We start from the raw sequence: 55,808 nt of genomic DNA on the forward strand, positions 1-55,808 counted from the left end.
ATCAGTGTATCGACCGTCCACGATAATCCTTTGGCTTCGTTCAGATAATCGACGAACGCTTCATCGCTGATGACGCCCTCTTCGACCGCGTGGTGCATATCGAGGTCGCGTTCCGTCGGCGGCTCGACCGGCGTGCCGGAATCGTCGGCGATCTGCTGGAGCAGAACCTGAAAGTCAAAGTCCACCAGCACGTTGCCAATATCGAAAATAAAGTATTTTTTCTGCATAAGGCCGGAAAGTTTCCAAGGTTTGGGGAAATGAGCAATACAAATTTCAGAACTCCGTAAAAATTGCATTTATTCCGCGCTCTGCTACCATGCGTCGCTTCCAAGGAGTCATTCATGCTGAAGAAAGAAAATGCCGTTCTGGTTTTTATCGATGTGCAGGGCCGTCTGGCCGAAATCGTGGACGGCACCGAAGTTCTCTACAAGAATCTCCGCCGCCTGCTCGAAGGGATGTATTTGCTCGATGTTCCGGTGATTGTAACCGAGCAGACTCCGGACAATCTGGGAAAAACCCGCGGAGAGTTCCGCCCGCTGATTATGAGTCTCCCCGTTATAAAAAGCTCCTTCAGTTGCTGCGGGGAACGGGTGTTCATGGAGGTTCTCGAAAAATCAAACCGGCGCCAGATTATTCTCTGCGGCATTGAAGCCCATATCTGCGTTTACCAGACCGCCAGAGACCTGCTGGCAAAAGGCTTTGAAGTGTCTGTGGTCGTCGATGCAGTGTCTTCCCGCGACCCGGTCAACAAAGTGCTCGCCCTGCGTTGTATGGAAAACGAAGGCGTTAAGCTGACCGGCACGGAAATGCTTCTGTTTGAACTGCTCGGTGACGCCAAGACTCCGCAATTTAAATCCGTTCTCCAGATCGTGAAATAGTTATGACTCTGCTCCTGCTCGTCTCCCTCGTCTGGGCGTTTTCCTTCGGCCTGATCAAGGGCGAACTGGCCGGCCTGCCCTCCGCCGCCGTCGCTTTCATTCGGCTGGCCGTGGCCTTGGCCGTCTTCGCGCCGTTCCTGCGCCTGAAAACATTACGGGCATCCGACGCCGCCCGGCTGATGATCACCGGCGCGGTGCAATATGGCCTGATGTACGTTACCTACACTCACGCCTTCCATTATCTCAAAGCGTACGAGGTGGCGCTGTTCACTGTGCTGACGCCGATTTACGTCGTAATTATCAACGACCTATTCGAACGGAAAGTTAACTCCGCCGCGCTGGCGGCGGTTGCGCTGGCCGTCGCCGGAGGCATTGTGATTGAATACCGCCAGCTGAGTTCGCCGGAGCTGTGGATCGGCTTTCTGCTGATGCAGGCCGCCAATCTCTGTTTCGCCTTTGGACAGATTTTCTACCGCCGCACGATGGCCCGGCTGCCGGAAAACCGCACCGACCTGCAGGTGTTCGGCCTTTTGTACCTTGGCGCAACACTCACCGCCGCACTGGCCGCAACGGGAACTCCATGGACATCGCTGGTCATCACGTCCAGACAGGCTCTGATTCTGCTCTATCTCGGTATCGTCGCTTCCGGACTCGGTTTCTTTCTTTGGAATACTGGAGCACGAAAGGTCAGTTCCGGCGCGCTGGCGGTCTTTAATAACCTGAAAATCCCGCTCGGAATTCTGGTTTCGGTTTTCTTTTTCGGCGAAACCGCCGACTGGCCCCGCCTGCTGGGCGGCGGTGTACTAATCGTGGCCGCGCTCCGCATCACCAAATCCGCTCTGCCCGTCCAAAATAAGCCGCCCGCCCGTTTGACTTAAAAGCTCCGACTGCGGTATAAACGAAGCGTTTTCAACCCATCAAGGAGTCTCCACATGATCAAAAAAACCGTCGGGTTTGTTTCCGTGCTGTGTATTATCCTCGCCATCTGCAGTTGTGCTCCGGTCACCATTGATTCCACTCCGTCAGGCGCGGCAGTGTATGATGCCGCCGGACAGAAACAGCTGGGATCCACACCATTCAACACCAGCGTATTCGTCAGCGAAAAAAACTTCACGGTCCGCAAAGAGCGCTACTTCGACGAACCCGTCAAACTGAACTACGATTCAGAACGTAACGTCGGCACGCAGCTTCGCCCGATGCCGGTACTGGTTTACAGCAACCCCGATGCTGACATCTACGCCGTCGGCGCCGACAAACCGGTTGCCCGGACTCCGTCAAAAATTAAAATCGGCGAAAAAGCCGCCGCCTATACCTTGAAAGCCGCCGACTACTACGATCAGGAAATCTCTGTCGGCCTCGACAGCCCCGATCCGCTGGTCGTCAAACTCGTCCGCCGTCCGATTGTCACCCTCTCCGCTGAGCCTGCCGGTGTTGAAGTGTACGAAAATAACAAACTCGTCGGCACGACACCGCTCCGGGTCGAAATTCTGACCAGCCGCACATTCGAACTGCGGAAGACCGGCTTCTTCACACAGGCTGGCACACTGACCGGCGCGCCGCCGTACGAAGTATCCGTTAAACTCCGTCCTTTCCCGATGATCACCGTCACCGCGACACCGGCCGACGCACAAATCTATCGCGCCGGTGCACTGCTCGGCAAAACGACAGCCACGCTGGCTGTCGGAGAACCGGTTGCTCTCGAAGTCCGCGCCGACCGTTTTTATGCACAGAACGTCACGTTGACACCCGATTCGTCGGCACAGGTCAATGTTGCGCTCAAGGCCATGCCGTACGTCACAATCAAGAGCGAACCATCCGGTGCTGATGTGCTGATCAATGGCAAGTCAGTCGGCGCGACTCCGGTCGAACAGCTGATTGAAAAAGAAACGGTTATTGAACTGCGTAAAGCAGGGTTTGTCACCAAAACGGCCACTTTGACCGGCGCCGACAAGCAGGTTTCTGTAACCCTCGAAGCGGTTCCGGCACCGGTTGAACAGCCGCAGCCCGCCGTTCAGACCGCACCCGCCAAACCGGAATCCGCGGTTGCCGCGCCAGTGGCAGCGCAAAAGGCCGCTCCTGAAAAAAAGAGCGGAAGTAATCTTCCGCTGATCGCCGGCATCGCGGCGGTGGTCGTTGCAGGGTTGGTGTTCTTCCTGATTAAGCGCAAAAAACAGGAGTAACCTTCGCTCCTTCGACGCAAAAAGAGCCGCTCGCGCGGCTCTTTTTTTGTGCCTTCAACGGTTGAATCGGCTACGGAATCGTCGTGCACAGCACCATCAGTCTGCCGGCAGCAGGATGAAGCGTGTAACTTCCGAGCGCGGCGGGCACCAGCCACGACTGGCCGGGCGAAAGCTTTTCTTCGCCGTCCGCCCATACGATTTTTCCTGAACCGCCTGCGACAAACAGCGCATGGAAACTCTTTCCGGACATAGGAAACTTCTGCGCGGCATCCAGCTCAAGGCGGTCGAGTTGGAAAAACTCACAACTCTGGATTGTTGTTCCGTGGATCTGACAGCGCGGGTTGCCGTTGTTTTCCCAGTCGATCACCTTCAGCGCTTTATCAATGTGCAACTCGCGCCCTTTACCACCGGCATCAACACGATCCCAGTCATAAATCCGGTACGTCGTATTCGAGTTCTGCTGAATCTCCAGAATCAGACAGCCCGCACCGATGGCGTGGACGCGCCCGCCCGGCACAAAAACCGCCCCGCCCTTCTCTGCCGGAATGGACTGCATGATACCGGCAAAGGTTTTATTTTCCATTGCCTTCAAAAATTCCGCCTTCCCGACGCCCGGTTTGAGGCCGCAATAAATCTGCGCCGAACCGTCGCCTTCGAGAAAATACCACATCTCCGTTTTCGGATCGCCGCTAACGGAGGCAGCATTGGCCTCGTTCGGATGAACCTGCACACTCAATGTATCGCGTGCATCAATCAGTTTGATGAGGAGCGGAAAATCGGAACCTTTGACGCCGGTGCCGAGCAATGCGGTTTTATGTTCCGGCAGAAGGTCGCCCAGCGTTTTTCCGGCCAGCGGACCGTTGACAATGGCGGTCGGCCCGTCCGGATGGGTGGAAATCTCCCACGATTCGGCATAAATACCGTCCGGCTTATTCCGGCCAAACAGCTTCGGAATACGGCTACCGCCCCAGATGTAATCCTTATAGACGGGGCTGAAGCGGAGCGGATAGAGTTTTTCCATGTTCAGGTTCCTGTTTTTTTATAAATTATCTGGCTTCAAAAGGCCGGATGATTAGAGTGCAGGCTAAGCATGAACGAGATACCCGTCCAGTCAAAATCCAGCGCCGGTTTCACCGGTCTCCTCGCGAAGGAGACCGCATGAACCGATCATGGCTCCGGTGGATACTGCCTGTAATCCTGATGATCTCGCTTTTTTTCGGCTGCAGCCGTAAGCCGGGCGAAAAGCTTTACCATGAAGCGCTGACCGAATGGAAAGACGGCAACCTGGTGCGCGCCCGATCCCTGCTCGAAAAGTCGATCCGCCGCCGTGCGGGCAGTGCGGAAAATGCCGAAGCGTACAACCGGCTCGGAACCCTGCTCTGGGAAATGGGCAACACAAAGGATGCGGCAAATGCTTTCACGGAAAGCTGCCGCCTGAATGCCGGGCAGTATGAAGTACTCTGCAACCTCGGCGTTGCGCTGGGCGCGCAGAATGACTTTGCCGGAGCCGAACGCGCCTTTCGCGAAGCTTCTCTGATTCAGTCTGACGACTCCCGCCCTCTTTCCTTTGCGGGTGTTCTCTACGCGAAAAATCAACGGTGGGACGAAGCCTCGCATAATCTGAACCGCGCGCTCGGCCGCACTCCGGAGAATCCGCAACTGCAAACCGCGCTGGCGCTGGCTGAACTGCATACCACCGGCACAGATGCCGCACTGAAGCGCCTGCAGGCCGTGACAAAAAAACATCCGGATTATACCCCGGCGCTTTTCAACACCGCCGCCATCTACCGCTACTGGCTGAAGAACCAGCCTGAAGCCAAACGCTGTTTTGAACTCTACCTCAGCAAGGTCGCTGCAAAAGATAAGTTTGCGGAACAGGCTCGCGCGGAGTTGCTGGCCATCGCCAGCGGTAACAGCGAAAAACTGGTCTTTACGCCGCCGCGCAGTCCGAACCGCATCAACGCTGACAAAAACTTCCAGAAGGCGCTGGCATACCAGAAGAAAAATGATTTCGACAGCGCGGCCCGCTGGTACATCAAAGCCGTCGAAGAGGACGACACCTACGAACAGGCTTTCTACAACCTCGGCCTGACCTACTATGCCGCCAACCGGATTGAACTCGCGGCGGAGGCTTTCGCGCGCGCGGTGCAGATTAATCCGTCGTCCACCAACGCACGCTATAACAGCGCGCTGGCGGAATACCGTCTCGGCCACAACGACCGGGCCCGCCGCGAACTGGGAATCATCCTCAGCAAGCACCCCGGATGTCAGCCCGCCGTTGATCTGCTGGCCCGTATTCAGGAATGATTTTCCAAAGATGGAAATTTACACTTCGGCGCGGATTTTCTATCGTCCGCATCAGCATTCGAGAGGAACCTTTATGAAGTATAAGCGCATTCTGCTCAAACTCAGCGGCGAAGCACTCCAGAACAAAGAAAAAGGAATGAGCATTGACCCTGCCGTCCTCGCCTCCATCGGGCGGCAGTTTAAACAATTGATCGAAGCCGGCGCGGAAATCGCAGTCGTCGTCGGCGGCGGCAACATTTTCCGCGGCCTCGCCGGCGAAGCGGGCGGAACCGACCGCACCACCGGGGACTCCATGGGGATGCTCGCCACCGTCATTAACTCGCTCGCGCTGCAATCGGCGCTCGAAAACGTCGGCATCCAGACGCGCGTTATGACCGCCATCAGCATGCCCGCCTTCGCCGAACCGTTCATCCGCCGTAAAGCGATGCGCCACCTTGAAAAAGGCCGCGTCGTTATCTTTGGTGCTGGCACCGGCAATCCATATTTTACCACCGACAGCGCCGCCGCCCTGCGCGCCTCGGAAATCGGCGCTGACGTGCTGATGAAAGCCACCAAGGTGGACGGCGTCTATACCGCCGATCCGATGAAAGACAAGACCGCGACCCGCTTCGATAAAGTTTCCTACAGCGACGCACTCAGCAAGCAGCTCAAGATCATGGACGCCGCTGCCTTCTCACTCTGCATGGAAAATGATATTCCCATCGTCGTGTTCAACTTTTTCAAGGAAGGCGAAATGCTGAAGGTCTTCCGCGGAGAAAACGCCGGAACACTGGTTAGCCACTGATTTTTCAAGGAGAGTCATCATGGAATCGAGCATGGAAGTACTGCTGGCCGCTGAAGAAAAGATGGATAAATGCGTGGAGTTCCTCCACCACGAACTGAGCGGACTGCGCACCGGCAAAGCCAGTCCGGGACTGGTTGAAAACATCACCGTTGAATACTACGGAACCACCGCCCGGCTGCGCGATATCGCCAACATCTCAACTCCTGAACCGCGCCTGCTGGTCATCAGCCCGTTCGACCCGTCCTCGCTGGGCGCGATCGAAAAAGGGATCAGCGCCGCGAACATCGGCATCACGCCGATCAACGACGGACGCCTCATCCGCGTGCCGATTCCGGAAATGAGCGAACAGCGCCGCAAAGATATGGCCAAAATCGCCTCGCGCGCCACCGAGGAACAGCGCATCGCCGTTCGAAACGTCCGCCGCGACGCCAATGAACTGCTCAAAACGCTCCAGAAGATCAGCAAGATCACAGAAGACGACCGCGACGAAAGCCTCGAAGAAGTCCAGAAACTGACCGATGTCCGCATCAAGAAAATGGATGACATGCTCGCCGCCAAAGAAAAAGAAATGATGTCTGTCTGATGAAACGTATTCTCATAGGTGTGACCGGCGGAATTGCGGCGTACAAGGCGGCCAGTGTCGTCAGTGCGCTCAAGCAGGCCGGATACGACGTGCAGGTGGCGATGACGCCTGCCGCCTGTCAGTTTGTTACGCCGCTCACTTTCGCCGCGCTGTCGCAGAAAGAAGTCCGCACGGAACTTTTCCCGGCGCACCCGACTTCCGACAAAGGCCAGCTCTACCCGCACCTCTACCCCGCCACTGAAGCCGACCTCTTCGCCGTCCTGCCCGCCACCGCCGACATCATCGGCAAACTGGCCTACGGCTTCGGCGACGACATTGTTTCCGCCAGCGCGCTTTCGCTCTCGAAAAAGTGCGTCAAACTTTTCTGCCCCGCCATGAACACGCAGATGTGGGACAACCCCGTCGTCCGCGAAAACGCCCAGACCTTGGAAAAACGTGGCTGGCAGCGCATCGGCCCCGAAGCCGGCCTGATGGCCTGCGGAACCGAAGGCGCCGGACGCATGAGCGAACCCGCCGCCATTCTCGAAGCGATTAAAAAAGCGCTCGCATGAAAAAGGTTCTCATCCTTTCCGGGCCGACACACGAATACTTTGATCCGGTTCGCTTTATCGGCAACGCCAGCTCCGGCAAAATGGGCAAGGCCCTCGCCGAAGAAGCAATTAGGCGCGGCATGGAAGTCGAATTCATTTCCGGCCCGGTCGCGGAAGAGAATCTCCCCAACGTAGATGCGACGCCCTCGTCGCATTCTGACAGCCGGAGAAACGCGACGAGGGCGTCGCGTCTACATATCCAAAAAGTCATCTCCGCCGAAGAAATGCTGGCCGCCGCGAAAGAAAAGTTTTCCTCCGCCGACTTCATCATCTTCGCCGCCGCCGTCGCCGACTATCAGCCTGCAAAAAAATCAGACGCGAAACTTCCGAAAGTCGGAAACAGCCTCACGATTGAACTGAAACCGACACCCGACATTGCCGCCACGCTCTGCGCGAATAAACGGAAAGATCAAGTCGCCATCGGCTTTGCGCTCCAGACGTACGACGGCGAAACCAAAGCCCGTGAAAAACTGATCTCAAAAAATCTGGACGGCATCGTCCTCAATACTCCCGCCACCCTCGGCGCTGAATCCGGACTCTTCACCTGGATCGATAAGCAGGGTTTGGAAAACTGGGGTTCACTCGGTAAGGCGGAATGTGCAAAGAGGATTTTAGATAAGTCGGGTTAACCCTTGTTGGTTTGGCTGTTTTTAATTTCATCAAGCTTCTGAAGGATTGTGCCCAAAGAACAATCCCAACATTGACTACAGCCAGAGGGATTCCAATAGAGACAACGAGAACCCTGAACCATTCCGCAACGGATTCGGACGCTATCGGGTGCGTCCCGTACACTAAAAAAGCGGCTCCGATTAACGTGAAAATGCCACCCTGCCAGCGCATTGTTCTCGGATTTCTTTTTTTCACGATCTCCCCTTTCTTTTTATGGCGCTGACGGAGCCGCGCCCTCCCGTAATTAATCCCAGTGGGTTGCGCTCTGTCGCAACCGTTATTCCATCCACCGCAAAACATTTATCTCACCCTGAAACGACCACGCTTCCGGCGTTGTGACCAGCCCTGCACGAACCGGATTGTTCCGGACATATTCCCATTTTTCACTGTAGCTCTCGCCGTGCCGCAACTGCGTGTCCCAGAAATCATCCTGCCAAATAGGCTGTTCATTTGGTCTTGGCCACTTTTGAGAAACAAGAGTTTTCCAGAATTTTATCCACTGTTTTAACGACGGATATTCAATAATACCCGGCGTGCAAAAAAAGTGAATATGGTCAGGCATAACAACGTATTTACCGACCAACCAGTGATCCGCCGAACGCCATGATTCAATCATCAACCGGTGTACATCCTCATGAGCAAAGATTGGTTTCCGATCTTTGGAACAAACTGTGACAAAAACAATATTTGAACGGTTCGACATCTCATCAAGCGGAATGTGTGCAGGATGCTTTCGAGAGGAATACGGCGTTGACGGAGCAACGCCCTCCGGACTCGGGTTCCCGGAGGGTTGCGCTCCGTCGCAACCATCTTTGAATTCATTATCCATGAAAGATAAAAAACTTGCGGCCGGCGTAGTTGATGAGGAGCGCGGAGATGGCGGCGGCGATGTAGGAATAGGTGGTGTCGAGTCCGCCGAAGCGGATGAGCAGGTCGCCCGCCGCCGTGCCGATCAGGAATGAAATCAGCGAGACGGCATAGAAGAGCATCAGTTCGTGGTGTCGTTTGTGTTTACCGGCTTTGAAAACAAACATCACGTTGAGAACGTAGGCCGTGAAGTTGGAAAAGATAAAACCGATGCCTTTATCGATCCAGTAGTTGCGCAGGCGGAGCGATTCCGAAACCGTGCGGATATCCAGATGAAGCATTCCCAGCAGTTTGGTGAACGGATCGCTTTCTCGCAGCGCCGGAAAAACCAGCCAGGCGAAAAGAAAGAAGACTGTCATATCGACGGCCGTGGCCGCGCCGCCGCACATTCCGTATTTGATGAACTGAACCAGCCGATTATCTTTTTCCGCCAGAAAAGCCTGAATGTGTTTTTTCATAGGCTCGGAGTCTGCCCGCAAACCCCGCCCAAATCAAACATTCCATTCTGTGGAAAGAGTTTCAGGATGGCCTTTGTCGGCGCGGACGAGAAGCCAGCGAACGACTCCAAAAACGGCGAACGGAATAACCATGGCGTAGAGCATCAGGCGGATGAAACTGAAGTGATAAAGCGGATTCGGAATCGCGGCGTAAAGATTCCAGAAGATGAGCAGACAGCAGAGCCAGACGCATCCGAAGTTTGGAAATGCGTCGCCGGAATACATCCACTTCAACCCGGGAGTACGCTTTTTGCTGAACGGAAAAAACAGATTTGATCCCATGTGACCCGTTTGGTCTTCGATGATGTGCAGCGCATAGGCGCCGAAGGCGACCACGCCTGCCTGCCATGTCCAGAGTGAAGCCAATCCCGCCAGCAGTGCGGCGACGGTGAATGAGTGCGACCAGTTCCGGTGCCACGGCAGAAAATCAATTTCAACTTTCCCGCCTTCACTGCGCTGAAATAAAAAACTGGGGCCGTCAAAAATATCAACGGTGTAAACCGGTTCATAACTCTGCCGGATCGGCACAGAAAATTTTGCGACGGCCACCGGACGGTTTACCGGCAGTGTGCCGTATTGCGGCGACTGCCCGGTGCTGACGACCGGCCCGAACTGTACGCGCACCTCTCCGGCATCCGGATCAATTTTAACGCGGTACTGCCGCCAGTTGTCGGCTCCCATTTTGATGGTGGCGAGTTTCAATCGTACCGGCTTGCCGCTCACGGCGGCTTCGGTGACGGCGGCGGCAACTGCGTCGGCCACCGGTTGCGGATCCAGCTTGTCCGGGTGAGGATAAATCGAAACATCGTGGTGATAGAAAAAGCGGTAGAATTTAAAGTCGATGGTGTCGGGCAGAATTCCGGCAACCGCACCGAGAATAAAAAAAGCTGAATTGCCGTTTTGCGCAGCTTCAACCGCCCACGGACAGAATGAGGCCGCCGCCACGCCGGAAATAAAATGCGAGATCCCTTTCATTTCAATAATCCCAGAAACGCGGCGACGGGCTCGCCGACGCCGGACATGTTGCAGGCGATGGGCAAAAGCAGTACGCCGAGACAGTTCAGGCGGCGTGACCCGAACAGCACCGGAATCAGGCCGATGCCGGTGGCGACCGTCATGATGAACAAGCCAGCCCAACCGGTGATGACAAATACCAGCGCGACAATAATGCCGAGAGAAAAAACCGAAATGCGGCGATAATCCACTCTGTCCATCAGCTTGAGCGTCCAGCGGGTGAGCGGCGACAGGAGCAAGAATGAAACCGCTCCGGAGAGCGCGATGGAGCCGAGCGCGAGGTAGTAGTCGCTCCAGGTATGCGGCGTGTAGAATCCTTTGACGATCAGCGCGCCGCCGCCGCGCGTCAGAAAAAGTCCCGGCACGAAAAACAGCATGAGCGAGCCGGTGTAGTAAACGACTTTGGATACGCCCTGCGACATCATGAAGACGCGTTCGTCGCGCTGGGCGGTGGCATGACCTGCAAGCAGTCCACCGATTCCGCCGGTAATCACCGGAAAAAAAGCGGCAAAGCCGCCGCCGATTCCGCCCGCGATACCGGCGCGCAAAAGCAAATCGCCATTGATATTGAGTGTATCGCGCACATGTTGCTTCGGAACTTCCGTACCGCTGACGGCGTTGAGCAGGCACCACGGAATCGCAAAGAGTCCGACGAAGGCAGGCATGATGTTTTGAAACGCGTTATCCACGGACACCGGCGGACGGTACAGGAGCAGAAAGCCGAGCAGTCCGGAAAGGAAAAAGGTGAGCAGTCCCGCGCCGAGCGTTGACCAGGCGGCGAAAAATTTACGCCAGCCCGCCGGGCCCCAGTTGCCGTCCTTTGGCCACTCCGTCATGAGCATGAACGTGATGACGACCCATAGAATCCAGTGCATGTGCGGGTTGAAAACACAGCGGGCAATCGGCAGAAACTTCGGCGCGAACGGGCCGATTATAAAAACGAGCATGAAAATTCCGGCGAGACTGCCCGCACCGATCATCATGGTGCCTTCGTAACCGAGTCCGGTCATCAGATATTTCTGGCCGGGAAGCACGGTGAAGATCGCGCTTTCATCCGGCGCGCCGAGCAGGACGGACGGAATGGTGTTAAGAATCGACCAGCCGGTGACAAGACCGATCAGGAAGGGAATAGTTACTTCCGGCATGGCGGCCAGTCCGCCGCCGTGCAGCGAATAGAGAAACAGCGCGGCGAGACCCATGACGTTGTAAATGTGCAGACCGGGAAGAATGGCGAGAAAGCAGGCAAGCACAGTTCCGGCCAGCACCGCTGATGCTGCTGCCAAAATCATTTTCCGGGCTCCATCACGCGCAGATCGCCAGCCTCCCAGACCTTGAGCTGCACAGCATCTTTGTAAACGCCAACCCGTCCGCGGGCACTAATGAGTTTTCCGGGCAGCGGAAGTTTTTTATCCATCCTTTGGAAAACATCTTCCCAGAAAACCACCGCGAGTTTCGCGCCGTTTTCTTCAAGCGTCAGGGTATAGGGCGATTTAGAGCCGGGGCCGGGAATATCAATGGTTTTCAGAATGCCGGTGACGGTGAGTTGCTCGCCTTTATGCGCGGCGGTGACGTCAGCAATCCGGGCACTGGAAACAGCGGATGGGGCGATGGTGCGCTTGCGGCTCAGAACCAGCTGATCGACCGACTGGATGCGCAGTTTGGGTTCTTGATCGACGCTAACGATGAGGCTGCCAGTCACTTCAATCCGGTCGCCGCTGTGCGGAAGCTTTCCGGCGGCTTCAAGCGCTTGAGCCTGTATGCGGCCGCCCATGACAGCAATTTCGCCGCTTCCGTCCTTCATGTCAAAGACGATACCGCCGGACTGGAAAACATAGGCGTCGCGCGTGACTTCGCCGGCAATGCGAACCGTCGCGAAGTTCATGGTCGGCGTAACGTCACCGATCCGTATCAGCGGAATTTCACGATTGATGGAAAACAGGTAGAGAAGAAACAGTCCGGCAAACGCCAGCACCAGTGACGCGTACCGGAGAACCTGTATTCTGAGCGGACGTTTTACCTGCTGTCCATAAACGGGGTAGTTATCGCCGCCATCTGATCCATTCATACCATTCCTCCTGACAGGAGGAATGAAGAAATCATTTCTCAGCCGAAATAGCCAGAACTTGTTTTATCTCGGAAAGAAATAATCCAAGCGCCGAAGACTATTCCGGCCGGCTTAAAACGCACCGAAGAGAACGGTACTAAAGGTGGTCACCGGCGACGTTTCGCGCATATCGTCAATGGCGGCGCGCAGTTCTCCGAGCAGCTTCCCTGCTTCGTCGTAGAGTTTATCGTCATTAACCAGCTTGCCGAGAGTCCCTTCGCCTGTGCCGACCTTGTCGGTGATCGTGCGGAGATTCGACATGGTTGCGGTAAGGTCTTTGTACAGCTGCTCATCCTTGGACAGCAGCTTGCCGAGCGTGCCCTCGCCTTTCTCCAGACGACTGCTGACTTCCTGCAGGTTGGACATCGTCGTCTTCAGGTCGTTATAAACTGTCTCATCGTTGATCAGTTTGCCGACTGTCCCCTCGCCCTTGGCGAGCTTGGTGCTGACATCGCTCAGATTGTTGTACACTGTATCTTCATAAATGAGTTTGCCGAGCGTGCCCTTGCCCGATGAAACCTGATCCGTAATCTGCCGGACACTCGCCACAGCGGCGCCAAGCTCTTCGAGAATGTCGGTTGGAGTCGTTCCGCTAATCACAGCATCCTTCGGAATCGGCGCGGCGCTCAGAGGCCCTTCTTCAATTTTTAGCTGTTTCCCTCCCAGCATGGAGGAAGCCACCACTTCGACTTTGTAGCCTTCACGGAACTGTACCGGCGAATCCAGATTGGCGTGAACAACCACATGACTGTTTTCCAGCACCGTGTCTTTCACCACGCCGACTTTCATACCGCGCAGGAAAACGTTATCGCCGTCGCGCAGGCCGCTGACTTCGTCGAAAACCACCGCCACGGGATATCTTTTCTGCAGAAAATTCTGCCGGCTCAGGATGATGGTAAACACCCCCAGAGCGATGAGAATGATAAACATAAAGAAGCCGACAAGGACTTCTATGCTGAGGTCTTTATTATATTTGTCCGTCATGTTGCTCCATCCCTTTCTCCCAGGCACCCCGGCGGGTGATGTACTGGGACTCGAGGAAACGTTGTACTGTTTCGTTGGTTGATTTAATAAAATCTTCGGGCTTGGCGTTTTCAACAATCTGCCCGCCGTCGATCATCATAATCCGCGTGCCGATCGCCAGCGCACTGTGCAGGTCGTGGGTGACAACGACGCTGGTGATCCCCAGCTCTTTGCGCAGATTTTCAATCAGCTGGTCAATCAGCCGGGATGTTACCGGATCAAGGCCGGAGGTCGGCTCGTCATAGAGAATAATTTCGGGATTCATGACGATGGCGCGGGCCAGACCGACGCGCTTTTGCATCCCGCCGGAAAGGTCGGACGGAAATTTATCCATGGAGTCTTCCATGTTCAGCAGGCGCAGTTTTTCGCGAACGGTCTTTTCGATTTCCTCTTCGCTCATCTTCGTGTGTTCACGCAGCGGTAGCGCCACGTTTTCGAAAACCGACAGCCATTGCAGCAGCGCCGCGCCCTGAAAAAGTACGCCGAAACGGCGACGCATCCGTTCCAGTTCCGTTCCTCTTGCTTCATTGATTACATCGTCGCCGATGCAGATCATGCCGCTGTCCGGACGCATCAGCTGCACCATGTGCTTAAGTGTAACGCTCTTGCCCGCGCCGGAAAGGCCGACAATCACAAACGTTTCGCCCTTGGGCACTTCAAAACTGACCTCGTTGAGGACAATCTTGCCGCCGAGCCGTTTGGTGACTTTATCGAAGGTAATCATATGTAAAACAGCCTTGTGATCATGTAGCCGACAATCAGGATCATCAGGAATGAAATAATCACCGTCTGCCGCGTGGCGCGGCCGACACCGACGGCGCCTTCGGTGGTGTTCAAGCCTTGGTAACAGGCGACCGTGGCGATGATAATGCCGAATACGACCGCCTTGAACAACCCAACGTAGAGGTCTTTATTTTCGGCGTAGCGGGTGGCGTTGTCGAGATAGGCCTGAAATGCCACGCCGAGTTGAGTCGAGCCGACGATGCCGCCGCCGAGAATCCCGAGGATGTTGGTGTAAACCGTCAGGATCGGCATCATTACCGCCAGCGCGACCAGGCGCGGCATCACCAGAAAGCGATTGGGATTAATCGACATCACTTCCAGCGCCGAAATTTCTTCCGAGACCGCCATCGTGCCGAGCTGGGCGGCAATCGCGGAACCGACGCTGGCGGCGATAATCAGCGCCGTCATGAACGGGCCCATTTCGCGAACCATCACGATGGTGACCGCCGTGCCGATATTGACTTCCTGCCCGAAGCGGCGAAGTTCAAGGCCGGTCTGGAGGGCCAGAATCATACCGGTGAAAAACGCCACGACCGTGATGACGCCGAGACTCTTGATGCCGGTAACGTAAAGCTGCATGGCCGTTTCGCGGCGCGCGCGCGGCCGCCAGATGGTACGGATATAAAGCGTCGCGGAAAAAAGCATGATCAGCGCATTGCCCATGTCGTGACAGGCAATCAGAATGATCCGGCCGAGACGGCGGAACGACCTGACCGGCAGATGCAGATACCGGTATATTTCTTTAAACGGCGCGATCATTTCTCTTCCCCGAAGCGCATAAAGTAAAGGAGACGCAGGTTTTGTTTTTCACCGTCTCTTTTATACGCCAGAAGTCCTTTCAGTAAAGACCATTCCTTGCGTTCAGCAGCCGGTTCCCGCTCGCTGTGCCAGGCAAACCACAGCACGTCTTTACGGACAACTCCGTCCGCATTTGTCCGCTTGTACAACGTCCAGAGCGGCGCCCAGTTGCGCTCGACCGGCGGGCTGTTCTTGAGCGGCCAGAGTTCCAGCATCCGGAAACGGGAAACATCGCCTTCGCGCTGCCAGCTCATCAGCGGCCAGACCTTCCAGTAATTGGAAACTTTCGTCTGATTTTCCGGCTCCGCGCCCTCATTGCGCCGAACGGTGTAATCCTGATAGAAAAACGGCAACGCCATCCGGTGGGTTTTCAGCAGATTCGCGTCGCCGGTTTTTTCCGACCAGAGCAACGGCCAGAGCAGGAACGTGCGGTGCGTCGGCCCGGCGGAATACTGATCTTCGCCCCAGAGCGGCCAGAAATACAACTTACTGTGCGGCTTGCTGTCGATCTTCTGAATAAACGGCCACGGACAGAACAGTCGATTTTGCTTCTCGCCTTCTGTGAACCGGAAAAACGGCGGAATCACCCACCACGTGCTTTCCTTCTCCAGCTTCGACCGTCCGCAAAGCGGAAACAAAATCCACGACTTGCCGGAATCGCCCGGATAAAAATAGTCGGCGGACGTCCAGAACGGCCAGAGTACAAACTGCTTCTCGTATTTTCCTTCCAGTACCGATCTTCCGTAGAGCGGGAAAACGCGGTCGCGCTCAATGCCGGTGCCGCGAGTATGCGAGTAGATTGGCCAAAGCACGCTGGTGGTTTTCACGTCATTGATCCGGCTTTTTCCAAATGCCGGGAAAAGAACGAACGCGATTTCGTCGCGGCCCAGAAACTCCTTGATCGTTCCGCCGAGCGGAAACAGAGCGAAGTAGCCTTTACCGTCGGCGTCGCGGCCCTGAAAATAAACCGGAAGCAGCCAGTTGCGCTGACGCGGCCTTGCGTCTTTTGGATCAAACTTATGGGTGTACCAGAAAAACAACGCGCGGGAACTCTGCTCGTTTTTGAACTCCTTGCGCGAATAGAGCGGCCAGAGATAATCGCTGACTTCAACACCCTTCTGGTTGAGCGTTGTGTGTGAATAAAGCGGCCGAACGGCAAAGAAAGAGCCTTCGTCCGTTGTCCGGTTATCGTAAAACGGAAACAGACTGCTGGCGGTGGCGGTGCCGCACAGCGTCAGACAGATAAATCCGTATAGAAAGGCCCGTTTCATTCAGGCAGAGAAACTATCAGAGCTGCCCCCAACCCGCAAAAGGTTTCTTCGTAACGATGGGTTCAGAACTGCTCCCTTTCTTCAAGTTGACTTCGCGCAAATCATAACATAGAAACTGACGCCACGTTCGAGGGCCGGAATCCCCGGAGAGTGTTCAGTCCAGAATACAGGGAGATGGATTTATGGAAATCGTTGAAAAGATGAAGCCGTTCGTGTTTGAACCGCAAGCGTGGGACGTAACCGAACACTGCTATGATTGGAAAGTCCACAGAAGAAACGAAACCGTATTTGCCATCGGGAACGGATATTTAGGAATCCGGGGTTGCTTCGAAGAGGGCTTCCACGAGGAAGACCAGTGGCACACCGAGCCGAATACCTGCATCAACGGGATTTACGAGTACCAGACGGACGGCAAAGGCGGACACCGTTACAAAGGATACCCGACCAAACGCCACGGTATGCCGGCTCTGCCGAACGGTTTCAAGTTCAGCATTTATCTGGACGGAGAGCACTTCCATCTCGCGCACGGCAAAAATTCCGAATACAGAAGAAATCTCGACATGAAACGCGGACTTCTGACGCGTGAATTCGTCTGGGAAAGCCCGAACGGCAAAATGGCAAAGTTCACCTTCGAACGTTTCACGTCCATGGATAATTTCCACATCGTCGGCACGAAGGTGACGGTCACGCCGATCAATTTTTCCGGCGAAATCAGAATTGTCTCCGAATTAGGCGGGCCGGTAAAAAACATGCAATACGACATTACAAATGCAGACGGCACGATCATCGAATGCCTTGAAACCAAAACCGCCGAGATGCGCGACGATGCCGCCCTGCTCAGACGAATGTTCAAAGGCAGCCAGATTCAGGTTTGCGTTGCCGCGAAAACCTTTTTTAAAGGCGCCGCTTCAGGAACGCCCGCCAGCACAATAAAGGCTGGGAAAATCTGCGAAGCATTTACCGTGTCAGCAGAGAAAAATCAGACGGTTTCTGCAGAAAAGATCGCCTGCTACTATACGACAAAAGACTGCGCGGAAAATAACCTTGAGGCGCAGACCTTGCAGACCTTGAAGCAGGTGGCGGATGCGGGTTATGACGCGGTGAAGGCGGCTCACATGCGCGCCTGGGCAACGGTTTGGGACGTGACGGACATGGAAATTGACGGCGACCTGGCGTTGCAGCAGGCGATCCGGTTCAGTCTGTTTCATACGTTGCAGTCAACGGGCCGTCAGGGCTGGAACAATATCGGCGCAAACGGCTTGTCCGGGATCAGTAAATATCAGGGGCACTATTTCTGGGATACCGAAATTTATGTCCTGCCGTTTTATACCTACACCTTCCAGCAGGACGCCAAGAATCTGCTCATGTACCGTTACTCGATTCTGGATCGGGCGCGGGAACAGGCAAAAATCATGGATGACACGGGCGCGCATTTTTCGTGGAACTCGATCAGCGGCGAAGAGTGCGGCGTGGTTTATGAAGCGTCGCATGCGCAATATCACATCAACAACGCCGTGGCGTTCGGGATTTATCGCTACTTCGAGGCGACCGGTGACAAGGAATTTCTATACAACTATTGCGCGGAAGTTCTGTTTGAGACGGCGCGCTGCATGGCGCACCGCGGGAATTTTATCGAAGCGCACGACGGAAAGTTCTGTATCAACGTGGTCTGCGGGCCGGATGAATACGGCGCGATGGTCAACAATAACTGCTACACGAACATGCTGACGAAGTTCCATCTGGAGTTTGCGCTGAAGGTGCTGGGAATGTTGAAGGCCGAGGCTCCGGCGAAATACGACGAGCTGGTCAAGAAGTGCGAGCTGACGGATAAGGAGCAGACGCTGTGGCGGCAGGCCGCAGAAAAAATGTACATCCCGTACAACGAAAAACTCGGACTTTACATGCAGGACGATTCCTTCATCTATAAAGATCCTCTGGATCCGGCGCTGCCAAAGTCGGAATGGCACGCCAAGTATGTCAAAACGCATCCGCTCAACACCTGGCGCCACCAGATCATCAAGCAGGCCGACACCGTACTGCTGACGTTTTTGCTGAATGACAGCTTCTCGCTTGAGGAGAAAAAACGCATCTACGATTATTACGAACCGAAAACACTCCACTCGTCTTCCCTGTCGCCAAGCATTCACAGCATTATCGCCAGTGAAATCGGGTATCAGGACGCGGCCTATAATTTCTTCATGAAGACCGCGCGCATGGACATCGACGATTATTCCGGTTCGACGTTCTTCGGAAATCATGCGGCTTGCATGGCTTCATCCTGGATGGTTATGGTCAATGGCTTTGCGGGATTCCGCATTGTCGAAGGACAGATGCACTTCAATCCGTGGATGCCTGCGCATTGGAATCGCGTTACGTTTAAAATTGTATTCCAGGGCAGCACCCTTCAAGTGACTCTCACGAAATCTGTGAATCCGAATGATCCTACGAAATGTGCGGCAAAGTTCGAATTATTGAATGCTGGCGAAGTGAACGTATTTTGCAGAGGGGAAAAGATCAAATGCTCAAAGGTGTAATTTTTGATTTAGATGGCGTCATTGTAGATACCGCAAAATACCACTACCTCGCGTGGGCACGACTGGCGCGGGAGCTGGGATTTGAATTCACCGAGACGGACAATGAACGGCTGAAAGGTGTCAGCCGGATGCAGTCGCTGGAGTTTCTGCTGGATACGGGCAAAGTTTCTGTCCCGGAAGAGAAAAAAGAAGGTCTGGCGCAAAAGAAAAATGATTGGTACGTCGACTACATCAAACAACTTCGGGAAGACGAAATTCTGCCCGGCGCGAAAAAGTTTTTACTGGAGCTTCGTGCAAACGGAATTCTGGTGTCGCTGGGATCGGCCAGCAAAAACTCGCCGCTGATTTTAGAACGGCTGAAGATCGTTGAACTGTTTGACGCCGTGGTGGACGGACGGGATACGACCCGCGGAAAGCCGGATCCTCAGGTGTTCCAGATCGGAGCGCAAAAGCTGGGACTCGCCTGTGACGAATGCGTGGTGTTTGAGGATGCGGATGCCGGAATTGTGGCGGCTCACGCCGCCGGTATGAAAGCCGTCGGAATTGGAACGGCGGCCAACCTGCCCGACGCCGACTACCTCATTGCCGATCTAAGCGAAATGAATCTGGACTTGCTCAAGAAGATTTATGGAAAAGGGTAGCTTCGCCCCCAACCCGCAAGGGGTTCCTTTTCAGGACGCTATCGCTTAGCGTGTTTTACTCTTTCGCATGGGATCTATTCGTCAGAATCGTTGACAAGGGACGTACTAGAACACGATCCGACAAAGCGTATTCGCGCTGACCGGGATAAATGATCCACAAGGCATCCAGTTTCAGGTCGTCAATAGCGATATGCATCGAGCGAGTCATTTTGGGAGCATCCTGCCGTTTGAATTCGATCCCCAGCCTTTTTCCCTCATGCAGCAAAAAGAGATCCAGTTCCGCGCCGCTATGCACCGTATAGAAGTAAGCTTCCAGCGGATTCAGTGCGTGCAGTGTTTCTTCCAGCGCAAATCCCTCCCAGGAGGCACCGAGTTTCGGATGCACCTGAAGTTCTTTGGGCGTTGTCACTCCTTGAAGCGCATGAAAAAGTCCGCTGTCGCGAAAATAGATCTTGGGCGTCTTAACCAGCCGCTTGCCTGTGTTTTCATACCAGGGCTGAAGACGCCTGATCATGAACGTCTGTTCCAGCGCGTCCAGATAACTGCGGGCCGTATTAGGAGCGATACCCAGTGAAGCTGCAATTTCACTCCCGTTCCATATCTGTGCATGATAGTGGGAAACCATAGACCAGAATCGTCCGATGGCGGACGGATTCATACCAAATCCGGCCTGCGCCAGATCGCGTTCCAAAAAGGTTCTAATAAAATCCCGGCGCCAGCGGAGACTGTCTTCGTTGGACGCGGCCAGAAAAGACCGCGGGAAGCCGCCTCGGAACCAGAGCTGATCCGCCTCATTCGCGTGAATCTCACTCAAATCGAAACCCCGCATATTGATGATTTCCACACGACCGGCCAGCGACTCCGATGCCTGCCGGGAAAGATCGGGTGATGCGCTGCCCAATATGAGAAAAGTCGCTGGACGGTTTTCCCGGTCAGCCAATACCCGCAGGACAGGAAAAATACCCGGTTGCCGCTGGGCCTCGTCAATAACCACCGTTCCCTTCAGAGGCGACAGCGCCGTCATAGGGTTTTCCATCAGCAAAGCGGTTGTCGGGTCTTCCAGGTCAAAATAGTTGGATGCTTCCGGATGAACCAATTGCCGAGCCAGAGTGGTTTTTCCGCACTGCCGCGGTCCAAGCAGAGCCACAATTGGACTGCGCACCAAACCCTGCTGGACCTGCTGAAGATAGTATTTTCTATTAACCATGGACGAAATATTGCAACGTCGTTGCAATATTTCAAGTTATTTATCGAATTTTGAGACACACATTCCCATTTCATTCAGGCAAAAAAATAATCAGAGTCACCCTCTGGAAAAAGTTTTCTTCTCGGCAACTGTCCCGGCAAACATGCAGGGCAAAGCCCTGTGCGCCCCGCCGTCATCAATGCCTGATCGGAAAGCTGACCCGCCAGAATCGGAGCGCAGAAGCTGGGGCTTTCCTGTGACGAATGCGTGGTATTTGAGGATGCAGACGCCGGAATTGTGGCGGCTCACGCCGCCGGCATGAAAGCCGTCGGAATTGGAACAGCGGCCAACCTGCCAGACGCCGACTACTTGATCGCCGATCTAAGCGAAATGAATCTGGACTTGCTCAAACAGATTTATGGAAAAGGGTAGCTCTACCAAAGAGTTCTTTGCAGCGGCGAGTTCAGCAACCATTCTGTGCGGGAAACCTATTGTTCTCCGCCGCCGTCAATGCGTGATTTCGAAGATCGCCCGCTTTCTGACTTTCTTAGATTTGCCTTCCAGTCGAATTCGACACCCGGGTTCTGCGTCTCCCACCATGCTTTCCATCGCTCAAAATCACTTCCAAAATCCTCGCCCGTTATGGATTGGAGATACGTTGTACTGTAAAAAGTTTTTTTACTCGTCTGTAACCATTTGATCAGATAGGGAACAGCCTCAACTTGGCCAAAAGAACCAAGGTACGCTGCCGCATTTTGCCAAACATTGTACCTTCGATCACGGAGCAATGGAATTGCCGCCGCAAGTCCGCAAGGATCCTGCTTTTTATGCAGAATGAGCAGTGTCATTGAGAGAATACCCTCTTCTTTAGAAAAAGTTAAATTCTCCAGCAACTTACCAGAGGAAATGTGTTCATTGAGACACACAAGCCCAACATAGTTTTTCGGAGCCCAACCTGTGAGAGTCCAATACGCTACACCCAGTAGCGTGATACAGACTATCATCATTACAATCCGTACTTTTAGCTTCTGAGCCATATTTGGGAACCCGTTATCCGTTTTCCCTTCGCTAAAATAGCGGTTGGAGGCCGGGCCAAAAAGGCCCAGAAGAAGCATACAGAAGCCCATGATGGTAAATGGCCACCACTCGACGTGTCTCCCGAGTGCCAGCAAAGACAGCACATAAGAAAACGGATACAACGCAAGGAGAAGAATGCGACCCCAGCTACAGCGTCGTAATACGGCAATTGCAGATGTTAAGAATATCACATGTAACAGTATTGAACCGGTGCGAAGAAGTTCTTCCGGAATGTTCCAGAGCGGCCTCATCTGCAAGAGAGACCCCATGACTCCAATCGGGTAAATCAGAATCTTCCAAGTCAGCACGAAAATTTCACTAACAATAATTAACCAGCAGAGAAAGCTGAGTGATAAGGGACGCAACGAATCTTCTTTATTCAAAAAAATTGTCGGTTCTTGCATTCAAGCATTTCCCGTTTGGTTCATTACCCGATGCACTTCTTGACCACAGCCGTGAGCTGTTCGGCGAGGCGGTTGGTCATTTCGTCGGTCGGGCCTTCGACCATGACGCGGCACATCGGCTGGGTTCCGGAATAGCGGATCAGCACGCGGCCTTTGTCGCCGAGTTCGGCTTCAGCTTTTTTGACGGCCTTCTGAATTTCCGCGATCTCTTCGAGCGGCGGCTTCTGAGCCACGTTAAAATTGATGAGTTTCTGCGGGAAAACGCTCATGACTTTCGCCAGTTCGGAAAGCGGCTTGCCGGTTTCGCGCATGATCGCCAGCAGTTGCAGCGCGGCGATGATGCCGTCGCCGGTTGAATGGTGGTTATGGAAAATCATGTGGCCGGAGGCTTCGCCGCCGAGCACGGCGTCGTCTTTGATCATCCGCTCCAGCACATAGCGGTCGCCGACCGGCGTGATGGCGACATCAATCCCCTGCTCTTTCATGGCGGAGAGAAAGCCGAAGTTGCTCATGACGGTGCCGACGATCTCGTTGTTTTTGAGCATTCCTTTGTTCTTATAGTGAACCGCGCAGATGGCCATGATCTGGTCGCCGGAGAGTTCCGCGCCGGTTTCATCCACCACGATCAGGCGGTCGGCATCGCCGTCGAACGCCAGTCCGACATCCGCGCCGGTCGCAACCACTTTGGCTCTGAGGTCGGCGGTGTGCTGCGAGCCGCAGTTGTCGTTAATGTTCATACCGTTGGGCGAAACATGAATGGCCGACACCGCGGCGCCCAGCTCGGAAAAAATAATCGGTGCGACTTTGTAGGCGGCGCCGTTGGCGCAGTCGAGCACCAGCTTCATGCCGTCGAGCGTCTGGTCTTCCGGAAAGGTGTTTTTACAGAAAACAATGTAGCGGCCGACGGCGTCGTCGATGCGTTTGGCCTTACCGATGTCGTCTTCCGTTGAGCGAACATCGCGCAGAGTGCGCCCGCCGATCAGTTTTTCCATTTCTTCCTCTTCGGCGTCCGGCAGTTTATAGCCGGTGCGGGAAAAGATTTTGATGCCGTTGTCGTGATACGGATTGTGCGAAGCGGAAATAACAATGCCGGCATCGGCACGCATATCCTGCGTGATGAACGCCACGCCGGGAGTCGGCAGCGGGCCGAGCAGAAGAACATCCACGCCCATCGAACAGACTCCGGCGGTCAGCGCATTTTCGAGCATGTAGCCGCTCAGCCGGGTATCTTTGCCGATGACGATACGCGGACGGGAGTCTTTGCCTTTATGGTATTCCTTGCAGACATACGCCACCGCGCGGCCGATTTCCAGCGCCTGCTCGGCGGTCATGTTGCCCATGTTCGCCATGCCGCGAACGCCGTCGGTTCCGAAAAGCTTTCCCATTCGTCTCTCCTTTAATTCCAACGTGCTGCGGATTCATCCACGATGCTCTGAAGCCATGCGGTCGCTTCGGCACGGGCTGTTTCATTCAAATTCTGTACGGCGGCGACGTAGTTCGCCTTGTCCGCCTTTTCGATCTCTTTCATTAGACCTGCGCTGATCGGTGCTTCGACGGCGGTGTGAACAGATTTGCCGGTCAGCTTTTCCAGTCGCTGGATGCGCTCGTTGAGAATCAGGTCGAGGTTGGCCATTGCACCGGCGTGGCAGGCGCGGTCAAAGTCATCGCGGATGAAAAGTACACGGACGTTTTCATACCACGCTTTGAGCGAACGGATATTACCGATGTAGATCAAATTGTTTCGGACGATGCGGTCGATGTTTTTGTAAACGCCCGCCTCGAACGAAACGGTTTTTTCGGCCGGAACTGCGGGAACATGAAGCTGGTTTTCGTCGAGCACGTCTTTACGGCAGATGCCGCCTGCGGCGATGACACAGCCGTAAGCGATACGCGCCGGGCCGACCAGTCCGCCCTGCCCGCCGAGAAACACCGGCTTCTGATTCAGCAGAGCGCCGCGCGGCACGTCGCCGACCAGCGAAGCCGTGGCTTTATCCTGATTCGGCGTGAAGTTGAAATGAACATACGACGATCCGACTTCGCTGTGGTCTTTACGGCTGGTGCCGCCCGCCATCAGGATATCGCAGAAATTGATCAGACTGCCGAGGGTGACGAACGGGAGAAGTACGGTTTGTTTGAGGCCGACGGTGTGCGCGCCGTTGGCTTCCTCTTCCAGAATGGTGCCTTCGCGGACGTGCGCGCCGCTGCCCATGTTAGCGCCGTCGAGAAATACCGCGCCGGAGAAAAATCCGCCTTTAAGTTTTACGCCGCGCGCCAGCTGGCAGTTTTCAATCGTGACCGGCCCTTCGGCACCGATTTCACAGCCCGGGCCGATCGATGAACCGGATATCCGGCATCCGGGATGGACAACGGCATCGCGGGAAATGTGGTTGCCATCACTCATTTAAGCAGGACTCCGATCGTTGTTCCGATTCCTGTGAAAAGAAGCAAAGCGATGGATGTTTTCATGGAGAACGCCAGATTGAAAATTTCAATCTTGGTTCTGCCGCCGGTGAAAATGAAAAACAGGGCGCAGAGCGCCATCAGAAACAAAGCCCAAAGAAGCGGTTTATTCATAGATACCTCCTGACCCGGTTACCGGCTATTAGATATTGGTTATTGGCTGGCAAGTCAAACTCAGGGTTTCCGCCTGACAGCAAATATCAAAAATTATCGTCCGGCGTTTGTTCGAAGGCGCTGTAAATCCATTCGAGAATAGACTCGAACCGGGCGTCGCCGTGCAGGGCCGCCAAATCAGGATCCTTCTTCATCGCGTCGTAATCGTTATAGCCCAGCTCAACGGCGCGACTCAGCGCGTCGAACGCATCATCGGCCCGGTCGGAAAGCGCCAGACTGCACGCCAGATTATACCAGACCACCGGATCTTCCGCGCAGAGACGGCTGAGGCGTTCGTCCACACGCAACCCGTCGGCATAGGCACCGGTGCGGGTGTAAAGGTCGCCAAGCGCGCGCATCACGCCGGTATCTTCCGGCAGACGGCGGGCGACGGCTTGCAGGAATTCGAGTTCCTGTTTGTTTTCCCGGAGGTTTTCCGGCTGATGTTCGATTGGTATCACGGCGGGAAAATTCCACTATTTGCGTTTGGCTATCGGCACGACTTTGCGCAGGTTCGGGCCGGTGTAAACCTGCCGCGGACGGGCAATGCGTGTGTCGCTGTCGTTCTGCATTTCCAGCCATTGGGCGATCCAGCCCGGCAGACGGCCGATAGCAAACATGACGGTGAACATATTGGTCGGAATGCCCATCTCGCGATAGGTCAGTCCGGTGTAGAAGTCCACGTTGGGATAAAGATTGCGCTCCTGAAAATAGGAATCGGCCAACGCCTTTTCTTCCAGCTCCATGGCAATATCCAGCAGCGGGTCTTTGGTATGCGTTACGGAAATCACTTTCTTGCACAGCTCCTTGGCGATTTTTGCACGCGGGTCGTAGGACTTGTAAACGCGGTGGCCGAAGCCCATCAGCCGGAACGGACTGCGCGGGTTTTTGGCGCGCTCGATCACTTTATCGACGTCGCCGCCCTCACGGTAAATATCTTCCAGCATTTCAATGACGTGCTGGTTGGCACCGCCATGCTTCGGACCCCACAGGGCACAAATACCGGCGGCAATCGAAGCGTACAGATTAATTCCGGAACTTCCCACGGAACGGACGACGGAGGTGGAGCAGTTCTGTTCGTGGTCGGCGTGAATGATGAGCAGTTTATTGAGCGCATCCGCCATGACCGGATCAATCGGCTCGCCGCGAACCGGCGAGCTGAACATCATGTTCAGAAAGTTTTCGCAGTATTTCATGTCGTGCCGCGGATACACCGCCGGCTCGCCAATCGACTTTTTGTAGGAAAAGGCGGCGATGGTTCTAAGCTTTGAAATCAGCCGGGCAACCGTCATGTCCACGTCTTCTTTGAGGTCGCCGCTCAGTTCAGGATAGAAGGAAGACAGCGAAACCGCCATGGCGGAAAGAATCGCCATCGGATGGGAATGCTCCGGATAATTGCTGAAAAACTCGCGCATATCCTCATGGATCATGGAGTGGCTGTTCAAAAGCTTCGCATAATTTTCCCGCTGAGCATGGGTCGGAAGCGAGCCATGAACCAGCAGGTAGGCCACTTCGATAAATTCACATTTCGCCGCCAGATCGGCCACGTCGTAACCGCGATAGCGCAGGATGCCCTTTTCGCCGTCAATAAAAGTAATGTCGCTGGCGCAAGAACCGGTATTGCCAAAACCTGGATCATAGGTAATCAGCCCGGTTTCCTTGCGCAGTTTGCTAATATCCATGGCCCGTTCGCCTTCGCTACCCTCATAAACGGGGCAGACCAGCGTTTTATCATCGATACGAATTTCGGCTTGTCCGGTTTTTTCCATTTACTACCAACCTCTCTATTTTCAGGGGCCGGGGAGTGTATTTATCCCGACAGCCTTTGTTCAAGCAAAAAGCCTGTTCCTCCGGACACTTATTCCACTGTAACGCTCTTAGCCAGATTGCGCGGCTTATCAATGTCCGTTCCGCGGGCGCGGGCCGCGTAATAGGCCAATAGTTGTAACCCGACCACATTGACCATCGGTGTAAACTCGTCGCGTACCTCCGGCACATAAATGATGTCGCCTGCCAGCTTGGCGATTTCAGTGTCGCCTTCCGTCGCTACCGCGATGATGCGGCCGCTGCGGGCTTCGACTTCCTTGATATTCGAAAGCATCTTTTCGTAAACCTCGTCGGATGTTTTCGTGCAGATGCAAATCACCGGCAGCGCGTCGTTGATCAGCGCAATCGGACCGTGCTTCATTTCGCCGGCCGCGTAGCCTTCGGCGTGCTGATAGGAAATTTCTTTATTCTTGAGCGCGCCTTCCAGCGCGGTCGGATAGTTGAACTTGCGCCCCAGATAAAGCGAACTCGGACCGTCGTGATGCTTTTCGCTGATCGCTTTGATTTCGTCTTTCTTCTGAATCACGTAATGCACTGCATCAGGAACTTCCTGCAAATCTGCCAGATAATCCTTCACCTGATCCGGCGTCAGATTGCCGCGCACCCCGGCGACGTAAAGGGCAAACAGAGCGAACGCCATCTGCTGTGCGGTGTACGCCTTGGTCGAAGCCACACCGATTTCAGGTCCGCAGTTCGTAAAGAAAACGGAGTCGCTTTCGCGCACCACGGAACTGCCCTCGACATTGCAAATGGCAAAAACCTTACAGCCCCACTCTTTCGCCATACGGATTGAAGCCAGTGTGTCCGCCGTTTCGCCCGACTGCGAAACCGGAATGATCAGCGTACCGGGATCAATCTTCGGGTCACGGTAGCGGAACTCGCTGGCCAAATCGGTTTCAACCGCGATACCGGTCAGATTTTCCAGCAGGAGCTTGCCGTACATTCCGGCGTGATAAGCCGTTCCGCAGGATACGATCATGATGCGGTTGAGTTTGCGGAAATAATCAGGACTCAGGCTCGATCCGATATCAATCTTCCCTTCTGCCGAAACGTGCTTGTCCAGCATGGCGCGCAGAATCCGCGGCTGTTCATGAATCTCTTTCAGCATGAACGTTTCGAATCCGGCGCACTCGGCGGCCTCAGCCTGAAATTTGATTTCCTTGATTTCCGGCACGACTTTTTTGCCGTCCATCGTGCAGATTTCCACGCTGTCCTCGCGCAAAACGGCCATCTCGCCGTCGTTCAGGTAAATCGCTTTTTTGATCCGGTTGATAATGGCCGGCACGTCGCTGGCAATGAAGTTTTCCTTTTCGCCCAGCCCGATGATCAGCGGACTGCCCTTGCGGGCGCAGTAGATGGCGTCCGGCTCGTCACGGAACAGGATTCCCAGCGCATAGGCTCCACGTAGCCGTTTCAGCGTGGTCAAAATCGCTTCGACCGGCGATTTCGCGCCGTCCTTTAGCGCCTGCTGGATTAAATGCGGAACCACTTCGGTATCGGTTTGGGAAATAAACTTATATCCCTTAGCCGTCAGCTCTTCGCGCAGCTCGGCGTAGTTTTCGATAATTCCGTTGTGCACCACCGCAACAGCCCGATCTGAACTGAAGTGCGGATGGGAATTAATCTGTGACGGCGCGCCGTGCGTCGCCCAGCGGGTATGGCCGATTCCGCGGGTTCCTTTGACCGGCTCTGCCGCCAGCATCTTCTCCAGATTAGCCAATCGCCCGACTTCCTTGCTCGACGAAATTTTACCGCCGCTAAGCACCGCAATGCCCGCCGAGTCATATCCCCGGTATTCCAGCCGTTGCAGGCCGTCGATCAGGATCGGGGCGGCTTCTTTACTGCCAATATAACCAACTACTCCGCACATAAATTATTACTCCTTCTGGAATCGATAAAAACCGGGCCGCAGTGTGCCTGAGAAACACCTCGAAAACAAAACTAAAAAACCGGCAGACATCTCCGCCCGACCCTTGGGCACATTTGCGGAAAAAAGGGTTGCACGCCGCATCCTTTTCCTGTTTTATCCCCGCTTCACCGAACCATTGAGGAAACTGATTTATGGCAAAAACGAGCAGTATCGTTAAAAACAACAAGCGCATGAAGCTGGTCAAAAAGTACTACGCCAAGCGTATCGAGCTGAAGACTATTATCCATAACCCGAAAACGTCCTACGAAGACCGCATGGCCGCCTTCGACAAGCTTCGCAAACTTCCGCGCAACGCCAATCCGGTTCGCGTCCAGAGCCGTTGCCGCGTAACCGGACGTCCGCGTGCCGTTTACAAAAAATTCGGTCTTTCCCGCATCACCCTGCGCGAAATGGCCTCGAACGGACTCATCCCCGGCATGACCAAAGCCAGCTGGTAACACAAGATTCAGCCGGTTCATAAACGCTCTCCAATCCGGAGGGCGTTTTTTTTGCATCCGGGCACAAAAAAACCGGCCCCTTAGGACCGGCTTTCGATAGCGCATTGTTCTCTTAGGCTTTGGTTACCAAGCCCGAACGAATCGCCTTGGCAGAAACCCAGACGCGGCGCACGGTGCCGTTTTCGTCTTTGATGCGGACATGCTGAAGGTTCGCCTTAAATTTACGTTTCGTGGCGCTGGTCACGTGCAGACCGATACCGCCTTTGCTCTTTCTCAAACCCTTACGGACAATCCGGCGGCCTGAAACCGTTCCCTTACCTGTCATTTCACATTTAGCCATGGTTCTTCCTCACAATCTAAAAATTTACCTCAAAGAGTGGCGTAATCTACGGACTGACCCTCCCCTTGGCAAGCGCCAAATCACACCAATTCCGAAAACACCGCATCGCTCACAAAAAGGGCTTCCTCGGTAAGCCGGACGTGCCGTCCGGCAATCTCCAGTAAGCCCTCTTTTTCTAAAGTCCGAAGCGTTTCCTCCAAGGTTTTCCAGAGGCCGGAAGAAACCTCGACACCCGCAATCTGTCGCAATCCCATCACCAGAGTCTCGCGCTCCTTCGCCTCCGGATCGAGCGTTTCCTCAAACTCCCGGCAAGGATCGTTCGCGCAATAATCGTCCAGATCGGAAACGTTCGCCCAGCGTGTCCCTTTCCAGTGCGAATGCGCCGCCGGGCCGCATCCGAAATATTCGCCGCCGTTCCAGTAGAGCCGATTATGCCGACACTCGAACCCCGGCTTCGCGAAGTTAGAAATTTCGTAGTGCACAAATCCGGCGGCCTTCAACCGTCCGCGAATCCGGTCGTACATGTCACGCTCTAACTCTTCGTCCAGTTTAGGCAGATTGCGCTTTGTCAGCGGCGTTCCTTCCTCGTACATCAAATTATAAATTGCGATATGCTCCGGATTGAGAGCCAGCGCCCGGTCGAGATCGGACTCCAGCATGTCCATCGTTTGGCCAGGCACACCAAAAATCAGATCTAGGCTGATATTTTCAAAGCCCGCGGCGCGCGCCAGCCGGAAAGCGGCCTCCGCCTGTTCCGCCGAATGAATCCGCCCCAAAGTTTCCAGACAGCGGGAATCAAACGACTGAATCCCGATAGAAAGCCGGTTCACGCCGCTTCGCTTCAACAACGCCAGCTTCGCCGCGTCCACGGTTCCTGGATTGGCTTCGACCGAAAACTCCGCCGGATGAAATTTTTCGAATGACGGAAAGAACGATTCCAACATCTGGATGTCCGGAGCCGTCGGCGTACCGCCGCCGATAAAAATGGTCTCCGGCGAAAAATCTTCCGGCAAATTTTTAATCTCTTTCCCTAAAGCACTGAAAAACTGTTCCTGTTTTTTCCATGGGTTGCCTGCCCTGAGCTCTGTCGAAGGGGAAACAACAGAATAAAAAGCGCAGTAGGAACACTTGCGCTCGCAGAACGGAATATGAATGTACAGGCCGGACATAATGGTTAACGGTCAGTTTTCCGCTCCGGACTGATCCGTCAACCGGCGGCGACTCTCCGGCAGTTCCTTGTAGTTCGTGCGGATTGAAACCTTTCGTCGGCTCTTTTTCTCCAGCTCCTTGCGGGCATTCCCTGCCACCTTACCTCCGGCACGGGCCGCCTTTCGGTTTTCCGGAAGTCCCTGCGCCTCGGTATTGCGGGCAATTTCCGTAGTGGAAGCTTCGCCCAGCATAGTGAAAATCAGCTCCAGATCGGTCATGTGGTCACGCAAGTTGTCACCAGTGTGGTTCAGTGCCTTGAAGTCGCGATATTCCGTCGGAGTCATCCCGAACGTCGCCTTGCTGATTTCGGCGGTTAAAATGGCATATTCCAGCTGTTCCTTAACTCCGCGCCTCTTCCACTCGTCGGTCAGCTCATCACGAACCGCAATGCCGCGCATCCGCTTCTCGATCCAATCCTCGGAGTAGCCTTTTTGCCGGTAAATCTCTTTTACGCGCTGAGCCGCAATCTCGGGGTTTTCGATCTCCTGCAGGCGTTCATAGCCGACTTTCGCCAGCCAGCGCTTAAACGGCTCGGCCTTCGGCGATGGCACAGACTGGATCAGGCGGAGGATTCCCTCGATATTCGCGGACTGGATTTTGCGCTTTTTGCCGTCTGCCGCAGTCATTTCAACCAGGGTACAAATTGTACCCCAGTTCGAATTCAGCTCCGGGTCACGGCTTTTGAGCTTTTTGACGTACTGCTTCACATCGGAACTGCCGGTCAGGATTTCGAGCACATCCTGAATGGCGAAATACCACTTCTGATCGGCCTCATTCCAAACCCGCCGCACCTGCTTTTCCTCAAACAGAACCAGATTGTTCATTTTTCTTCTCCTGCTTTGTCCAAACATTGGAATCTATGGGCGGATGCAGTCGCCGGTAATCAGTCCGGCAGGCGTTGGATAGCTGGCCGGAATGCCGGGCGCGGTGACGGTTTCACCGGCTTCTATTTTTCCGGCGACCTGTTGATTCAGTTCGAGAAGCTGGGCAAGCAGATCGGCTTTCGCGGAAAATCCGTAGGCGGCGAGGACGGCGGCGTCCAGTGCGGCGTGGGCGTCTTTGAGCGGATTGGCGCCGGGCAGTTCGAGCGTCCGGTAAAGGGCGCGCAGTCCGCCCTTCATTTTCGGCAAGGTCTCGGCACGGATGCGCCGCACTTCGCGTCCGGCGGCGGCCACCGCTTCGATTTGTTTGGTACTCGGCGTCTGCGGCCACGGAAAAGTGTCAAAGACGGAACTGGACGTGTAGGTAAGCCTCTCTGTCAGTTTCGAGGATTTTGTTAGAAACCATAACCAATGCGGGTGCGCTTGTAGAATGCCATATGAATAATCATCGTCGAACGCGAAAACCCGAAGACGGTGGTCGGGTCGAATAGTCGGATGGACAAAGGCAAAAGTCGGACGCTTGATGATTTCTGGACATGCGATGTAACGCGAAAGGCGATTGATTGAATCGACCATTTCCTTTCGACATCGAAAGTGCTGCCACCATGTTTTAAGCCACGTTTGATCCTGCCCTTTGTCTTTGCCTGTTTCGCCGCGTTCGCGTTCTGCGTATTCCTGAATATGCGGAAGAACCGTAGCTTCAACGCGGGCGAATGGTGCTTCATAGCTTTTCGCATCGAGAATGTTCATCTGCTGAAAGTCTATGATCCATCGCTCAGGCTTACCTGAAGTCACCAGCTCGTCCCCGATAAAGAAGGGATGCACAACCTCTGCATTCCGTGGATTTACTTTTAATAGATTCGAAGCTTCCTCCGGCGTCAGTACAAATCCGTGGTGACGTGGGACCTGACCAGCAAAGCACTTCTGCGGAACAAAGTTACATTCAAGACGATGAGCGGCGCTGACATCGGTTTGATCTGAGATCGCCGAGTTGATTTGCGGCACTTCGCGGAAGTTCAATTCATAATCTTTGGTCGCCGACTTACCTTCATTTTTCCGCAGCTTCTTCGCCGCCGCCGTTGGCTCGACTTTGAACCAGAGCCGTTTCGTCTTCGGCAGAAGCGCAAGGTCTTGCGTCTTGGCCCAGTTGGCGATGGAAACGTGGACGTTGGCCTCGCCGCTCCACGGCTGGTTATCCACGGCTTCGACGATGGTGCCGTCACTGACGACGTGATCGAGTCCGCCGACGCGCGACTGGTTGTTGCGGATGTTCTGCGTACCGACCAATCCGGCGCGTCCGGCCATTGGATCGGCGGCGGTGCAGGCCGGAAGATGATCGTGAGCGCGGCGAAACCAATAAACGCAATAGTCAGCCATGCCGGGCACTTCGGGATAAAGAGCGCGGACGTGCTCTACATAATCGGGGCCGAGCTGCGGTTTCAGAAGTTTCGCGCCGATGAACGGCGGATTGCCGACAATGACGTCGGCGCGCGGCCACGGCGTACGGATAAACGCGCCGTCCGCTCCGGCGGTGATGAGCGCGTCGGTGGCGATAAAGTTCCGGTCGAGGTTGTCCAGCGGCAAGGCGCGTTCGGAAATGTGCAGTTCGTCAATGGCGAGTTTGCGGGCGATCATCATGGTGACTTTGGCGATTTCGACAGCAAAGGGATTGATGTCCATGCCGTAAAAGTTCCGTGCCGTGAGGTAGCTGAAACGCATCTGGCCTTCGGTGTCGCTGGCATGTTTGGGAAACTCGGAATCAATGCGTTCGTAGATGCGCGCTTCCAGACGCTTCAGTTCGCGGTAGGCAATATACAGGAAGTTTCCCGAACCGCAGGCCGGGTCAAGAACGCAGAAGGTTTGCATCCGGTCGCGCAACTCGCGGAGCCGTTTGAACGTTTTCGCCTCTTCAATCTGCTCGTGCCACGGATGGACAATCGTCGGGCCGATGATTTTCATGATGTCGGCGGGATGGGTAAAGTGCGCGCCCTGAGCGCGCCGTTCGTTGCGGGTTCCCTCCACCGTTCCGTCGTCCAGCGAATGCTCAAACAGCGTACCGAAGATTTCCGGCTGTACTTTCTTCCAGTCGAATTTGGCGGCTTCGCGAAGCGCAACCAGTTCCAAATCTTTCAGTTCAATGCGGGCTGGCGCGGCAAACAGTCCGCCGTTGAAATAAGGCACGCCTTTAAACCGTCCGCCGCTAACCGCCGGCGTGGTATTCATGGCATCGAACAGTCCGCCGAGAAGATCGTAACTGTCGGTCGGCGTGGAAATATCATTCAGCAGCTGCGTGACAAAGTATTTCGGCAGCAGATCAATGTCTTCGGCAAACAAAGCCACCAGCATTTGCAGAATAAAGCGCTGAGCCGTCGGCTGATCGACACCGCGATTGCGGAATTTCTTAAAACAGTAGGCCAAGCGATCAGCGGCTTCGCGGGTGACAGCGACGCGGTCGTTGTCAAAAAGCGGTTTGGGCTGGCCGGGAAATAGAAAATTCAGCGGCCCCCAGCGTTCCGGAAGTTCGGCCAGCGTAACGCGGCCCACCGGCGAATCCATCTGCGTCTCGAAGTCATAGACGTGGAACTCGTCAAAGTTACACAGCACCACATAGCGCGGACGGCCCGGAACAAGGCGCGTCCAGTAGTCGAACGCCTGCCGGTAGTGTTTCGACAAATCGACGCCGCGCTTCTTCATCTCAATGAGAACAACCGGCTTCCAGACGTAATCCGCGAAACTGACGCCGCCGCCGTCTTCTTTGGCTTTGCGGACGCGGCATTCCGCTTCGCCGCCGACATCCAGCGAACCGGCATGACCGAAAGCTTGAAACAGGCGGTCGAGGAATATCTGCGCCTGACCTTTTTCGTCACCGGTAATGTGCGCCTGAGTCCATGTCACAAAGGCAGCCAGTTTTTCGGATTTCGGATTACTCATTTTAATGTCTCGCAGAGGTCGTTTCCCAAACACTGGAAAGTTTCTACCGGATTGTGGTACCTCCTTCCAGTCATTGCTTTTGAAAGATTCAAAAGCCTCGCTTCGCATTCGCGGTAATTCGTGGTATTCGTGGGCTGTATGAAAAAAATCCGTTTAGACCAGTTGCTGGTAGAAAAAGGCCTTGCCGAAAGCCGCGAAAAAGCCAAGCGGCTGATTCTGGCCGGACAGGTTCTGGTTGGCGGACAGCCAGCCTCAAAACCCGGACATGCAATTCTGCCAGATCATGAAATCGTACTGAAAGAAACCGAACGGTTCGTCAGCCGCGGCGGCGAAAAACTTGAAGGCGCAATGGACGCTTTCCCGATCAAACTGACCGGCAAAGTCTGCCTGGATGTCGGCTCCTCCACTGGCGGCTTCACCGACTGCATGCTCCAGCACGGCGCAACCAAGGTTTACGCCATCGACGTCGGCAAAGGCCAACTGCACTGGAAACTGCGCGAAGACCCGCGCGTCATCGTCATGGAGGGCGTGAATGCCCGCCACCTGACACCAACCGACCTGCCGGAGCTGGCCGACTTCGCCTCGATTGACACGTCCTTTATTTCACTGACCAACATACTGCCCGCCGTTAAAGGGCTGCTGAAATCCGGCGGAGAAATCGTCTCGCTGATCAAGCCGCAGTTCGAAGCCGGCAAAGAAGATGTGGATAAAGGACGCGGCGTCATCACCGATCCGGCAATTCACGAAGCCGTAATTGCCAAAGTCCGGAAGTTTGGAACGGACGATCTAAAACTCGAATGGCTCGGCCTATCTACGTCACCGCTCAAGGGACCGAAGGGGAACATTGAGTTCCTCGCCTACTGGAGAAAGTAAGTCGCGGAAAGGCAGAATATCGTCGAGAGTCGTGGCGCCGGTGACAGCCATTAGGAGGCGGTCGATTCCCAGCGCGCAACCGCCGGACGGCGGCATTTTTTTCAGACACCGGATAAATTCCTCATCGATTGGGTAAACGATTTTGCCGAGTGCTTTGCGTTGCGCGCCCCACTTTTCAAATCGGGCGCGCTGTTCGTCCGGATCGGTCAGCTCGCTGTAGGCATTGGCGATTTCGATACCACCGAGATAAAGCTCCCAGCGTTCGGCGACTTTCGGATTATCCGGTTTAAGCCGCGCCAGCGCACAGCATTCGGCAGGGTAATCTTCCAGAATCACCGGTGCATCTTTCGGCAGGTTCGGTTCGATTTTTTCGACCATGTCGAAGTCAAAGCGGTCGGCATCAAAGTTTTCAACCGGATTCCAGCCGGCGAATTCTTCATAGACTTCGGCGATGGTAAAAATTTTCCAATCATCGGAAGTTCCGCCGGGTGAGGTCACCCGGCCTACAGCGGCCAGTAAGCGCTGAAGATCGCCCAGCATGACGTTGTAGTCGCCGCCCGCGCGGTACCATTCGAGCATGGTGTATTCGGGATGGTGGCGGTCGCCGCACTCGCCCTGCCGGAAACATTTGCCGATTTCAAAAATTTTCTGTGCGCCCTCCGCCAGCAGTTTTTTATGGTAGAGCTCCGGCGAGGTGCGCAACCAGAGGTCGCCGGACGGCTCGGCATCAATATGCAGTTCCATGCACGGCGTTCTCATCCGGATCGGCGTTTCGACTTCGACGAAGCCTTCGGAATGAAAAAACGCCCGGATGCTTTGCATCAGGGCGTCGCGCACTTTCAATTTTTCAATTGAGGTCATCAGGCTTTGGAGACGCGGTCGGAATATTCGCCGGTGCGGGTGTCGATACGAACGACGTCACCTTCGTTAATGAAGATCGGCACCTGGAATTCATAGCCGTTGTCGATCCTAGCCGGTTTCTGAACATTGCCGCTGGCGGTATTGCCGCGGGCACCCGGTTCCGTCTCGGTGATAATCTTTTCGATGAAGGTCGGCAGGCTGATATCCAGAGCTTTTTCTTTATGGAAGAGAATATCCACTTCCATCTCTTCGACAATGAAGTACTGGTTCTGGCCGAGCTGTTCAGCGGTCAGGTGGATTTCTTCGAAGGTGTCGTTGTCGGAGAAAACAAAGTCGTCGCCGTTGTGGTAGGAGAACGTGAAGGTGCGGGATTCCAGATTGGCCTTTTCCACTTTGTCGCCGGAGCGGTAGCTCTTTTCGAAGGTGCTGCCGGTGGCCAGATTTTTGATTTTGCAACGGTAGATGGCCTGACCTTTGCCGGGCTTGGAGAACTGGAAATCGGTGACGATGCAAGGAGCGCCATCGATTTCAATTTTCAGCCCTTTTTTCAGTTCGGATACTTCGTACATGGTTTTCTCCTGGGAAAATTAAGCGGCGGATTATCCATAAATCACTGGAAAAGGAAAGGGATTTTTCGCGTCAGGCGGACTCGTCGCCGGAAGCAATTCTAAGCTTTTCAATCCGGTAGCGCAGGATGCGGCGGGTGGTGCCAAGAACCTTCGCGGCGCGGGTCTGAACGCCGTCAGCATGCTGCAAGGCTTTCTCAATCAGGCGGCGCTCAAAATCCTCAAGAACTTTTTTCATAGGCCGACCGTCCGGCTCCGCCACGAAGGGACGGCGGGCCAGTTCGCGCTTGAGTCCGGCAACCTGATACTTCAAGTCGTTCAGGTGCAGTGCGCGGGCGACAACCAGGCGGAGTTCGTCGATGTCGAACGGTTTACGAATAAAATCGGACGCCCCCAGTTCGAGCGCTTTAAGGACCGGTTTGATGGAGGCCGCGCCGCTGATCATAACCACCGGCAGTTGCGGGTGTGTGTGGCGCACAATCTGCAGAAACTCGACTCCGTTGGCCCCGGGCAGAATAATGTCGAGAAGCATCACGTCGGGCTCCTGCTGTTGAAGCAGGACAGCGGCCTCTTCAGCGGAGAGCGCCGTGCTGATTTCGTAAAGCCCGCCGAAAACTACACGTAGCGATTCGAGCAGATGAAGGTCGTCGTCCACGATAAGAAGCTTTTTCATGCGGCGCCGCCTTCCCCGCCGTCGAGCGCGGGCAGTGAAAGACGCACAACCGTTCCGGTTGCGCCGCTATCAATAGCAACCAGTCCGCCGTGATCAATCATCGTGCGCCGGACAATCGGAAGCCCCAGCCCTACGCCGCGCGCCTTGGTGGTGCAGAAAGGCGAAAAAACCTTTTCGTGCTGATCGGCAGGAATACCGGTGCCGTTATCGCACACTTCAATGATAACGGCGGAACGTCCGGTGCCGATTTCGCCCGCAAAAGCTTTGAGCGAAACTTTCGGCTGCGCGACACCTTCGACCGCTGTGAAAGCGTTATGCAGAAGGCGGGAAATGGAATCGGCCAGAACATCAATATCGCCTTCAATGGACGGCAGTCCGGACTCCACTTCAACGCCGACTTCTTTCGGAACTGCATCGCCGTTACGCGCTTTGAACAGCGCGGTTTTAATCAGCTCGCCCGTGCTGAGCGGCGCAAACCGGAGCGTCGGCGGGTTGGCGTATGCGTCGAGCTGGTCAATCATGCCGTTCAAACGGGCGACTTCCTGCGTGGTGAGATCGCGGAACTGGGTGCGGAATTCTTCGTCGCCGTAGCGTTCCGGCAGGAGCTGGGAAAAGGTGCTGATGGCCACGAGCGGATTACGTACTTCGTGTGAAATGGCTGTGGCCAGTTCATTCCAGAACGTGGCGCGTTCGAGGTTGTTCTGTTTTTCGCGCAGAATCCGTTCTTCGGTCAGATCATTCAACACGGCCATAGCGCCCATGCATTGTCCGTTTTGCTGGAGACGGCGAATCTGAATGGAAAGTCCGCGGTGAGTGCGCGGCTCGGTCCACTCAACCGGACCGACCGCTTTTTCACCGGCCATGCAGCGATTGAGCAGCGAGGCGATGTAACTCGAAAGCTTCTCAATCGGACGCCCGATGAGGTCGGCGGCGGTCACATGAAGAAGCGTTTCGGCACCGCTGTTAAACCAGCGAATGGCGCCGTCGGCTCCGGCGGCGATAATGCCAACCGGAATGGCCTGCAACAGATTTTCAGCGAGCGCCTTTTGAATGGCGATGCTCTCGTGCAACAGAGAGTTTTCGATGGTGACAGAAACCTGTTCGGCAAGAAGAGTCAGTTCTTCAATATCACGCTGCTCAAACGGCGCGCCCGACGAAGAACGTCCGATACAGAGCCAGCCGTTGAGTCGTTCACGTCCAAAGAGCGGCAGGATGGCTTCCGCGCCGGCGAGATCGAGCATTTTTTCGAGCAACAGACGTTCTTCCATTGATTCGATGTGCCGAAGCATAGAGCGGGAGATGCTGTGTGCGTGAATCTGAAGCCACTGTACGAACGGATGCGTTTTTTTAAATTCAAGCGAGCGGGTTTCTTCCATGCATTTGATGCCGGCGCGGAAGCGGTAGAGTTCGGCGGGCGTGATGGAGAATACAGCAACACGCGAAACGCGCGCGCAGCTGGCGACGCCTTCAACAATACTTTCCAGCATGATGCCGATGTTGTCAAAGCGGCGGAAGGCGCTGGAAAAGTGGTAAAGCGACGGCGCAATATTTTCGCGCGACGGAACCGCTGGCGAAGCAGGACGCTGCAGGGTTTCCTTGAGCACGCGGTTTTCCTGAAGGAGGCGCAAATGAGACTGCGCCTGATCAAACAGGGTCTGTAAGCGCAAACGGTCAACGTCGCCCGACTCAATGGCATACACCCCGGCTTCAGCGGCGCGCAGTCCCGGATCGGAACGGGCGGATCCCAGCGCAATAATTACAATATCCGGAAACCCTTTGATCAGATTGGGAAGCAGGGCCAGACAATCTGCGGCGCGCAAATCCATAAAGAGAAGCGTGTCGTGATGCTGCTGCAAAAGCATTTCGACTTCCGCCGGATCGCTGACATGCCGCACGGCGGAACGCGAATGAAGATAGCCGCGTATGCGTTGAAGCAGTACGCCGTCCTGCGTGTACATAATGCTGACAGGCAGTGCGCTCATTCTTCTTTTTTCTCCTGCGTTTTCAACAACGGGAATTGCACACGAAACACCGTGCCCTTCCCTTTTTCGCTTTCTACATCAATCACACCATTGTGTTCCTGAATAATTCCGTGCGAGACGGAAAGGCCCAACCCGACACCATCCTCTTTGGTGGTAAAGAACGGATCGAAAATCTTGCTCAAGTTCTCCGGAGCAATACCGCAGCCGGTATCCTGAATATCCACCTGAATGCAGTCGCCAGACTGGGCTCCGCTCATCAGCGGAATATTGACGTTTGCGGTTCGTACTGTCAGGGCTCCGCCCTTCTCCATCGCGTGAACGGCATTGAGGAAAAAATTAACGAATGTCTGGTTCAACTGCTCGGCATCGGCTTCGATGATGTGCCGCTTAGCGCCTAGATTGCGTTCCAGTTTTATTGCGTGCTGAGCCAGTTGCTGCTCAGCCAGTCTCAGAGAGTTTTCAATGATTTCGTGCAGGGAAACCGGCTTCAGCGAGGCTTTAGCCGGGCGGGCAAAGTTGAGCAACCGGTTAACGATGGTATCAATACGCTTCACTTCCTGGCCGACCAGATCAAAGAACGTGTGACGGAAGTCGGCGTCGTTATGCTGCTGAGGAAGAAGCTGGGTGAAGGTTTTGATGGTAACCAGCGGGTTTTTAATTTCGTGCGCCATGCCTGCCGAAAGCGTCCCGATGCTTGAAAGACGATCGGTGCGGCGGATCTGCTCCTCCATTTTCTTCAATGTGGTCATGTCGTTAAATACCACCAGCGCGCCAAGAAGATTCCCGGTGTGCCCGCGGAATATGGAACCGCTAACGCGGATTGGAACTTCTTCGCCATCAAGCGGAATGGACATATCCCGGTCGCGGAATCCGGCCTGTGTATTCAAAATTGCTTCCAGTCCTTCAACCAAAGCTGGCGACAGCACATTCATGGGGCGGTCCACTACGGCGGACTCATCCAGTCCTGTCAGCTTTTGAGCGCGCCGATTAAACACTGTAACCATGTGATCGGAATTAACCGCTACGATACCGCTGGTGAGCGAATCGAGCAGAATTTCGTTATAAATTTTTCCGTTTTGAACCGTGGTGTAGAGACTTGCATTTTCCAGCGCCACCGCCAGCTGGTCGCAAAGAAGCTGCAACGCCCGCTGATCTCGAAGGTCATAAATGCGTCCGGACTTTTTAGATCCAAGCAGGAGAACGGATTTCAGATCATTCCGCAGAAATATTCCGAGAGCCAGAACCGCTCCGAATGCATCCAGATCACCTTTGGCACCGATAACAGCCGGTGTCGGCCGCATGCGATCCAGCGTGTCGGCGGTAAAAGGCTCGTGATCTCTCTTCAGCAATTTGATGATCGAGCTTTCGGATTTAAGCACGAGCTTCTTCTCGTCCGCAGGATAAAACTGCTTATAAGATCCTCCGCTCTGAGCTCTCAGCAGAAATACGGCACTCACCCCGAACGCATCCCTGACCAGTCCGGAAAACTGATCGGTCAAATTTTCTTCTGTTGAAACCTCCTGAAAAACATGCGCCGCACGGACGAGGACTTCATCAACATTTAGAAGGTCGGCCGATGCAAAAAGACGATGCGAAACGGTCTGCATCCAGCCGTGCGCCGGAACTACAGAAAACGCCACAACCAGCGCCGCCAGCAGGTGAGAAAGATAGGTCGTATCAGGAACCATCCATAGAAACAAGAAGCGACCAATCCACTCACAAAAAACGTACAGCCCTATCAGGTAAGCGGCCATAAGCATGTATGCCAATATGCGCTGGAGTACCGCCGGGACGGCCATGATTCGCTGTGTTGCGATGCCGTAGGTAACAAAACCATCAAGTGCAAGTACTGATAACGGGACGAATCTGCTAAGTTCCTGATTATGGGTTGCTTCTGCGATAATTAACAGGACGATGCCTGCAATAAAACTCGCAGTGCATCCCATTTGAAGGAATTGAATTTCCGCCCGCTGCACCCCGGAGTTACGTTTAGCGGCCCGCCAAAATCCGATTGATAAAGCGACAATTACTACGACGAAAAATGCCATAAACAAAACGAATCCCCACCCATACTTCGTTGGTGGTACCATCTCAGTTGCTGATGCACTTCTAGCAGACAAAACAAATACCGGCGAATGGCACAAGGCAACTACCGATAAACACGCAATCAGCCAATACCGCAACCGGCTTAGCACTCGAATTATTGTTATAGACGGATCAACAATTGAAATGTGAACTAGGAATACGCCTAGAGGTATCATCGCCGCAAAGGCTGATGTTTGGCGCACCCAAAATAAGACCATAGATTCGGACTGCTGAAGGGAACAGGCGAACATTGCCCCAAGCCACAGCACCATCAGAAATGTAAGAGAAAAAAAACTGACATTAACCGCCCGTTTCGGATTGGACAGCAAGACGAACAAACCCAATGTCGTATTCCCGACTAACGCTACTAAGATGACAATTTGAAAAAGATTCACGACAAACTCTTCATGATTAGCGTGCTGTTCTCTCCGCCCATCCCATGCCCATTAGCCATGGCAACGTTGATTTTTGCACTCCGGGCTTCCAAAGGAACGTGGTCTAAATCGCATTCAGAATCTGGATTTCGTAGATTTGCGGTCGGAACAATTTTTTGATGCTTAATCATTAACGCACAAGATATGACCTGAAACAGGCCGGCCGCGGCCAGCGGATGTCCTGTCACACCACGAATGGAACTGACCGGTATTTGATATGCGCGCTCACCAAACAGCTTTTTAACCCATTCAACCTCAGCCCTGTCACCGCCATGATCGCTACAGGCATTCGCACAAATGTAATCTACTTGATCGGGATACATCCCCGCATTAACTAATGCCATGCTCATCGAATGGAATAACCCCTCCATGCCGGCTGCACCAGGAGTATCAGTAACTGTCGCACCGCCAAGTATCTCCATAAGAGGCTGGGCACCACGCGCTAGAGCGGAATCCAGTCGTTCAAGAACCAGAAACCCGGCACCTTCCGAAAGAACAACTCCGCTTCGTTTCGCATCAAAAGGTCGACTTATCTCTTCCGGAGGGAAATCTTTGGATAAAGAAGGGATTCCAGCCGCAGAAAACCCGGCGACGCCTGTATTGCTTAACGGAGAATCTGCCGCGCCAACAACAACCAAATCCGTTTTCCCTTCTTTAATCATTTTTGTAGCAAGTGCAACAGCATCTAATCCTGAAGGGCATGCTGAAGAAATTGTCGTCACAGAAGTCTGCACGTCAAAAATTTGAATCATGGCAGCGCTAATGGCATGAGGCTGGCAGGCTCCAACCATATAAGGCCGAACCCGATCCGCACCGCGAGTCATAATAATTTCTTTTGCAGATTCAATAATATCAGCCGCTGCGCTACATATCCCAACCACCAGATGGAGTGGCCCTCGCCCCTTCAAAGATTCTTTGGTTAGCCCTGCATCATCCGCGGCCATCTTGCACGCGACCAACCCAAGTTGGGTTTGGCGGCCAAGCCGATTGGGTTTGCAACCATTTCCAAAGTGGTCTCTCAAGTTGAACCCTTTAATTTCCCCGGCGATTTTCAGTGGATAGTCTGTGACATCAAATAGAGTGATCGGACCAATGCCACTTTTACAGTTGATCAAGGAATCCCAGAAGGCATCCAGACCGATACCGTTGGGAGCAACGACGCCCATACCCGTTACGACGACCCTGTTTTGCGGTTCCACGTTTACTCCAAATTTAAAGGCATTAATAGGGGTGTTCAAAAATGTCCATCGGAGAATAGTAGAGGTGTACAGATTTGTACACTTAAGATTGTGAGGAAAAACTTCACAGGCGCCGGGACGTTTATGGACGGGCAACATTGAACAAATATGTACACCCGAATTTCTCCACGGCAAATTTCATGCTGACAGCAACTGCCCCTGTTCATTTGTGTACATTCATAATTTTTTATATGGAAAAATGAATAAACTGAAACTAGACTGCCCCAACTTCTGCGTATGGATTGAACGGCTTCAAACCTGAAATGAAAAAATGGAGACGCTAAGAGCATGATCAACAAACCCCGTGTTGCGCCAGCCCCTGCTGTAGTACTTACCACCACACTGCTTATTTCATCGGTTCTTTTTGCGGACGGTTTCCGCAATCCTCCGGAAGGCGCACGCGCCATCGGAGCCTTCGGCGGACATCGCGCTTTCGCAGATGACGCCAACGCGACCATCCACAACTCCGCCAACCTTGTCGATCTTGAGCAGCCGATGGTACAGGCCAATACAACCTTCGGATACGGTCGCAATGAGTTTCAAGGAGCCGGTGCTTATAACAAAACGAAAGCCCCCTTCTTCGCCCTTCCTGGATTCTCAGCCGCTATTCCGTTTGAAAAAGGAAAATATGCGGTCGGTCTCGCCACATATGTTCCGTTCGGCCGCTCGGTTGCGTGGAGAGATTCCGACTATTTCGCCCAAAACAACATCTCGTACGCCGGAAGCATGACGGTTGCGGATTTCACTCCGAACGTTGCCATGCGATTGACCGATTCATTTTCTGTTGGTGTCGGCGCTGACTTCTATTACGGAAAAGTAGAGCAAAAAACGATCTTCACTCCGCCCTATTCCACCATCTTCGGTCTGCCGTCGGGCACTGAATCCAAGCTGACCGCAGACGGAAATGCCATCGGCTGGAATGCCGCAGCCACCTGGAAAATGACTGAGAAGCAGAGACTGGCCGCCACCTACCGCTCACCTTTCACCATAAAATATACGGGCGATAACGACCTATCAACCGGAGCGAGAAGCGATATCGATGCCAATATTGAATATCCCGCCATTCTCGGCCTCGCATACGGCATCGAGCTTACCGATACGCTGAAAGTCGAGGCGAACGCCGAGTGGCTCGATTTTTCACAATACCAGAGGCTGACCATCCACGATTCAGATCCTCGCTTCGGAACAACGGTTCAGCAGCAACTGAAAGAAAACTGGACGGCTGGTCTCGGTGCCTCGTGGAAATTCATGCCGAAATGGACGTTGCGCTCGGGCTTCATGTATCTGGAAAATCCGACACCGGACGCCACATACGGACCGCTCGGGCCGGACACCGATCAAGGCGTGATTTCGATGGGCCTTGGATATGAAACCGGACATCACGCCATTGATGTCGGCTACGCCTACGGCCTTTTAAGCGGTCGTAACGTCAGCGGCTCATTAAACAGTCCTGACGGAAAATACGATTATCAGGTTCAACTGCTCAGCCTCTCCTACGGCTACAAATTCTAGGGGATTCTATGACAAAAGACCGGTTGCTTGTAATTGACGACGAACTCGGCCCGCGGGAAAGCCTGCGCTTTCTGTTTAAAGACCTCTACGACGTAACCTGTGTTGACTCCGTGGATAAAGGCGTTGCGGCCCTGAAAGAAAATGCGCCGGACTGCATCATCACCGACATCAAAATGCCGGGGAAAACCGGCATTCAAGGCTTGAAAGAAATTCGCGCCATCGACCGGCAGGTTTCCATTATCATGCTCACCGGCTTCGGTTCGCTCGAAACGGCGCAAGATGCCATCCGCCACGGCGCCACCGACTATCTGAAAAAGCCCTTCGACACAGACGAAATCCGCGAAGTGGTCGCCGGTTATGTACGGCGCACCAAGCTCAACCGGAAACAAATCGCTGCCACCCAGCACCTTGAAGCGCTGACAACTCAGTTGCAGGAACAGCTTAATACCAAAGAAAAACTGGCCTCGCTTGGCGAAGAATCGTCCGAATTTGTGCACGATCTCGGCAATCCGCTCAGCGTCATCAACGGCTATGTCCAGATCCTCATCAAAGATATCAAGGATCAAAAGAATCTGGGCAAAGAGATTAATGTCGCCTATCTGGAACAGATCGAAAAAAGCGTTTCCCGCTGCCGCGACATGCTAACCCTGTGGCGCGAACGCTCCAAACGGGCCGATTCCTCCATCAAAAAACTTCTGCTTGGCGATCTCGTCACCGAAGTGGCTCTCAACGCCAAAACCCTCGCTGCCGCGAAATCTGCGCAGGTAAATCTGGTTCCCGGTCCGGCAGACTGCCGCATCGAAGGTGACAACGTGCAAATTTTCCGGGCTATCCAGAATATCGTCGGCAACGCTGTTGAAGCCCTGCCCGCTTCCGGCGGTGTCATCACCGTATGCTGGAAAGTCGACGGACGCCGTGCGCTGGTTGAAGTCGAAGATAACGGCGGCGGCTTCCCGCTCGAAAAATTGTCTGATATGCAGACAAAGCACTACACCACCAAAGGCGCGTCCGGCGGAATGGGCCTCGGTTTGTTCATCACCAAGAACATTGCCGAAGCACATGGCGGATCGCTCATCCTCGCCAACAACAAAGCAGGCTCCGGCGCGCTGGTCACCCTCGCTTTCCCGCACCTCAACTAGAAATCTGAAGTATGGACGCCAGCTGCAGGTGCGAGGCCGTTTTTCGCTCTTGTCAGATCAAAAGCTCCGTCGCACTCCGTTTGCCGGAGCACTCCAGAAAAAAAGGCGTTCCGAAAATCCGGAACGCCTTTCGCTTTTCAGCAACCGGAGTTTAGCCGAGACGCTTTTTGAGCGCTTCGAACTGCACCATCATACGGGCCGGCAACTTGGAGCCTAGCTTCGCCAGATATTCTTTAGCTTCATCCAGCGTTGATTTAAACAGCTCCGTGTCCACCTTCATCAGTTCCGTCCAGTCTTCAGCCGGAATGTTCAGGCCGTCGAGCGTCAGGTCGCCGTCTTTCGGCATCAGACCGATTGCCGTTTCTTTGGCACCGACTTTACCTTCGACGCGTTCGCACATCCATTTCAGGACGCGGCTGTTATCGCCGAAACCGGGCCAGAGCCACTTGCCGTTCTTGTCCTTGCGGAACCAGTTAACGTAGAAACAGCGCGGAGCCTTGTCGCCCAGCAGATCGCCCATTTCGAACCAGTGGCTCATATAGTCACCAGCATGGTAGCCAATGAACGGCGTCATCGCGAACGGGTCGAACCGAATCGCCGACTTCACGTCAAGGGCGGCAGCCGTCGCTTCGGAAGCGGCGGTGGAACCCATGTAAACACCGTGATTGAAATCCAAGGCTTCGTGAACCAGCGGCATCGTGGTTGTGCGACGTCCGCCGAACACAAAGATATCGATCGGCACGCCAGCCGGATTTTCCCAGTCGGAACAGATCACCGGGCAGAGCGCGGCACGCGCGGTGAAGCGACTGTTCGGGTGAGCACCAAGGATCTTCTTGCCTTCCGCATCTTTCTGACCCGGCGTGAAGGGCTTACCCTTCCAGTCGGTTCCGCCTGCGCACTCTACGCCCATGTCTTCCCACCACACATCCAGATCGTCCGTGACGACCACGTTGGTGAAGATCGCATCTTTACGGCAGCTTTCGAGAGCCATCGGGTTGGATGCTTTCGAGGTTCCCGGCGCAACGCCGAAGAATCCGGCTTCCGGATTGATCGCATAGAGACGTCCGTCCTTGCCGGGCTTCATCCAGGCGATATCGTCGCCGATGGTTTCAACCTTCCAGCCCGGAACGGTGGACTGAAGCATCGCCAGATTGGTTTTGCCGCAAGCGGACGGGAACGCCGCCGCAATGTGGAACTTTTTACCCTGCGGATTGGTGAAGCGCAGGATGAGCATGTGCTCAGCCATCCAGCCTTCCTTGCGGGCCATGTTGGAAGCGATACGAAGTGCAAGGCACTTTTTGCCGAGCAACGCGTTTCCGCCGTAGCCGGAACCGTAGGACCAGATCAGGTTTTCTTCCGGGAAGTGAGCGATATATTTCTGTTCGATCGGCGCGCAGGGCCAACGACTGTCTTTCTGTCCGGGTTCGAGCGGAGCGCCGATGGAGTGCAGGCAGGGAATAAACTCGCCGTCTTCACCAAGAACTTCGAGCACCTTGGGACTCATACGAGTCATGATCTGCATATTAACGACCACGTACGGCGAGTCGGTAATTTCGACGCCGATCTTAGCGATGTCAGAACCGATCGGGCCCATCGAGAACGGGATAACGTACATTGTGCGGCCCTTCATGCAACCGGTGTAAAGCGCCGTCATCGTCTTCTTGAGTTCAACCGGATCAATCCAGTTGTTGGTCGGACCGGCATCTTCCTGCTTCACTGACGCGATGTAGGTGCGGTTTTCAACACGCGCCACGTCGGACGGATCGGAATTGAAGGCAAAGCTGTTCGGACGTTTCTTCTCGTTCAACTTGATCGCCATGCCGCTGGCCACCATTTCGGCCATCAGACTGTCGTACTCTTTTTTCGAGCCATCGCACCAGACCACGCGGTCAGGCGTACACATTTTTTGTATTTCCGCCACCCAGTTGAGCAGCTTCTTATTTTTTGTCGGTGCCGTCATTTTGCAGTCCTCCATTAAGTTATTCGCCATCGAATCCGGTTAAAATTCTGCATAAGGTGCGGAAATGACTCCGGCAAGTCAACCAACTAACCCATAAAACTGTATCCGTCGGCGACATTTTTTACGTTCCCGCTTTTATGCCGCGCCCGCCTTGCCTATTCTCCGCCGCATGAATGTTGAAATCCTCTCCGTCGGCCCTTTTGAAGTAAATTGCGCCATCGTCTGGGGCGATGCAAAACAGGCGCTCGTCATTGACCCCGGCCATGACGCCGCCGATATTGAGGCCGTGCTCCGGCAGAATGAACTCATCGTCGCCGCCTACCTCTTAACCCACGGCCACGCCGACCACCTCTGCGCCCTCGCCGAACTGTACGCCGCCCGCCCCGCGCCGATTTACATCCACGCCGAAGATTTTAAATGGGCCTTTGGACAGCAAAACCAGATCCTGCCCTACTATCCCGTCCCCGAAAAACCCGTCACCGAGTTCATTCACCCCGAAAGATCCAAGGATTTAAAAATCGCAGACCTCAGCTTCCAGACGTTGGAAACCCCCGGTCACACCAAAGGTTGCATCTGCTTCTACTTCGAACAGGAAAAAGTCATCTTCACCGGAGACACCCTCTTCAAAGGAACCTGCGGACGCACCGACCTGCCCGGCGGCGACGGACGCATTCTCGCCCAGTCGCTCAAAAAACTGGCCGCCCTGCCCGACGACGTCACCGTCCATCCCGGCCACAACGAAAGCACCACCATCGGTTACGAAAAGAAAACCAACTTCTTCATGCAACAGGCGGCGAGATAGTTATCAGTTATTTGGGAACCCTTGGATAGCGACGACGAGGTTGCCCTTGGTGGCTGTGGGGCAGACGCCCTCGTCTGCCATTTTTCCGCAGGCGGGGGCGCCTGCCCTGAGTTTATCGAAGGGCCGAGCATGCTTGTTTGTCCGCCGCAGTCTGTAGGCCGGGTGCCCTCACCCGGCGTTTTCCGGATTCAATTTGTAGGCCGGGTGCCCTCACCCGGCGTCTTTTCGCCCGCTGAGGGCAGCGGGCCTACAGGAAGCGGGAAAAATCTCTGCGTCTTTGCGCGAGACGCTCTCTACTTCTGGCTTTGAAGCCGTTCTTTCAACGTCGTGACACGTTCGCGGGATTCGGCGCGGCTGACGGCCAGTCCCATCGCTTTTTTCGTTCCGACGAGCACGGCGAATTTTTTGGCACGAGTGACGGCGGTATAGAGCAGACTGCGCTGAAGCATAACAAAGTGCTGAGTATGCACCGGTATGATGACGCATGGATATTCGCTGCCCTGTGATTTATGAATGGTGACGGCGTAGGCATGCACCAGTTCGTCGAGTTCACGAAATTCATACTTCACGCGGCGGTCGTCGATCTTTACCACGATCTCTCGTTGTTCTTCATCAATCGCCACAATACGGCCAAGGTCGCCGTTGAAAACCTCTTTGTCGTAGTCGTTTTCGGTCTGCATCACGCGGTCGCCTTCGCGGAAAACCATGCCGAAGCGTTCAATTTCGCGGCCCGTCGGATTCAGCAATCCCTGCATGACCTGATTGAGATTGCGCGCGCCGAGTTCGCCCCTCTGCATCGGCGTCAGAATCTGAATATCTTCAATCGGATTAAAGCCCAGCCGCTGCGGAAGCGATTCGCTGACCATTTTACTGATGACGCCGATCACCTTCTGCGCCTCTTCGGCTTCGACAAAATAGAGGTCGGACGACTTGTCGCCTTCTTCCGGAAATTCGGGCAGTTGTCCGTGATTGATCCGGTGCGCGCCGGTGACGATCCGGCTTTCGGCGGCCTGCCGGAAAATTTCGGTGAGCGCAACGACCGGTACCGCGCCGGAAGCGATGATGTCGCAAAGCACCCGACCCGGCCCGACGGACGGAAGCTGGTCGGCGTCGCCGACAAAAATCACCGCCGCACGCTTTGGAATCGCCTGTAACAGTTGATACGCCAGCACCTGATCGATCATGCTGGCTTCGTCAATGATGAAGACATCGCCTTCGAGCGGATTCTCGTCGGTATGTCGGAAGCCGCCGGTTCCGGGATTAAACTGCAACAGGCGATGAATCGTCTTGGCTTCAAGTCCGGTGGTTTCGCTCAGCCGTTTGGCGGCGCGGCCCGTCGGCGCACAAAGCACCACGGTCAGTTTTTTTGCCGCCAGAACCTGAATGATGGAATTTACGAGCGTGGTTTTACCGACGCCGGGTCCGCCGGTGATGACCATCACTTTGGCCTGCACGGCGAGGCGCAGCGCTTCGCACTGGTTTTCCGACAACTGGATTTTTGTTTTCTTCTGCACCCACTCCAGCGCTTTTTCAAAGTCGATCTTTGGACAAGGATGTTTACCGTAGTTCAGCTCGGTCAGTTTTTTGGCGAACGCCCATTCGGCAAAATAGAGCTTTGGCAGATAAACCAGCGCGCGGCCCTGTCGGTCTTCGTCCAGAATGAGCCGTTTCTCGCCGACCAGCCAGTCGAGCGCTCCGGAAATCTGCTCCGGTGAAATATCAAGCAGTTCAACGGCTTTGCCTTGCAGGTCGCCGCGCGGTGCGGCGCAATGTCCGCTGGTGGTCAACTCCTGCAGGACATATTCAATTCCGGCACGGGCGCGCAATTCGGAATCTTTGGCGATGCCGAGTTTCTGCGCGATGCCGTCGGCAATCAGAAAGCCGATGCCGTGGATGTCGCGGGCCAGACAATACGGGTCGCGCTGAATCCGTTCGATGGAGCGTTCGCCGTAGGCTTTATAAATCCGGAAGGCGCGCGCCGTGCTCACACCGTGGCTGAAAAGAAAACTCATGATCTCGCGGACGCCCTTTTGCTCCGCCCACGCCGCGCGAATGCTGGCGCGGCGGCCCGGCCCGATCCCTTCGACTTTCAGAAGTTTAGCCGAGGAGTTTTCGATCACATCAAACACATCGCGCCCGAAAGCCTGCACCAGCCGCTCGGCGTACTCTTTGCCGACGCCGCGAATCATGCCGGAGCCAAGAAATTTTTTGATTCCATCCAGCGTGTCAGGCTGGGAAATCCGCATCGATTCTGCTTTGAACTGCTGGCCGTAATGAGCATCAGTAATCCACTCGCCGTCGGCGGCCAGCCACTCGCCGGGGTTGGCGCTGGAAACCGTACCGACGACGGTGACGAGGTCCTTGTGCCCGCGGACTTTGACGCGCAGAACGGCGTAACCGTTTTCCTCGTTACGGAAAACGGCCCGCTCGATCTGTCCATCGAGACGGCGTTCGTCCACTTTTTTTCCGGAGGTATTCATCTTTTATGCGGGTTGCTGAATGAATATAGTCGGAGCGAAAGGAACTCTCAATGGCTGATGTGGATTATCAACAACTTGAGAAACGGCTGGGCCGGCAGTTGCTGGCACAGCGGCTGAAAATCCAGACCCATCATGTGGCGCGGCTGTTTGGCAACGGCAAGGTCTGGTTTCATATTGAACATATCCGCACGCTTCACCGCATCATCCGCAACACATTGAAAGCCGTGGGACTTTACTGGCGCGGTCACCGCAACGCGCTGGCGGTGCGGGTCAATTTTCAGGAACTGCCCTGCCCGGATCTGCCGGAAGAGTTTGACGGCTATCGCCTGCTGCATATCAGCGATACACACATCGACGGGAATCCCGAACTGATTGATATTCTGATCCGGCTGGTGAAACCGCTGGAATACGACACATGCATCATCACCGGCGATTTCCGGGAAGGCACGTTCGAGGATTACGAAATGCCGACACGCCGGATGGTTGAACTGCGCCGCCACATCAAAACCGGCGTGTTCGCGATCCTCGGAAACCACGATGCAATTGAAATGGTTCCGATGCTGGAAGATGGCGGCATCCGGGTACTGCTCAATGAACATGCGGCGCTGGAGCGCGGCGGCGCAACGATCTGGCTGGCCGGCGTAGATGATCCGCATTACTACGAGACCGACAATCTCGACAAGGCGCTCGAAGGCGTTCCGGAAAACGGTTTTAAAATCCTGCTGGCCCACTCGCCGGAAATCGCCCGCAAAGCGGCCTTCGCCGGCATCAACCTTTATCTGTGCGGACATACCCACGCCGGACAGATCTGTCTGCCGGGCGGGCTTCCGCTGCTCACGAACAGCAAGTGTCCGCACAAACTTCACTCCGGTCTATGGAGGTTCGAGGAAATGACCGGCTATACCTCGCGCGGCGCCGGAACTTCGTCGGTGGCCGTACGCTTCAACTGCCCGCCGGAAATCACCGTCCACACACTGCGCCGGAAATCACCCTAGGCCGTGCGGCGGCGGTCTTTGAAAAGTGCCGTGCGGGTTTTCACCTTCGGATCGCGGGCTGTGTGTGCCACGTTAATCAGGATGCCGATCATCACCGCCGAGACAAGCAGACTCGATCCGCCGTAACTGATAAAGGGAAGAGCCAGTCCTTTGGTTGGCATGCAGCCAGTCACTACGGCCAGATTGATGATCGCCTGAAACGTAATCATCAGCGTGATACCCAGTGCAGTGAAACGTCCGAAGTCGTCCGAGGCGCGGGCGGCAATTCGCAGGCCGCAGATAAAAATGATAACGAAAAGAACCAGAACGATCAGCGTGGAAACCAGACCGAACTCTTCGCCGATGATCGGAAGAATAAAGTCGGTGTGAGCCTCAGGCAGGTAATGATATTTCTGAATGCTATTGCCAAGTCCGGTGCCGTATGCGCCGCCCGAAGCAAACGCATTGAGTCCGTTGATGAGCTGCCACGCCTCTTCCTGCGCATATTTTTCCGGATCAAGAAAAGCCATAATGCGCTGCATGCGGTTGGCATTATGCGCCAGCAGAACCGCCAGCGCGCCGGCGCCGGCGCCGGCAAATCCGTTTAGATAGAGCGGACGCGCTCCGCCGATATAAAGCAGACCGAGCGTCACAAGCCCCACAAGTGCCGTCGTACCAAAATCCGGCTCGATCATCAGCAGCATGGCAAAAATGCCGAGACCTGCTATCGGCACGACAATGCCGCGTTTAAACGTGTGCATATAACGGCGACGGCGGGAAATCCACCAAGCCGAGGCAAGGATGATACCGATTTTTGAAAATTCGGAAGGCTGAATCCGTAAAGGCCCGAGCTGGAGCCAGCGCCAGCTGCCGTTCACCTCGAGTCCAATATGCGGAATCCGCACCAGCACCAGCATTAACAAACAGGCGGCGGCCAGCGGCAGCGCGGCCGTACGAAACCAGTGCAGCTTCAACTGGGTGCAGCCGACTACCGCCACCATAGACAGCAACATCCAGATTCCCTGCCGTTTGACGAAATAAGCCGTGTCGTGAAAGTCGGCATCACCGCGTACCATGCTGGCACTGTACAGCATGACCACGCCGATGGTGACAAGAAGAAGCACCGCGGCAATCAGTACAGTGATGGTTCGTTGCATAACGAAACTATTCCATGAAGGTTCCGGAATGAGAATGAAAAAAAAGGGACGCCGATAAGGCGCCCCTTTTTACACCCGCCCGGATATTCATTCCGGAATCGGAACCAGCAGTTTGGTGCCTGGTTTGATCGAGGAAGGATCGGTGATGTTATTCAGCTTCATGATTTCCTGCTGAGAGCTGCCGTACTGACGAGCGACATCGTCCAGCGTTTCGCCCGGATAAAGAACGTGTTCGTAAACCGGAGCGCTGGCCGCTTTAGCTACCGGAGCTGCTACGGCAGGAGCACTCGGAGAGGCAGACGAAACTGTACCGGTCGAAGCGGTGGCCGGAGCGGCATCCGCGAGCGGAGCCGGGGCCGGAAGCGGAGCGGCGGCAGACTTCTTCTCGACTGCAGGGTTCGCTGCTTTAGCAGGAATTGCTTTGGCAGGAGCCTTAACGGCGGCACCTTTCTTTGGAACAGTCAGCTTCTTGCCGACGGAGAGATTGTCGTTTTTAAGATCGTTTGCTGTCTTAAGTTCACTGACGGTCAGGCCGCAACGCTTGGCGATGCTCGCAAGTGTATCGCCCTTCTGAACCGTGTAAGAAGAACCTTGCTTGATTGCGCCGGGAATCGGACGACTGGAGACTGGAGCCGTATGTTTGGCCGGTGCACCGGAAATAGAAGAACCCGACGTTCCGGGAATGCGAAGTTCCTGTCCGACCTTCAACTGATTGGGATTGGCGATATTGTTACACTCAGCCAGTTTTTTCCAGGATACGCCGTACGAGGAAGCGATGGACGAAAGCGTTTCGCCTTTCAGTACGCTATGAACCTTTTCGGCGGAGGCGGGAGCGGCAACAACTGGAAGAAGTCCAGCATCAGTCACTTCGGGAGCGGCCGGAAGAACTACCGGTTGATCCTTTGGCGCACTGCTGGATTTAAACATTGCGCAACCCTGCATCAGAGAAAACCCGGCCAGTACTGCTATGTGCATGACCAGAACTTGAAACCCAACAACCTTCGACTTCATGAGAAACTCCTTCACTGCTAACCTTACCCGTTTCATACACTCGCATTTTTTTCGGTCAACCCGCGAACGGCGGCGGCGAAACAATCGCCGCGTTCGTTGAAATCGCGGAACTGATCAAAACTGGTACACGCAGGTGAGAGAAGAACGGTTTCCCCGGGTCTCGCCTGCTTCTGTGCGGCTATCACCGCATTTTCTAACGTTCCACAGGAAATACACCGAACCGCGTCTCCCCACGCAGCCTGCATCATACCCGATGCTTCCCCGATAAGATATAGATGCGAAACCCGCTGCGCCAGTAAATCTTTTGCCAAACTGAAATCAGTCTCTTTGACCCGCCCTCCGGCGATCAAATGCACCTTCCCTGTGCACATTTTGACCGCCGCGCACATGGCTGCAATGTTGGTGGCCTTGGAATCGTCCACATAGTTCACCCCGTTAATCTCCGCCACCAGTTCCGTCCGGTGCGGAAGCGGCTCAAAAACCCGTGCGCTGGCTTCTACCGCCGCCGGAGAAATGCCGCAAGAGGCACAGACAGCGGCCACCGCCGCGCCTGCCGCACCGAGGATTTCATTGGCAAACCGGGTTCCGTTCAGATTAATTTCGCCAACCTGCCCGTTTTGATAACGAAAATCCGCTGCCGACTCCGTGCCGAAGGTCTTCCAGATGCTGGCCCCTTTCTTCCTGATGCCTGAGGCCATCTCGCCGGGGATAACTGCGGTATCCGTCCCGGTCATATTTTCAAACAGACGAAGCTTGAGGTCGCGGTAGGTATCCATGCTTCCGTGGCGATCGAGGTGATTCGGCAGAACATTGAGCAACAGGCCGATCTCCGGACGAAATTCCTGCACCGTTTCGAGCTGAAATGAACTGACCTCTATCACCAGCCAGTTCGGAACTTCATGAAGCATCACCGCACCGCAGACAGGAAAACCGTAATTGCCGCACGGCACCGCCGTCTGACCGGCCTGAGCCAGAGATTCAACGATCCACTTCACAACCGTGCTCTTACCGTTGGAACCGGTCACCGCGATCACCGGACAGTGCCGGCGTGACCAGCCGAGTTCCAGTTCTGAAAGCAGAGGAATACCGTGTTCGATCAACTCTTTTATCCACGGATGATTCAGGGAGAAGCCGGGGCTGATAATGGCTACATCGGGATCGAAATGCAGACCCTTGAAACAGTAATCCGGTGTGATTTCCTGACAAATGCTGGTGACCGTCGTACCTTCGGAACGAAGTAACGCCTCGGCGGCGCGGCCGCTCCGTCCGCACCCGACCACCAGAGCTTTCCCGTATTTATGCATGGCGCAGATATTAGAACTGCCGCGCCCGCTGTCTATCTAATACTTGCACCGTTTTTAAAAGGATGCCTATCCGGAATCTTTTAGCGGAACGACGGCCTCGCGGTCTTCGGCTGCGCCTCAGCAGTACCGCATCAGATTCTCAAGGTATGAATTGTCACTTTCCCGGACTGACCCCGTCGCCGGACTGACCCCGTCGCAGTCGCCTGACCCCGGCACCGTTCAAAACGCGCCGGGACGGCGCGTTCCACCTGATACGATGACGCCCGGTCGGAGACCGGGCCTTCTATGGAGTCTGTCAACCGCTTCTGCTTATAATCCATTCCTTTCTCTGTTTCAAAAGACTGTCCGGCTGATTTAAAAGTGCGTTCATTTCGACTGAACGAACAACCTTCTATCCGT

General features: G+C 54.7%; 50 protein-coding genes and 1 pseudogene (1 of these 51 cut by a window edge). 17 read left to right on the plus strand and 34 right to left on the minus strand.

What is annotated here, in order from left to right:
• Positions 1–227 carry the 5' end (the start) of an HAD family phosphatase gene (locus HOO88_09280; GenBank protein ID NOU36946.1) on the minus strand. 385 nt of this gene lie to the left of the window's left edge, so the window shows 227 of its 612 coding nt (coding positions 1–227); its start codon is at positions 225–227; its stop codon lies off the left edge, out of view.
• 114 nt (positions 228–341) lie between these two features.
• Between HOO88_09280 and HOO88_09285 the strand changes: the two genes are divergently transcribed.
• The 3 genes from HOO88_09285 to HOO88_09295 are packed head-to-tail and all read left to right on the plus strand — an operon-like array spanning position 342 to position 3,058.
• Complete coding sequence (locus tag HOO88_09285; GenBank protein NOU36947.1) at positions 342–878, plus strand: isochorismatase family protein; 537 nt, start codon at positions 342–344, stop codon at positions 876–878.
• Between the two features lie 2 nt (positions 879–880).
• Entirely contained in the window at positions 881–1,756 is an 876-nt protein-coding gene (locus HOO88_09290; protein NOU36948.1) for an EamA family transporter, read from the plus strand.
• 54 nt (positions 1,757–1,810) lie between these two features.
• Positions 1,811–3,058, plus strand: a complete 1,248-nt coding sequence (locus HOO88_09295) for a PEGA domain-containing protein (protein ID NOU36949.1) — start codon at positions 1,811–1,813, stop codon at positions 3,056–3,058.
• A gap of 70 nt (positions 3,059–3,128) precedes the next feature.
• On the opposite strand, the gene HOO88_09300 is transcribed toward HOO88_09295, so the two are convergent.
• Positions 3,129–4,079 (minus strand): mannose-6-phosphate isomerase, encoded by a 951-nt coding sequence (locus HOO88_09300; protein ID NOU36950.1) that lies wholly within the window; start codon positions 4,077–4,079, stop codon positions 3,129–3,131.
• 137 nt (positions 4,080–4,216) lie between these two features.
• Between HOO88_09300 and HOO88_09305 the strand changes: the two genes are divergently transcribed.
• The 5 genes from HOO88_09305 to HOO88_09325 all read left to right on the plus strand — a co-directional run bounded on the left by HOO88_09305 (position 4,217) and on the right by HOO88_09325 (position 7,951).
• Positions 4,217–5,365, plus strand: coding sequence for a tetratricopeptide repeat protein (locus HOO88_09305; GenBank protein NOU36951.1), 1,149 nt, complete (start codon positions 4,217–4,219; stop codon positions 5,363–5,365).
• A 73-nt stretch (positions 5,366–5,438) separates the two neighbouring features.
• Complete coding sequence (locus HOO88_09310; GenBank protein NOU36952.1) at positions 5,439–6,149, plus strand: UMP kinase; 711 nt, start codon at positions 5,439–5,441, stop codon at positions 6,147–6,149.
• 31 nt (positions 6,150–6,180) lie between these two features.
• Positions 6,181–6,732 carry a ribosome recycling factor gene (gene frr / locus HOO88_09315; GenBank protein ID NOU36953.1) on the plus strand — a complete coding sequence of 184 codons (552 nt, stop codon included), beginning with the start codon at positions 6,181–6,183 and terminating at the stop codon, positions 6,730–6,732.
• Positions 6,732–7,283 (plus strand): hypothetical protein, encoded by a 552-nt coding sequence (locus HOO88_09320; protein NOU36954.1) that lies wholly within the window; start codon positions 6,732–6,734, stop codon positions 7,281–7,283. The genes frr and HOO88_09320 overlap by 1 nt, the downstream gene beginning before the upstream one ends.
• Positions 7,280–7,951: a phosphopantothenoylcysteine decarboxylase gene (locus HOO88_09325; GenBank protein ID NOU36955.1), complete on the plus strand. Its 672-nt coding sequence runs from the start codon at positions 7,280–7,282 to the stop codon at positions 7,949–7,951. Before HOO88_09320 ends, HOO88_09325 begins: the two co-directional genes overlap by 4 nt.
• A gap of 317 nt (positions 7,952–8,268) precedes the next feature.
• On the opposite strand, the gene HOO88_09330 is transcribed toward HOO88_09325, so the two are convergent.
• The 9 genes from HOO88_09330 to HOO88_09370 form a co-directional block, all read right to left on the minus strand.
• Positions 8,269–8,820 (minus strand): hypothetical protein, encoded by a 552-nt coding sequence (locus tag HOO88_09330; protein ID NOU36956.1) that lies wholly within the window; start codon positions 8,818–8,820, stop codon positions 8,269–8,271.
• The gene (locus HOO88_09335; protein ID NOU36957.1) at positions 8,813–9,316 is read right to left on the minus strand and encodes a GtrA family protein; all 504 of its coding nucleotides are present in this window, start codon (positions 9,314–9,316) and stop codon (positions 8,813–8,815) included. The genes HOO88_09330 and HOO88_09335 overlap by 8 nt, the downstream gene beginning before the upstream one ends.
• Before the next feature lie 33 nt (positions 9,317–9,349).
• On the minus strand, positions 9,350–10,330 hold the full coding sequence (locus tag HOO88_09340) for a hypothetical protein (protein ID NOU36958.1): 981 nt from the start codon (positions 10,328–10,330) through the stop codon (positions 9,350–9,352).
• Complete coding sequence (locus tag HOO88_09345; protein ID NOU36959.1) at positions 10,327–11,658, minus strand: hypothetical protein; 1,332 nt, start codon at positions 11,656–11,658, stop codon at positions 10,327–10,329. Before HOO88_09345 ends, HOO88_09340 begins: the two co-directional genes overlap by 4 nt.
• Positions 11,655–12,434, minus strand: coding sequence for a hypothetical protein (locus HOO88_09350; protein ID NOU36960.1), 780 nt, complete (start codon positions 12,432–12,434; stop codon positions 11,655–11,657). The genes HOO88_09345 and HOO88_09350 overlap by 4 nt, the downstream gene beginning before the upstream one ends.
• 111 nt (positions 12,435–12,545) lie before the next feature.
• On the minus strand, positions 12,546–13,457 hold the full coding sequence (locus HOO88_09355; protein NOU36961.1) for an MCE family protein: 912 nt from the start codon (positions 13,455–13,457) through the stop codon (positions 12,546–12,548).
• Complete coding sequence (locus HOO88_09360) at positions 13,441–14,220, minus strand: ATP-binding cassette domain-containing protein (GenBank protein ID NOU36962.1); 780 nt, start codon at positions 14,218–14,220, stop codon at positions 13,441–13,443. Before HOO88_09360 ends, HOO88_09355 begins: the two co-directional genes overlap by 17 nt.
• Complete coding sequence (locus HOO88_09365; protein ID NOU36963.1) at positions 14,217–15,038, minus strand: ABC transporter permease; 822 nt, start codon at positions 15,036–15,038, stop codon at positions 14,217–14,219. Before HOO88_09365 ends, HOO88_09360 begins: the two co-directional genes overlap by 4 nt.
• A complete protein-coding gene (locus HOO88_09370; protein ID NOU36964.1) occupies positions 15,035–16,348 on the minus strand; it encodes a hypothetical protein in 1,314 nt (437 codons plus the stop codon). Before HOO88_09370 ends, HOO88_09365 begins: the two co-directional genes overlap by 4 nt.
• A gap of 182 nt (positions 16,349–16,530) precedes the next feature.
• Here HOO88_09370 and HOO88_09375 point away from each other — a divergent pair, with 182 nt between their 5' ends.
• A complete protein-coding gene (locus tag HOO88_09375; protein ID NOU36965.1) occupies positions 16,531–18,882 on the plus strand; it encodes a glycoside hydrolase family 65 protein in 2,352 nt (783 codons plus the stop codon).
• Positions 18,867–19,523: a beta-phosphoglucomutase gene (pgmB, locus tag HOO88_09380; protein ID NOU36966.1), complete on the plus strand. Its 657-nt coding sequence runs from the start codon at positions 18,867–18,869 to the stop codon at positions 19,521–19,523. Before HOO88_09375 ends, pgmB begins: the two co-directional genes overlap by 16 nt.
• Positions 19,524–19,578: 55 nt before the next feature.
• Here pgmB and HOO88_09385 read toward each other — a convergent pair whose 3' ends face one another.
• A complete protein-coding gene (locus HOO88_09385) occupies positions 19,579–20,730 on the minus strand; it encodes an ATP-binding protein (GenBank protein NOU36967.1) in 1,152 nt (383 codons plus the stop codon).
• A gap of 207 nt (positions 20,731–20,937) precedes the next feature.
• Here HOO88_09385 and HOO88_09390 point away from each other — a divergent pair, with 207 nt between their 5' ends.
• The gene (locus HOO88_09390; protein ID NOU36968.1) at positions 20,938–21,141 is read left to right on the plus strand and encodes an HAD-IA family hydrolase; all 204 of its coding nucleotides are present in this window, start codon (positions 20,938–20,940) and stop codon (positions 21,139–21,141) included.
• A gap of 56 nt (positions 21,142–21,197) precedes the next feature.
• Here HOO88_09390 and HOO88_09395 read toward each other — a convergent pair whose 3' ends face one another.
• The 7 genes and pseudogenes from HOO88_09395 to glmS form a co-directional block, all read right to left on the minus strand.
• Positions 21,198–22,190, minus strand: a complete 993-nt coding sequence (locus tag HOO88_09395) for a HEAT repeat domain-containing protein (protein NOU36969.1) — start codon at positions 22,188–22,190, stop codon at positions 21,198–21,200.
• 23 nt (positions 22,191–22,213) lie between these two features.
• Positions 22,214–23,575, minus strand: coding sequence for a phosphoglucosamine mutase (locus HOO88_09400; GenBank protein NOU36970.1), 1,362 nt, complete (start codon positions 23,573–23,575; stop codon positions 22,214–22,216).
• Positions 23,576–23,586: 11 nt separating this feature from the next.
• Entirely contained in the window at positions 23,587–24,591 is a 1,005-nt protein-coding gene (locus HOO88_09405) for a UDP-N-acetylglucosamine pyrophosphorylase (GenBank protein NOU36971.1), read from the minus strand.
• Positions 24,588–24,764 carry a hypothetical protein gene (locus HOO88_09410; protein NOU36972.1) on the minus strand — a complete coding sequence of 59 codons (177 nt, stop codon included), beginning with the start codon at positions 24,762–24,764 and terminating at the stop codon, positions 24,588–24,590. The genes HOO88_09405 and HOO88_09410 overlap by 4 nt, the downstream gene beginning before the upstream one ends.
• 173 nt (positions 24,765–24,937) lie before the next feature.
• Positions 24,938–25,255: pseudogene (locus tag HOO88_09415) on the minus strand (hypothetical protein).
• A gap of 24 nt (positions 25,256–25,279) precedes the next feature.
• Entirely contained in the window at positions 25,280–26,572 is a 1,293-nt protein-coding gene (locus HOO88_09420; GenBank protein ID NOU36973.1) for a citrate synthase, read from the minus strand.
• 89 nt (positions 26,573–26,661) lie between these two features.
• On the minus strand, positions 26,662–28,500 hold the full coding sequence (glmS, locus tag HOO88_09425; GenBank protein NOU36974.1) for a glutamine--fructose-6-phosphate transaminase (isomerizing): 1,839 nt from the start codon (positions 28,498–28,500) through the stop codon (positions 26,662–26,664).
• Positions 28,501–28,691: 191 nt separating this feature from the next.
• On the opposite strand from glmS, the gene rpsN reads away from it, so the two are divergent.
• Positions 28,692–28,997, plus strand: a complete 306-nt coding sequence (rpsN, locus tag HOO88_09430) for a 30S ribosomal protein S14 (protein NOU36975.1) — start codon at positions 28,692–28,694, stop codon at positions 28,995–28,997.
• A 112-nt stretch (positions 28,998–29,109) separates the two neighbouring features.
• On the opposite strand, the gene rpmB is transcribed toward rpsN, so the two are convergent.
• The 4 genes from rpmB to HOO88_09450 all read right to left on the minus strand — a co-directional run bounded on the left by rpmB (position 29,110) and on the right by HOO88_09450 (position 34,358).
• Entirely contained in the window at positions 29,110–29,337 is a 228-nt protein-coding gene (gene rpmB, locus HOO88_09435) for a 50S ribosomal protein L28 (protein ID NOU36976.1), read from the minus strand.
• 80 nt (positions 29,338–29,417) lie between these two features.
• Positions 29,418–30,506: a radical SAM family heme chaperone HemW gene (gene hemW / locus HOO88_09440; GenBank protein NOU36977.1), complete on the minus strand. Its 1,089-nt coding sequence runs from the start codon at positions 30,504–30,506 to the stop codon at positions 29,418–29,420.
• Between the two features lie 12 nt (positions 30,507–30,518).
• Positions 30,519–31,370 (minus strand): Bro-N domain-containing protein, encoded by an 852-nt coding sequence (locus HOO88_09445; protein ID NOU36978.1) that lies wholly within the window; start codon positions 31,368–31,370, stop codon positions 30,519–30,521.
• 33 nt (positions 31,371–31,403) lie between these two features.
• A complete protein-coding gene (locus HOO88_09450; GenBank protein ID NOU36979.1) occupies positions 31,404–34,358 on the minus strand; it encodes a class I SAM-dependent DNA methyltransferase in 2,955 nt (984 codons plus the stop codon).
• 138 nt (positions 34,359–34,496) lie between these two features.
• On the opposite strand from HOO88_09450, the gene HOO88_09455 reads away from it, so the two are divergent.
• Complete coding sequence (locus HOO88_09455) at positions 34,497–35,231, plus strand: TlyA family RNA methyltransferase (protein ID NOU36980.1); 735 nt, start codon at positions 34,497–34,499, stop codon at positions 35,229–35,231.
• Here HOO88_09455 and genX read toward each other — a convergent pair.
• The 6 genes from genX to HOO88_09485 all read right to left on the minus strand — a co-directional run bounded on the left by genX (position 35,175) and on the right by HOO88_09485 (position 43,070).
• Entirely contained in the window at positions 35,175–36,092 is a 918-nt protein-coding gene (genX, locus tag HOO88_09460) for an EF-P lysine aminoacylase GenX (GenBank protein NOU36981.1), read from the minus strand. The two genes, HOO88_09455 and genX, sit on opposite strands and share 57 nt — an antisense overlap.
• Positions 36,092–36,661 (minus strand): elongation factor P, encoded by a 570-nt coding sequence (gene efp, locus HOO88_09465; GenBank protein ID NOU36982.1) that lies wholly within the window; start codon positions 36,659–36,661, stop codon positions 36,092–36,094. The genes genX and efp overlap by 1 nt, the downstream gene beginning before the upstream one ends.
• Positions 36,662–36,731: 70 nt before the next feature.
• Positions 36,732–37,331: a DNA-binding response regulator gene (locus tag HOO88_09470; GenBank protein NOU36983.1), complete on the minus strand. Its 600-nt coding sequence runs from the start codon at positions 37,329–37,331 to the stop codon at positions 36,732–36,734.
• Positions 37,328–39,313: a PAS domain-containing protein gene (locus HOO88_09475; protein ID NOU36984.1), complete on the minus strand. Its 1,986-nt coding sequence runs from the start codon at positions 39,311–39,313 to the stop codon at positions 37,328–37,330. Before HOO88_09475 ends, HOO88_09470 begins: the two co-directional genes overlap by 4 nt.
• Positions 39,310–41,067 (minus strand): PAS domain-containing protein, encoded by a 1,758-nt coding sequence (locus HOO88_09480; protein ID NOU36985.1) that lies wholly within the window; start codon positions 41,065–41,067, stop codon positions 39,310–39,312. The genes HOO88_09475 and HOO88_09480 overlap by 4 nt, the downstream gene beginning before the upstream one ends.
• A 722-nt stretch (positions 41,068–41,789) precedes the next feature.
• A complete protein-coding gene (locus HOO88_09485) occupies positions 41,790–43,070 on the minus strand; it encodes a beta-ketoacyl-[acyl-carrier-protein] synthase family protein (protein ID NOU36986.1) in 1,281 nt (426 codons plus the stop codon).
• 288 nt (positions 43,071–43,358) lie between these two features.
• Between HOO88_09485 and HOO88_09490 the strand changes: the two genes are divergently transcribed.
• A complete protein-coding gene (locus HOO88_09490; GenBank protein NOU36987.1) occupies positions 43,359–44,582 on the plus strand; it encodes a hypothetical protein in 1,224 nt (407 codons plus the stop codon).
• Between the two features lie 8 nt (positions 44,583–44,590).
• Positions 44,591–45,721: a response regulator gene (locus tag HOO88_09495; protein ID NOU36988.1), complete on the plus strand. Its 1,131-nt coding sequence runs from the start codon at positions 44,591–44,593 to the stop codon at positions 45,719–45,721.
• Positions 45,722–45,872: 151 nt separating this feature from the next.
• Here the strand turns inward: HOO88_09495 and HOO88_09500 are convergent, their stop codons facing one another.
• Positions 45,873–47,681 (minus strand): phosphoenolpyruvate carboxykinase (GTP), encoded by a 1,809-nt coding sequence (locus HOO88_09500; GenBank protein NOU36989.1) that lies wholly within the window; start codon positions 47,679–47,681, stop codon positions 45,873–45,875.
• Positions 47,682–47,850: 169 nt separating this feature from the next.
• On the opposite strand from HOO88_09500, the gene HOO88_09505 reads away from it, so the two are divergent.
• Positions 47,851–48,483 carry an MBL fold metallo-hydrolase gene (locus HOO88_09505; protein ID NOU36990.1) on the plus strand — a complete coding sequence of 211 codons (633 nt, stop codon included), beginning with the start codon at positions 47,851–47,853 and terminating at the stop codon, positions 48,481–48,483.
• 293 nt (positions 48,484–48,776) lie between these two features.
• Here HOO88_09505 and HOO88_09510 read toward each other — a convergent pair whose 3' ends face one another.
• Positions 48,777–50,963, minus strand: coding sequence for an ATP-dependent RecD-like DNA helicase (locus HOO88_09510; protein ID NOU36991.1), 2,187 nt, complete (start codon positions 50,961–50,963; stop codon positions 48,777–48,779).
• Between the two features lie 50 nt (positions 50,964–51,013).
• Between HOO88_09510 and HOO88_09515 the strand changes: the two genes are divergently transcribed.
• Positions 51,014–51,958, plus strand: a complete 945-nt coding sequence (locus HOO88_09515) for a metallophosphoesterase (GenBank protein ID NOU36992.1) — start codon at positions 51,014–51,016, stop codon at positions 51,956–51,958.
• Here the strand turns inward: HOO88_09515 and ftsW are convergent.
• The 3 genes from ftsW to murD all read right to left on the minus strand — a co-directional run bounded on the left by ftsW (position 51,955) and on the right by murD (position 55,409).
• Complete coding sequence (ftsW, locus tag HOO88_09520) at positions 51,955–53,094, minus strand: putative lipid II flippase FtsW (protein NOU36993.1); 1,140 nt, start codon at positions 53,092–53,094, stop codon at positions 51,955–51,957. The genes HOO88_09515 and ftsW overlap by 4 nt on opposite strands.
• 87 nt (positions 53,095–53,181) lie before the next feature.
• On the minus strand, positions 53,182–54,105 hold the full coding sequence (locus HOO88_09525; GenBank protein NOU36994.1) for a LysM peptidoglycan-binding domain-containing protein: 924 nt from the start codon (positions 54,103–54,105) through the stop codon (positions 53,182–53,184).
• A 32-nt stretch (positions 54,106–54,137) separates the two neighbouring features.
• Positions 54,138–55,409, minus strand: coding sequence for a UDP-N-acetylmuramoyl-L-alanine--D-glutamate ligase (gene murD / locus HOO88_09530; protein ID NOU36995.1), 1,272 nt, complete (start codon positions 55,407–55,409; stop codon positions 54,138–54,140).
• Between the last annotated feature and the right edge of the window lie 399 nt (positions 55,410–55,808).

It is taken from the genome of Kiritimatiellaceae bacterium, from assembly GCA_013141415.1.
Lineage (GTDB): Bacteria > Verrucomicrobiota > Kiritimatiellia > Kiritimatiellales > Tichowtungiaceae > Tichowtungia.

Excerpts from the sequence above, each read along its gene's own strand:
- rpsN (NOU36975.1), top strand. The coding sequence starts at position 28,692 with ATGGCAAAAACGAGCAGTATCGTTAAAAACAACAAGCGCATGAAGCTG.
- HOO88_09285 (NOU36947.1), top strand. The coding sequence starts at position 342 with ATGCTGAAGAAAGAAAATGCCGTTCTGGTTTTTATCGATGTGCAGGGC.
- HOO88_09370 (NOU36964.1), bottom strand. The coding sequence starts at position 16,348 with ATGAAACGGGCCTTTCTATACGGATTTATCTGTCTGACGCTGTGCGGC.
- HOO88_09375 (NOU36965.1), top strand. The coding sequence starts at position 16,531 with ATGGAAATCGTTGAAAAGATGAAGCCGTTCGTGTTTGAACCGCAAGCG.
- HOO88_09365 (NOU36963.1), bottom strand. The coding sequence starts at position 15,038 with ATGATCGCGCCGTTTAAAGAAATATACCGGTATCTGCATCTGCCGGTC.
- HOO88_09385 (NOU36967.1), bottom strand. The coding sequence starts at position 20,730 with ATGGTTAATAGAAAATACTATCTTCAGCAGGTCCAGCAGGGTTTGGTG.
- HOO88_09470 (NOU36983.1), bottom strand. The coding sequence starts at position 37,331 with ATGAAAAAGCTTCTTATCGTGGACGACGACCTTCATCTGCTCGAATCG.
- HOO88_09475 (NOU36984.1), bottom strand. The coding sequence starts at position 39,313 with ATGAGCGCACTGCCTGTCAGCATTATGTACACGCAGGACGGCGTACTG.
- HOO88_09410 (NOU36972.1), bottom strand. The coding sequence starts at position 24,764 with ATGAATAAACCGCTTCTTTGGGCTTTGTTTCTGATGGCGCTCTGCGCC.
- HOO88_09525 (NOU36994.1), bottom strand. The coding sequence starts at position 54,105 with ATGAAGTCGAAGGTTGTTGGGTTTCAAGTTCTGGTCATGCACATAGCA.
- HOO88_09350 (NOU36960.1), bottom strand. The coding sequence starts at position 12,434 with ATGAATGGATCAGATGGCGGCGATAACTACCCCGTTTATGGACAGCAG.
- HOO88_09490 (NOU36987.1), top strand. The coding sequence starts at position 43,359 with ATGATCAACAAACCCCGTGTTGCGCCAGCCCCTGCTGTAGTACTTACC.
- HOO88_09295 (NOU36949.1), top strand. The coding sequence starts at position 1,811 with ATGATCAAAAAAACCGTCGGGTTTGTTTCCGTGCTGTGTATTATCCTC.
- efp (NOU36982.1), bottom strand. The coding sequence starts at position 36,661 with ATGTACGAAGTATCCGAACTGAAAAAAGGGCTGAAAATTGAAATCGAT.
- HOO88_09450 (NOU36979.1), bottom strand. The coding sequence starts at position 34,358 with ATGAGTAATCCGAAATCCGAAAAACTGGCTGCCTTTGTGACATGGACT.
- glmS (NOU36974.1), bottom strand. The coding sequence starts at position 28,500 with ATGTGCGGAGTAGTTGGTTATATTGGCAGTAAAGAAGCCGCCCCGATC.
- HOO88_09480 (NOU36985.1), bottom strand. The coding sequence starts at position 41,067 with ATGGCCGCTTACCTGATAGGGCTGTACGTTTTTTGTGAGTGGATTGGT.
- HOO88_09320 (NOU36954.1), top strand. The coding sequence starts at position 6,732 with ATGAAACGTATTCTCATAGGTGTGACCGGCGGAATTGCGGCGTACAAG.
- ftsW (NOU36993.1), bottom strand. The coding sequence starts at position 53,094 with ATGCAACGAACCATCACTGTACTGATTGCCGCGGTGCTTCTTCTTGTC.
- HOO88_09360 (NOU36962.1), bottom strand. The coding sequence starts at position 14,220 with ATGATTACCTTCGATAAAGTCACCAAACGGCTCGGCGGCAAGATTGTC.
- HOO88_09335 (NOU36957.1), bottom strand. The coding sequence starts at position 9,316 with ATGAAAAAACACATTCAGGCTTTTCTGGCGGAAAAAGATAATCGGCTG.
- HOO88_09510 (NOU36991.1), bottom strand. The coding sequence starts at position 50,963 with ATGAATACCTCCGGAAAAAAAGTGGACGAACGCCGTCTCGATGGACAG.
- HOO88_09395 (NOU36969.1), bottom strand. The coding sequence starts at position 22,190 with ATGCAAGAACCGACAATTTTTTTGAATAAAGAAGATTCGTTGCGTCCC.
- HOO88_09420 (NOU36973.1), bottom strand. The coding sequence starts at position 26,572 with ATGGAAAAAACCGGACAAGCCGAAATTCGTATCGATGATAAAACGCTG.
- HOO88_09445 (NOU36978.1), bottom strand. The coding sequence starts at position 31,370 with ATGAACAATCTGGTTCTGTTTGAGGAAAAGCAGGTGCGGCGGGTTTGG.
- hemW (NOU36977.1), bottom strand. The coding sequence starts at position 30,506 with ATGTCCGGCCTGTACATTCATATTCCGTTCTGCGAGCGCAAGTGTTCC.
- HOO88_09330 (NOU36956.1), bottom strand. The coding sequence starts at position 8,820 with ATGGATAATGAATTCAAAGATGGTTGCGACGGAGCGCAACCCTCCGGG.
- rpmB (NOU36976.1), bottom strand. The coding sequence starts at position 29,337 with ATGGCTAAATGTGAAATGACAGGTAAGGGAACGGTTTCAGGCCGCCGG.
- HOO88_09505 (NOU36990.1), top strand. The coding sequence starts at position 47,851 with ATGAATGTTGAAATCCTCTCCGTCGGCCCTTTTGAAGTAAATTGCGCC.
- HOO88_09310 (NOU36952.1), top strand. The coding sequence starts at position 5,439 with ATGAAGTATAAGCGCATTCTGCTCAAACTCAGCGGCGAAGCACTCCAG.
- pgmB (NOU36966.1), top strand. The coding sequence starts at position 18,867 with ATGCTCAAAGGTGTAATTTTTGATTTAGATGGCGTCATTGTAGATACC.
- frr (NOU36953.1), top strand. The coding sequence starts at position 6,181 with ATGGAAGTACTGCTGGCCGCTGAAGAAAAGATGGATAAATGCGTGGAG.
- HOO88_09500 (NOU36989.1), bottom strand. The coding sequence starts at position 47,681 with ATGACGGCACCGACAAAAAATAAGAAGCTGCTCAACTGGGTGGCGGAA.
- HOO88_09290 (NOU36948.1), top strand. The coding sequence starts at position 881 with ATGACTCTGCTCCTGCTCGTCTCCCTCGTCTGGGCGTTTTCCTTCGGC.
- genX (NOU36981.1), bottom strand. The coding sequence starts at position 36,092 with ATGACCTCAATTGAAAAATTGAAAGTGCGCGACGCCCTGATGCAAAGC.
- HOO88_09405 (NOU36971.1), bottom strand. The coding sequence starts at position 24,591 with ATGAGTGATGGCAACCACATTTCCCGCGATGCCGTTGTCCATCCCGGA.
- HOO88_09495 (NOU36988.1), top strand. The coding sequence starts at position 44,591 with ATGACAAAAGACCGGTTGCTTGTAATTGACGACGAACTCGGCCCGCGG.
- HOO88_09515 (NOU36992.1), top strand. The coding sequence starts at position 51,014 with ATGGCTGATGTGGATTATCAACAACTTGAGAAACGGCTGGGCCGGCAG.
- HOO88_09300 (NOU36950.1), bottom strand. The coding sequence starts at position 4,079 with ATGGAAAAACTCTATCCGCTCCGCTTCAGCCCCGTCTATAAGGATTAC.
- HOO88_09325 (NOU36955.1), top strand. The coding sequence starts at position 7,280 with ATGAAAAAGGTTCTCATCCTTTCCGGGCCGACACACGAATACTTTGAT.
- murD (NOU36995.1), bottom strand. The coding sequence starts at position 55,409 with ATGCATAAATACGGGAAAGCTCTGGTGGTCGGGTGCGGACGGAGCGGC.
- HOO88_09345 (NOU36959.1), bottom strand. The coding sequence starts at position 11,658 with ATGATTTTGGCAGCAGCATCAGCGGTGCTGGCCGGAACTGTGCTTGCC.
- HOO88_09305 (NOU36951.1), top strand. The coding sequence starts at position 4,217 with ATGAACCGATCATGGCTCCGGTGGATACTGCCTGTAATCCTGATGATC.
- HOO88_09340 (NOU36958.1), bottom strand. The coding sequence starts at position 10,330 with ATGAAAGGGATCTCGCATTTTATTTCCGGCGTGGCGGCGGCCTCATTC.
- HOO88_09355 (NOU36961.1), bottom strand. The coding sequence starts at position 13,457 with ATGACGGACAAATATAATAAAGACCTCAGCATAGAAGTCCTTGTCGGC.
- HOO88_09400 (NOU36970.1), bottom strand. The coding sequence starts at position 23,575 with ATGGGAAAGCTTTTCGGAACCGACGGCGTTCGCGGCATGGCGAACATG.
- HOO88_09455 (NOU36980.1), top strand. The coding sequence starts at position 34,497 with ATGAAAAAAATCCGTTTAGACCAGTTGCTGGTAGAAAAAGGCCTTGCC.